This window comes from Pseudomonadota bacterium (assembly GCA_011049115.1).
In the GTDB taxonomy this organism is placed as follows: domain Bacteria; phylum Desulfobacterota; class Anaeroferrophillalia; order Anaeroferrophillales; family Tharpellaceae; genus DSCM01.
Window position 1 is genome coordinate 1 of record DSCM01000007.1, and the last position, 56,033, is coordinate 56,033.

The 56,033-nt window shown below is 55.8% G+C and carries 53 protein-coding genes and 1 tRNA gene; 26 read left to right on the forward strand and 28 right to left on the reverse strand.

Annotation, left to right across the window (positions count from 1 at the left end):
- Positions 1-119: 119 nt before the first annotated feature.
- From ENN66_00630 to ENN66_00655, 6 genes are all read right to left on the reverse strand, one after another.
- Entirely contained in the window at positions 120-317 is a 198-nt protein-coding gene (locus ENN66_00630; GenBank protein HDS15139.1) for a MarR family transcriptional regulator, read from the reverse strand.
- 227 nt (positions 318-544) lie between these two features.
- The gene (locus ENN66_00635; GenBank protein HDS15140.1) at positions 545-967 is read right to left on the reverse strand and encodes a hypothetical protein; all 423 of its coding nucleotides are present in this window, start codon (positions 965-967) and stop codon (positions 545-547) included.
- Entirely contained in the window at positions 964-2,583 is a 1,620-nt protein-coding gene (locus ENN66_00640) for a recombinase family protein (GenBank protein HDS15141.1), read from the reverse strand. The genes ENN66_00635 and ENN66_00640 overlap by 4 nt, the downstream gene beginning before the upstream one ends.
- Complete coding sequence (locus ENN66_00645) at positions 2,580-3,119, reverse strand: DUF2924 domain-containing protein (GenBank protein HDS15142.1); 540 nt, start codon at positions 3,117-3,119, stop codon at positions 2,580-2,582. The genes ENN66_00640 and ENN66_00645 overlap by 4 nt, the downstream gene beginning before the upstream one ends.
- Before the next feature lie 351 nt (positions 3,120-3,470).
- Positions 3,471-3,546 (reverse strand) — tRNA-Asn (locus ENN66_00650).
- 70 nt (positions 3,547-3,616) lie between these two features.
- Entirely contained in the window at positions 3,617-4,363 is a 747-nt protein-coding gene (locus tag ENN66_00655; GenBank protein HDS15143.1) for an ABC transporter, read from the reverse strand.
- Between the two features lie 390 nt (positions 4,364-4,753).
- On the opposite strand from ENN66_00655, the gene ENN66_00660 reads away from it, so the two are divergent.
- From ENN66_00660 to rfbB, 3 genes are read left to right on the forward strand one after another with little or no spacing between them, the layout of a single operon-like run.
- Positions 4,754-5,545, forward strand: a complete 792-nt coding sequence (locus ENN66_00660) for an enoyl-CoA hydratase/isomerase family protein (protein ID HDS15144.1) — start codon at positions 4,754-4,756, stop codon at positions 5,543-5,545.
- Between the two features lie 28 nt (positions 5,546-5,573).
- A complete protein-coding gene (rfbA, locus tag ENN66_00665; GenBank protein HDS15145.1) occupies positions 5,574-6,455 on the forward strand; it encodes a glucose-1-phosphate thymidylyltransferase in 882 nt (293 codons plus the stop codon).
- Positions 6,456-6,493: 38 nt separating this feature from the next.
- Positions 6,494-7,549, forward strand: a complete 1,056-nt coding sequence (gene rfbB, locus ENN66_00670) for a dTDP-glucose 4,6-dehydratase (protein ID HDS15146.1) — start codon at positions 6,494-6,496, stop codon at positions 7,547-7,549.
- Between the two features lie 62 nt (positions 7,550-7,611).
- On the opposite strand, the gene ENN66_00675 is transcribed toward rfbB, so the two are convergent.
- From ENN66_00675 to ENN66_00685, 3 genes are all read right to left on the reverse strand, one after another.
- Positions 7,612-7,950 (reverse strand): hypothetical protein, encoded by a 339-nt coding sequence (locus ENN66_00675; GenBank protein ID HDS15147.1) that lies wholly within the window; start codon positions 7,948-7,950, stop codon positions 7,612-7,614.
- A 734-nt stretch (positions 7,951-8,684) separates the two neighbouring features.
- Positions 8,685-10,421 (reverse strand): hypothetical protein, encoded by a 1,737-nt coding sequence (locus ENN66_00680; GenBank protein ID HDS15148.1) that lies wholly within the window; start codon positions 10,419-10,421, stop codon positions 8,685-8,687.
- 321 nt (positions 10,422-10,742) lie between these two features.
- On the reverse strand, positions 10,743-10,928 hold the full coding sequence (locus ENN66_00685; protein ID HDS15149.1) for a 4-oxalocrotonate tautomerase family protein: 186 nt from the start codon (positions 10,926-10,928) through the stop codon (positions 10,743-10,745).
- 221 nt (positions 10,929-11,149) lie between these two features.
- On the opposite strand from ENN66_00685, the gene ENN66_00690 reads away from it, so the two are divergent.
- The gene (locus tag ENN66_00690; protein ID HDS15150.1) at positions 11,150-11,668 is read left to right on the forward strand and encodes a hypothetical protein; all 519 of its coding nucleotides are present in this window, start codon (positions 11,150-11,152) and stop codon (positions 11,666-11,668) included.
- A gap of 197 nt (positions 11,669-11,865) precedes the next feature.
- Here the strand turns inward: ENN66_00690 and ENN66_00695 are convergent, their stop codons facing one another.
- Entirely contained in the window at positions 11,866-13,158 is a 1,293-nt protein-coding gene (locus ENN66_00695; GenBank protein ID HDS15151.1) for a phenylacetate--CoA ligase family protein, read from the reverse strand.
- 388 nt (positions 13,159-13,546) lie between these two features.
- On the opposite strand from ENN66_00695, the gene ENN66_00700 reads away from it, so the two are divergent.
- The 16 genes from ENN66_00700 to ENN66_00775 all read left to right on the forward strand — a co-directional run bounded on the left by ENN66_00700 (position 13,547) and on the right by ENN66_00775 (position 30,029).
- Positions 13,547-14,545, forward strand: coding sequence for a TRAP transporter substrate-binding protein (locus tag ENN66_00700; protein ID HDS15152.1), 999 nt, complete (start codon positions 13,547-13,549; stop codon positions 14,543-14,545).
- Positions 14,493-15,041 carry a TRAP transporter small permease gene (locus tag ENN66_00705; protein ID HDS15153.1) on the forward strand — a complete coding sequence of 183 codons (549 nt, stop codon included), beginning with the start codon at positions 14,493-14,495 and terminating at the stop codon, positions 15,039-15,041. Before ENN66_00700 ends, ENN66_00705 begins: the two co-directional genes overlap by 53 nt.
- Positions 15,038-16,342, forward strand: coding sequence for a TRAP transporter large permease (locus ENN66_00710; protein HDS15154.1), 1,305 nt, complete (start codon positions 15,038-15,040; stop codon positions 16,340-16,342). Before ENN66_00705 ends, ENN66_00710 begins: the two co-directional genes overlap by 4 nt.
- A 231-nt stretch (positions 16,343-16,573) precedes the next feature.
- Positions 16,574-17,545, forward strand: coding sequence for a hypothetical protein (locus tag ENN66_00715; protein HDS15155.1), 972 nt, complete (start codon positions 16,574-16,576; stop codon positions 17,543-17,545).
- Positions 17,481-18,584 carry a hypothetical protein gene (locus tag ENN66_00720; protein HDS15156.1) on the forward strand — a complete coding sequence of 368 codons (1,104 nt, stop codon included), beginning with the start codon at positions 17,481-17,483 and terminating at the stop codon, positions 18,582-18,584. Before ENN66_00715 ends, ENN66_00720 begins: the two co-directional genes overlap by 65 nt.
- Positions 18,585-18,609: 25 nt before the next feature.
- Positions 18,610-20,127 (forward strand): hypothetical protein, encoded by a 1,518-nt coding sequence (locus ENN66_00725; GenBank protein HDS15157.1) that lies wholly within the window; start codon positions 18,610-18,612, stop codon positions 20,125-20,127.
- A 17-nt stretch (positions 20,128-20,144) separates the two neighbouring features.
- Entirely contained in the window at positions 20,145-20,336 is a 192-nt protein-coding gene (locus ENN66_00730; GenBank protein HDS15158.1) for a hypothetical protein, read from the forward strand.
- Positions 20,337-20,369: 33 nt separating this feature from the next.
- Entirely contained in the window at positions 20,370-21,860 is a 1,491-nt protein-coding gene (locus tag ENN66_00735; protein HDS15159.1) for an AAA family ATPase, read from the forward strand.
- A gap of 20 nt (positions 21,861-21,880) precedes the next feature.
- Entirely contained in the window at positions 21,881-22,258 is a 378-nt protein-coding gene (locus tag ENN66_00740) for a DUF1257 domain-containing protein (protein HDS15160.1), read from the forward strand.
- 4 nt (positions 22,259-22,262) lie between these two features.
- Complete coding sequence (locus ENN66_00745) at positions 22,263-22,460, forward strand: DUF2997 domain-containing protein (protein ID HDS15161.1); 198 nt, start codon at positions 22,263-22,265, stop codon at positions 22,458-22,460.
- A 356-nt stretch (positions 22,461-22,816) separates the two neighbouring features.
- Positions 22,817-23,233 carry a hypothetical protein gene (locus tag ENN66_00750; protein ID HDS15162.1) on the forward strand — a complete coding sequence of 139 codons (417 nt, stop codon included), beginning with the start codon at positions 22,817-22,819 and terminating at the stop codon, positions 23,231-23,233.
- A 370-nt stretch (positions 23,234-23,603) separates the two neighbouring features.
- Positions 23,604-23,813 (forward strand): hypothetical protein, encoded by a 210-nt coding sequence (locus ENN66_00755; protein HDS15163.1) that lies wholly within the window; start codon positions 23,604-23,606, stop codon positions 23,811-23,813.
- Between the two features lie 44 nt (positions 23,814-23,857).
- Positions 23,858-25,000, forward strand: coding sequence for a hypothetical protein (locus ENN66_00760; protein ID HDS15164.1), 1,143 nt, complete (start codon positions 23,858-23,860; stop codon positions 24,998-25,000).
- A gap of 63 nt (positions 25,001-25,063) precedes the next feature.
- A complete protein-coding gene (locus ENN66_00765; GenBank protein HDS15165.1) occupies positions 25,064-25,966 on the forward strand; it encodes a hypothetical protein in 903 nt (300 codons plus the stop codon).
- Between the two features lie 34 nt (positions 25,967-26,000).
- Complete coding sequence (locus tag ENN66_00770; GenBank protein ID HDS15166.1) at positions 26,001-26,378, forward strand: hypothetical protein; 378 nt, start codon at positions 26,001-26,003, stop codon at positions 26,376-26,378.
- 33 nt (positions 26,379-26,411) lie between these two features.
- Positions 26,412-30,029 carry a hypothetical protein gene (locus ENN66_00775; protein ID HDS15167.1) on the forward strand — a complete coding sequence of 1,206 codons (3,618 nt, stop codon included), beginning with the start codon at positions 26,412-26,414 and terminating at the stop codon, positions 30,027-30,029.
- 121 nt (positions 30,030-30,150) lie between these two features.
- Here ENN66_00775 and ENN66_00780 read toward each other — a convergent pair whose 3' ends face one another.
- The 6 genes from ENN66_00780 to ENN66_00805 form a co-directional block, all read right to left on the reverse strand.
- Positions 30,151-30,777, reverse strand: a complete 627-nt coding sequence (locus ENN66_00780) for an arginine N-succinyltransferase (protein HDS15168.1) — start codon at positions 30,775-30,777, stop codon at positions 30,151-30,153.
- Positions 30,778-31,207: 430 nt separating this feature from the next.
- Entirely contained in the window at positions 31,208-32,509 is a 1,302-nt protein-coding gene (locus ENN66_00785; protein HDS15169.1) for a hypothetical protein, read from the reverse strand.
- 168 nt (positions 32,510-32,677) lie between these two features.
- Positions 32,678-32,869, reverse strand: coding sequence for a hypothetical protein (locus tag ENN66_00790; GenBank protein HDS15170.1), 192 nt, complete (start codon positions 32,867-32,869; stop codon positions 32,678-32,680).
- Between the two features lie 57 nt (positions 32,870-32,926).
- Positions 32,927-33,520, reverse strand: coding sequence for a hypothetical protein (locus ENN66_00795; protein ID HDS15171.1), 594 nt, complete (start codon positions 33,518-33,520; stop codon positions 32,927-32,929).
- 12 nt (positions 33,521-33,532) lie between these two features.
- Entirely contained in the window at positions 33,533-35,221 is a 1,689-nt protein-coding gene (locus ENN66_00800; protein ID HDS15172.1) for a hypothetical protein, read from the reverse strand.
- Between the two features lie 58 nt (positions 35,222-35,279).
- Positions 35,280-36,107 carry a hypothetical protein gene (locus tag ENN66_00805; protein HDS15173.1) on the reverse strand — a complete coding sequence of 276 codons (828 nt, stop codon included), beginning with the start codon at positions 36,105-36,107 and terminating at the stop codon, positions 35,280-35,282.
- Between the two features lie 371 nt (positions 36,108-36,478).
- Here ENN66_00805 and ENN66_00810 point away from each other — a divergent pair, with 371 nt between their 5' ends.
- The 6 genes from ENN66_00810 (at position 36,479) to ENN66_00835 (ending at position 42,843) form a co-directional block, all read left to right on the forward strand.
- Positions 36,479-37,579 (forward strand): tRNA guanosine(34) transglycosylase Tgt, encoded by a 1,101-nt coding sequence (locus tag ENN66_00810; GenBank protein ID HDS15174.1) that lies wholly within the window; start codon positions 36,479-36,481, stop codon positions 37,577-37,579.
- A 14-nt stretch (positions 37,580-37,593) separates the two neighbouring features.
- Positions 37,594-38,295, forward strand: a complete 702-nt coding sequence (locus ENN66_00815; protein ID HDS15175.1) for a glycosyltransferase family 2 protein — start codon at positions 37,594-37,596, stop codon at positions 38,293-38,295.
- Positions 38,296-38,539: 244 nt separating this feature from the next.
- Positions 38,540-40,015, forward strand: coding sequence for a glycosyltransferase (locus ENN66_00820; protein HDS15176.1), 1,476 nt, complete (start codon positions 38,540-38,542; stop codon positions 40,013-40,015).
- Positions 40,012-41,082, forward strand: coding sequence for a (Fe-S)-binding protein (locus ENN66_00825; protein HDS15177.1), 1,071 nt, complete (start codon positions 40,012-40,014; stop codon positions 41,080-41,082). The genes ENN66_00820 and ENN66_00825 overlap by 4 nt, the downstream gene beginning before the upstream one ends.
- A gap of 46 nt (positions 41,083-41,128) precedes the next feature.
- Complete coding sequence (locus ENN66_00830) at positions 41,129-41,806, forward strand: TVP38/TMEM64 family protein (GenBank protein ID HDS15178.1); 678 nt, start codon at positions 41,129-41,131, stop codon at positions 41,804-41,806.
- Positions 41,803-42,843, forward strand: coding sequence for a sulfurtransferase (locus ENN66_00835; GenBank protein HDS15179.1), 1,041 nt, complete (start codon positions 41,803-41,805; stop codon positions 42,841-42,843). Before ENN66_00830 ends, ENN66_00835 begins: the two co-directional genes overlap by 4 nt.
- Positions 42,844-42,930: 87 nt before the next feature.
- Here ENN66_00835 and ENN66_00840 read toward each other — a convergent pair whose 3' ends face one another.
- From ENN66_00840 to murD, 12 genes are all read right to left on the reverse strand, one after another.
- Complete coding sequence (locus ENN66_00840) at positions 42,931-43,482, reverse strand: NADPH-dependent oxidoreductase (GenBank protein HDS15180.1); 552 nt, start codon at positions 43,480-43,482, stop codon at positions 42,931-42,933.
- Positions 43,483-43,580: 98 nt separating this feature from the next.
- Positions 43,581-45,380: a methyl-accepting chemotaxis protein gene (locus ENN66_00845; GenBank protein HDS15181.1), complete on the reverse strand. Its 1,800-nt coding sequence runs from the start codon at positions 45,378-45,380 to the stop codon at positions 43,581-43,583.
- Between the two features lie 104 nt (positions 45,381-45,484).
- Positions 45,485-46,759 carry a cell division protein FtsZ gene (ftsZ, locus tag ENN66_00850; protein ID HDS15182.1) on the reverse strand — a complete coding sequence of 425 codons (1,275 nt, stop codon included), beginning with the start codon at positions 46,757-46,759 and terminating at the stop codon, positions 45,485-45,487.
- Between the two features lie 207 nt (positions 46,760-46,966).
- Positions 46,967-48,199, reverse strand: coding sequence for a cell division protein FtsA (gene ftsA, locus ENN66_00855; GenBank protein HDS15183.1), 1,233 nt, complete (start codon positions 48,197-48,199; stop codon positions 46,967-46,969).
- Complete coding sequence (locus ENN66_00860) at positions 48,186-49,025, reverse strand: FtsQ-type POTRA domain-containing protein (protein HDS15184.1); 840 nt, start codon at positions 49,023-49,025, stop codon at positions 48,186-48,188. Before ENN66_00860 ends, ftsA begins: the two co-directional genes overlap by 14 nt.
- A 43-nt stretch (positions 49,026-49,068) precedes the next feature.
- Positions 49,069-49,998: a D-alanine--D-alanine ligase gene (locus ENN66_00865; GenBank protein ID HDS15185.1), complete on the reverse strand. Its 930-nt coding sequence runs from the start codon at positions 49,996-49,998 to the stop codon at positions 49,069-49,071.
- Between the two features lie 26 nt (positions 49,999-50,024).
- Entirely contained in the window at positions 50,025-50,945 is a 921-nt protein-coding gene (gene murB, locus ENN66_00870) for a UDP-N-acetylmuramate dehydrogenase (protein HDS15186.1), read from the reverse strand.
- 13 nt (positions 50,946-50,958) lie between these two features.
- Entirely contained in the window at positions 50,959-51,264 is a 306-nt protein-coding gene (locus ENN66_00875) for a BON domain-containing protein (protein HDS15187.1), read from the reverse strand.
- Between the two features lie 21 nt (positions 51,265-51,285).
- Positions 51,286-52,662 (reverse strand): UDP-N-acetylmuramate--L-alanine ligase, encoded by a 1,377-nt coding sequence (locus tag ENN66_00880; protein HDS15188.1) that lies wholly within the window; start codon positions 52,660-52,662, stop codon positions 51,286-51,288.
- Positions 52,663-52,722: 60 nt separating this feature from the next.
- Positions 52,723-53,844 carry an undecaprenyldiphospho-muramoylpentapeptide beta-N-acetylglucosaminyltransferase gene (murG, locus tag ENN66_00885; GenBank protein HDS15189.1) on the reverse strand — a complete coding sequence of 374 codons (1,122 nt, stop codon included), beginning with the start codon at positions 53,842-53,844 and terminating at the stop codon, positions 52,723-52,725.
- Positions 53,822-54,901, reverse strand: coding sequence for a putative lipid II flippase FtsW (gene ftsW, locus ENN66_00890; GenBank protein ID HDS15190.1), 1,080 nt, complete (start codon positions 54,899-54,901; stop codon positions 53,822-53,824). The genes murG and ftsW overlap by 23 nt, the downstream gene beginning before the upstream one ends.
- The coding region (gene murD / locus ENN66_00895) for a UDP-N-acetylmuramoyl-L-alanine--D-glutamate ligase (GenBank protein HDS15191.1) at positions 54,898-56,033 on the reverse strand (1,136 nt) is incomplete at its 5' end. The genes ftsW and murD, both read right to left, overlap by 4 nt.

A 56,033-nucleotide genomic window follows, 5' to 3' on the forward strand; every position in this document is an offset into this window, starting at 1 on the left:
AAGACATTACCAATAAGCAAACTTAAAATTTAACCATGAACATCAGTGCTTAACTTTATCTTGCAATCAGGGTGATCAATTTTCGATAATCACAACTGGTCAAATTTCGGTTGTCATAACTACAAGTACCCTTTTCTCACGAGTTGGTTCACCTGCCCGTGTGCGCTGGCATGTGAAATGCCAAGAATATCGGCAAGCTCCTTCATCGTCGGAGGGAATCCCCGCTGATTCGCAAATCGCCGAATCGCCTTTAACGTGTTAAGCTGGCTATCAGTTATCTCTTTAACAGGGGGTCGGCCCCTGCTTTTATGTTTCATTTCTCTGCCTCAATGCTCTTGGGGCTTTAAAATTTCTTGAAACCACTTCGGCCATAGCGCCGGATGAGGACACGCTAAGGCCACGTTATAGGTAACTATTATATAACCCTGATATGCATCAGGTCAATTAAAAAAAAATGATGGTTAGATTCAACTCACCGAAAGCAGAGGGATTATTGGTGACAAAGGCCAGAATGGCCGAGGAGGTAAGTGGTTGCATGAAAGAGCTATCCAAGGCGGTCTTTGCGCATTTGGGCCCACATCTTCCGCTGCCGGTTCCAGTGGGGAACGGCGGCGACCGGCCGTAGGTCTTTTTCCAGGATCGGGTCTCGGCCCTTCATTGTATTCGGAAGGAAAAGGATGTCCTCCTGAATGTTCGGAGCGAGATTGAGCAAGTTCATGATCTGGGTGATGCGCGCCCGGGTCACGTAGCCCAGGCGGGCGAGGTCCGCATAGTCCTGTATATCGCCTCGCTTGACCAGTTTCTCAAAGCGGATCGCCAAAGCCAGGAGCTTGGCAACCCGCGGGATGTTCCCTTTGCCGGTTGATCCACGTCGGCTGTCGGACTGTCCCCGTTTGTTTCTCGGCTGGAATGTGAAGCTCACCTCCAGACGCCCTTCGCTTCCAAAGTTATACATGGTCGGTTTCATATACGGTTTTCCTTTCCAAGGTCTGCTTGTCCCAGGCAAACCGCCTTGATACCGGGGGAGCGGAACGTCACGGTCACTTTACCGTCCCGCCCATTGTAAGCGACGCGCTCAACAAGGGCTTTGATAACCCGCGCCTGTTCGCGTGGGGCAAGCGATTGCCAAATGGGGTCGAATGCCGCGAGAGCTTTTTCCAAATCTCCGTCTTCGAGCGTTTCTCTTTGGACGGCGATGGTTTCCTCGCGGATGACGGTAATCCTTTGTTCGAGAGAGTGAATTTGGTCTTGGAGGTCGGCCATCTGATCCGTCGCCGGCCCCCGGTCCGTTCCCGATGTCGGCAAGTCTCCCACGAGAGCGCGGAGCCTGGCATCCAACCGTTTGAGTTCCCGCTCGTGAGCGCGTCGCTCGGCTTCGATCTCCGCCAGACGCTTTTCGCTTTGAACCCGAACCTGGGAAGCCGTTTCCGAAAAGACCTCCGGGTTTGCGCCCAAGCCTTGGATATAGTCCACCACCGCGGCCTCAATCTCATAGGCATTGAGGGATTTGGTCGGGCAGGATGCCCATCCCCGTTGCTGGGCGGTTAGGCAGACATAGTAACGGTAATGCTTGCCCTTCCTGGCGGTGTAGGTGTGCACCATGGCTGTTCCACAAGGCGCGCAGTAGAGCAGACCCCTCAGCAGTGCACCGTATTTGTTGCGGATTTCCTTGCCGCCGGAACGCCCGTTGTGCCGAAGGGTATCCTGGACTTGTTGCCAGAGGTCCGGGTCCACGATCCCCTCATGCTCTCCGGGGTAGACGGTCCCTTTATAAATGATGTTGCCCGTGTATATGATGTTGGTGAGCAACCGAAAAAGGCTGCTCTTGTTAAACAGATTTCCTCCGCGTTCATCCCCTCGTTGAGTGGTCCACTTTTTCACTCCCCATTTGCGGCGTTCGAGTTCCTGAACAACAGGGATCAGGGCCTTGTGCTCCAGGTAAAGACTGTGGATGGCCCGCACCCGCTGCGCCTCATCATCATTGACGAGCAGCCGCCCTCCCTTGCGATCCACATCGTATCCGAGGACCGGCATGCCTCCGACCCACTTACCCTTCTTGCGGGCAGCAGACATCTTGTCCCTGGTCCGCTCCGAGATGATTTCCCGCTCAAACTGGGCGAAGGAAAGCAGGATGTTCAAGGTAAGCCGTCCCATGGAACTGGTCGTGTTGAACTGCTGGGTAACCGATACGACGAAGCTCACGGCGTGCTTGTCGAAAATCTCCATGATGCGGGCGAAGTCGAGAAGGGAGCGGCTCAGCCGGTCAACTTTGTAGACCACCACGCAATCGATGTCGCCAGCCTCGATGTCGGCGAAGAGTCTCTTGATGGCGGGCCGCTCCATGTTGCCGCCGGTGAATCCGCCGTCGTCGTCATAGCGCTCGGCAATGCACAGCCACCCTTCGTGCCGCTGGTTCGCGATATATGCCTCCGCGGATTCCCGCTGGGCGTCGAGGCTGTTGAAGTCCTGGTCGAGACCCTCGTCGGTGGATTTCCGGGTATAGATGGCGCAGCGCACGGTCGCTCGCCGGTTATCCATAGATTGCTGCGGGAGAGTACTGTTTCTTTCGTATTGTCTGCTCATCCGTTTCTCCCGTCCGACTCATCGTCTTGACCTTGCGGTCCCTTTGGTTCCGCAAGCCCGAAAAAAAGGAAACCGTTCCACTTGTTCCCGGTTGCCTCATGGGCAACGGCGGAGAGGGATTTGAACCATCGGCCATCATACTCGAAGCCCTTGTCCAGCACCTTGGCCACGATGTCCCGGCTTCGGAACTCCCTTACGAGCAGTGTTCCTGGAAGCGGCAGTCTGGGATCACGTTGCGGTTGCAGCCTGCCGCTCACCGACCGTTCCCTGACATCCATCAATCCCGGCTTAATAGGGCCCCGCAACATGCGGATTCTAAGGTCCGCGTCATTGGCGATTTCCTCCGCCCTCCGTCTGGCCCGATCCGACAGGCTGCCTTCAGCCAAGGCCTGCAAACGCCAAGCAATCCGTTTGCGAAGAAAATCCTTGTGGTAGAACCTCGTCTCCTCTCCGAAGACATCGATATACCTTTCCCGGAGTTCCCCGACGGTCATCCGGGAAAGGGCCTGCACTTGCTGATACGTCGTTTCATTCATGGCAACCTCCAAATAGCTTATGAAAAGTATCCGAAAAGCCTCGCCGCTCCAGCCCTCTCGCGGCTTTAACCGCTGCATGAATGAAGGCTTCTATTAGCGGAACAATCAAGTCGGTTCTCTGTAAACGCCTCGGATTCTTTGGTTTACACCACATTGCCGCAGAGCGTGGCGGGCGCGAACGTCAACGTTCTTGGTTGAAACTCGAAAGCTATAAGGGAAATGGAGAATCGGAGAAAATGTGCAGAAGGGCGTAAGTCGGCGTGGACACGACAGAAACGACAAAACCCCGAGGGGATGATCCCACGGGGTTTTGTGCTAACAAGTGACCGTCGAAATCGACGGATTGAATTTTGGCTCCTCGGGACGGGCTCGAACCGCCGACCTAGTGGTTAACAGCCACCCGCTCTACCGACTGAGCTACCGAGGAACAAAGTGGGAGGCCTTATAGCCTACAGCGTCACGAACTGTCAAGTTTTTTTTACGGAACCGAACGGCTCTCAATCGCGGGCCCGACTCACGAGATAAACCGCCAGCCGGAAAAAAACAAGCCCGACCGCCAACAGGAGCAGATAAGGGAACCAACCCGGAGCCTCGCCGAAAAGCGCGGCCCGAATCGCCGAGGAAGCGTGGGTCAGGGGCAGAAGCGTCAGGGGTTTCTGCAACCAGAGCGGCAGTCTTTCGAGAGGGAAAAAGGTGCCGCCCAGAAAGGCCATCGGCGTGATCAGAAAATTGGAAAGCATGGCCTGGTCGGCATGCGACTTGACCACCATCGCCAAACCCACCGCCAGGGAAGAAAAAACGAAACTGTTGAGCAGCGTGGCGCTCCAGAACAGCGGATTGCCGTAGGCCAGCACCACCCCAAAGGGAAAACCGATACCGATAATCAGAAGCAGGGCCAGGTGCGCCCGGGTCATTCCGGCCAGGACCTCCCCCAGGACATAAGCCGAACTACTGATCGGAGCGGCCTGAAACTCTTCGAAAGTATACCAGTAAAAACGGGCGACATTGATTTCACCGGCAATCGCGAAAGCCTGAATCATGGAACTCATGGCCAGTAAGCCGGGAAGCAGAAACTCAATATAGCTGCGCCCGCCGACCAGCTGATCGCCGCCCATGGCATAGCCGAAAGCCAGCAGATAGAGCAAAGGGGCAACCGCCATGGATGACAGCATCCGCGGCAGCCGATGACGGACAATCAGCATTTCCCGGTAAAAAACCGCGAACCAACCTTTAAAGATCTTCATTCCGGCTGACTTACCACAACCTATTGAAATCGTTAAAATTGATCGTCATTGTCAAATTCTGAAAATCGCCTGAGGGGCGTGGGTCGCCTCTAAAGATCTTCCTGCGCGCCGACATTCGCTCAGGCCGGGCCGGACTTAAGGCAAACAGAAAATCCGCCGAGGCGGAAGTAATAAGATTTGCAACCGGCTATTTTATACCGCCGGAGCATTGTACCTGACAATTTTATTTTTGACAATACGGCAAGCCGGGCCCGCCAAAACAGCAAGCCCGTTCGTCCTTAAAGATTGACAAGAACTCCGGTAATTGAGTATGTAGACGCGCTTGCCGAAACACGCCGCCCGAGCGCGGCACCGGGGAAAAGAAAACGGCACAAGGAGTAAAATAAAAACATGCAAAAATCAGTCACGATTGAAAAAAACGAGGGTTACGCCATTCTGCGTCTCAGCCGGCCGGAAAAGGCCAATTCTTACGGCGGCGAAATGGCCCAGGATCTGTGGGACGCGGTCCGCGGTCTGCGCTGGGACAATGACGTCAAGGCCGTTCTACTGGAAGCCGAAGGTAAAATATTCTCCGGCGGCGGTGATCTTCCGAGCTTTCAACAGGGGTTGAACGAAGGCGGCATGAGCAACATCATGGAGGAGCTTTCCGTAATCCTTAACGCCACGGTGCTGGCCATTCGCCGCATGGAAAAGATCTTTGTCTCGCTGATCGACGGCGTCTGCGCCGGCGCCGGACTGGGTCTGGCCCTGGCCGCCGACATCAGCCTGGCCACTGAAAACGCCCTCTTTGTCGCCGGTTATATCGGCATCGGCGCCGTCCCGGACGGGGGCAGCAGTTTTGCCGTGATTGAAGCCCTGGGACGGCCGCGAGCAGCCGACTTTTTTTTGAATAACGGCCGCATCGACGGAGTCGAAGCCGCCAGGATCGGGCTTGTCAGCCGTTTTGTCAACAGCGATCAGGCTCGAAGCGAGGCGCTGGCAATGGTCCAGGCGTTAAGCCGCGGACCCCGCCTGGCCCAGGCCGCGACCAAGGATTTACTGGCCACCCTGCCCGGGCTCTCACTGGCTGAATACCTGGAAAAAGAAAGACAGGGCATCATCGGCGTATCCGGCACCCAGGATTTCAAAATCGGAGTCGACGCCTTTCTCGCCAAGAAAAAACCTGAATTCAGCGGCATGTGAAGAAAGCAGCCGCGGGGAGAACCTGACCATGACCGTTAGCAAGGGAATTATTCTCGCCGGAGGAGCCGGTAGCCGTCTCTACCCGCTGACCCGGGTCGCCAGTAAACAGCTGATGCCGGTTTACGACAAACCGATGATCTACTATCCGCTGTCAACCATGATGATGGCCGGGATTCGCGAGATTCTGATCATCTCCACCCCTTTTGACCTGCCGCGTTTCGCCGACCTGCTCGGCGACGGCGCCGAACTCGGCATCAATCTCTCCTACACCGTCCAGGAACGCCCGGAAGGCATCGCTCAGGCCTTTATCCTGGGACGCGACTTTATCGACCGAAAATCCGTCTGCCTGATTCTGGGCGATAATATTTTCTACGGCAAATACGACTTTCTCGACGCCGTTCGGGACTTTCGCGAGGGAGCGCTGATTTACGGCTATTATGTCAAGGATCCGGAACGCTACGGGGTCGTCGAGTTCGACAAAAGCGGGCGCGCCATTTCCCTGGAAGAAAAACCCAAACTTCCGAAATCTCATTTCGCCATTCCCGGTCTCTATATCTACGACCATCAGGTTTCCGACCTGGCCGCCGGCATGCGGCCTTCGGCCCGGGGCGAACTTGAGATCACCGACTTAAATCGCATTTATCTTGAACGCGAACAACTTCAGGTCAGAAAAATCGGCCGGGGTGTCGCCTGGCTTGACACCGGCACCCACCAGAGTTTACTAGAAGCCAGCCATTTTATCGGCACCCTGGAACAGCGTCAGGGACTTAAATTTGGATGTCTTGAAGAGGTCGCCCTGCGCATGGGCTTTATCAGGCCTACGAAACTTGCCGAGCTTCTGCGCCACATTCCGGAATCACCCTACCGCCAGTACCTGGAGGTAGTTCTCAAGGAAGAAGAAAGCATATAAAAAACCTTCACCCTGAAAATAAAGAAGGATAAGACTTCATGCAAAACGTTCTGGTTACCGGCGGCCTGGGCTTTATCGGCAGCAATTTCATCCGCCTGCTCCTGACCAAGAAAAGCGGCTACCGGGTCATCAACCTTGACGCCGTCACCTACGCCGGCAACCCGGCCAACCTGCGCGACCTGGAAAGTAATCCGGCCTACCACTTGGTTCGCGGCGAAATCGGCAACCGGGCTTTGGTCGATGCCTTGCTGGCGGCCGAACAGCCCGATTTCATCGTCAACTTTGCCGCCGAATCGCACGTCGACCGCAGCATTACCGGCCCCGCCGCTTTCATCGAAACCAACATCGTCGGCGCCTTTACCCTGCTTGAAGCCTTTCGCCGCCATAACGAGGCCGGAAACCGCGGACGTTTTCTCCAGGTTTCGACCGACGAGGTTTACGGCTCGCTGGGAACCGAGGGCTACTTTACTGAAACCACCCCCTACAGCCCCAACAGCCCCTACGCCGCGAGCAAAGCGGCCGCCGACCACCTGGTCCGGGCCTACCACCATACTTACGGACTGGACACCCTGATCACCAATTGCTCGAACAACTACGGTCCCTATCAGTTTCCCGAAAAACTGATTCCTCTGATGATCGGTAACGCACTTGAGGGCCGAGCCCTGCCGGTTTACGGCGACGGGAAAAACGTCCGCGACTGGCTTTATGTCGAAGATCACTGCCGCGCTCTGGAACTGGTGATGCGCGCCGCCCGAAGCGGCGAAACCTATAACATCGGCGGCCATAATGAAATGGCCAACCTCGACCTGGTCAGGCTTTTATGCAGTTCCCTGGATCGGCGTCTCGGCTTGCTGGCCGGCAAACGCTCCCGGCTGGATTTGATCACCTTCGTCGGCGACCGCAAAGGCCACGACCGCCGCTATGCCATCGACGCCGAAAAGATCAAGCGAGAACTGGGCTGGGAACCGGAAACCGGATTGGCCGAAGGCATGGAAAAAACCATCGACTGGTATCTGGAAAATCCGGACTGGCTCAATCAGGTCCGCGATGGCAGCTATCGCAAATATTATGATGAAATGTATCAACAACGCTGACTAAGACCCCAGCAACCACTACCGAACGCCCAACAACCGCCACGGATTTCCGTAAAATCAGTTCAGTCTCCGGCCGCAGCCGCATTTTCAGACGCAGTTTTTTTAACCTTGGGGGCCTTGCGCCCTGAGGCCGAAGCCGGCTTAGCGGCTCCGGCCGGCAGTTCGGTTTTCAGACTCCCGCCCCGCAACAAAGTCATCGCCGCCTCACGATTCTCCGCCAGATAGAAAGCCAGCTCCTCAAGCCGTCCGACTTCAACCTCCAGACCGGCCGTCTGCAGAAAACCAAGCAACCGCTCCGCGATATCAAGAATTTTATCATAGGCATCGGCCTCTTTCTTGGAGGTAAAAGTCATCTTCTGCTCTCCATTTCTGACCACGATGTATTGAACGACAACCGCCATCTCATTTCTCCCCCAGAATTTATAAGTTTCGCCATCAGCCCTGCCTGCAAGCCGGACGCACAAACCTTTCAAAACAGATCTACACGGAAAACCACTCAACCAGGCTCCCATCCTAACATTAAAAAAAAATCATGTACACACCTAAGCCTTCGCCTTCAGGCTCCCCGGTGAACGACTTGGCCCGACTGTAACCCCGTTCCCGCCGAAAATTGCCTTCCAGCGCTCGCGGCTGCCGGGAGAATGCAAAAGAAACCTGAGGGCAACCTGATTTCACCGCAACCAACAACCGGACTGAAAGATTTGGGATTGAAACAGAAAGGGGGGGGGAAGAGGAAAAAAGCTTCGGCGAAACGGGCCCGTAAGCCCATTTCGCCATACTCATGGTCACTTACGGTTGACGGGGTTGATGGTCCCGGCGCAATGAGCCCCCTTGTTGAGCTCATCATCATAAACCTAGATATTACCTTTACCGCATCTGGGACAGATTTTCAGGTTTTTTCCTCAGGGGTCAATACCTTTTCGTAATCACAGTCCATGCATAACAATCTTAGCGCCATAAGTTCACCTCCTGATGTCATTCTGAACGATGCTTGACCTGCTGCCTTGAAAGAAAAACGACCCAAGACAATTCGCCCCGGACAATCCGGAAACAACGATTTTCATGCAGAGTCACTCGGATTCCTTCAGCCTCCGGCGCGGCCGATCATTCGACGGGTGGAGAGAGTTCCGACCCGTCATCGCGCCTTAATTTTTTTTGAAAACTTTTCTTTCAGGGTATCGACAAGTTGCTTCTCCAGCTTTCGGCGCAGCTGTTTCTGGGCCGCCTTTTCATCCAGGCTCAAACGGGGGTGGGAAAGTTCTCCCCCCAGCCGCAGGCTAACTACAGCCTCCCCGCGCTCATTGAAGGTCTGCCGGACCCAGGGATAACGCTGAGTCATGCGTTCACTCAGAACCGGATTCACCACCAGGCTCAGGGGCAAATCAAGACTTCCGTCAAGGCCGACCCGCCCTTCGAGACGCCCCCCAAGCTGCTCTCCCCGCCAGGAACCGTTGATTTCCAAGCGGCCATCCCTGAGCCGAAGATTGCCATCGAGATCGTCTATTTTCAGGCTTTCAAACTCCGGCGCTCCGAGCAGCTGCGCCAAGCTCGCGGTCAGCGGCAAATCCCGCAGATATCCATCCTGCAAACCATAATTGCCTTCCAGCGACAGATGCCGTTTCAGCGCAGTTGCATCGAACCCGCGGCCGCTGAAACTGAAACGACCAAAAGCGGCGCCGCCGACCTTTTCAGCCAAGGCCGGCGCCATCATGGTACTCAAAGACTTTATTTGCAACTCGGAAAAGGAAAGATTGCCGTCAAATTCCGGTTCGAGCTGAAACGGGCGGACGACGAGGTCGGCCGAGAACAATCCTTCCGCCGGTTTACCCTTGAAATCGGCCAGTTCGAACACCCCGTTTGCCAACTGATAGCGACCGGATAATTCCCGCATTCGATAGTTTTCATAGACCAACTCAGCCACGGCCAAACGGCCCCGGACCGTCAGCGGGGGTTCGGCAAGCGGCTCCGCCTTTTCCTCGTCAACCGCGCGAGGCTCGGGTTTTGGTAATCCTCCAGCCTCCGCCGGCGGCTGAACCAGGCCGAAAAGGTAAGCCAGATCGAGACGACCGGCCGCCAGATCAAGCACGAGCTCCGGCCTGCTCCCGAGATAATTACTAAGCCGACCGCTGACCGCGAACGCCTGTTCATTCAGACGATTATCCAGATGATAATCGATCCGCTGCCGGTCGAATTCAAGCTGACCCTGAACCCCGGCCTGCAAGGAACCCTGTTCGGCGGTCAGGTTGAAATCCATCTTTCCCGAAAAATCGAGCGCTTCCGGCCGCAGATCTCTCAACTTCAGATCGGCGCCGAGAGCGGCGACCAGTTCCGCTGCCGGCAGCTCACCCTTTTCATCGAAAAAGAAAGCCCGCAAATTCTCAATCTCGACTCGCTGAACCACCAAGGCCAGCGGCAGAGCCTTTCCTTGGGAAGACGAAGTCGAAACCGGAAAACCTTGCTCCGGCCCTGAGGTTGGACTCTGCAAAAATTTAAGCTCGGAATAATTATAACTGCCGTCAAGCCGGCGGCGAACCTTCAGCGCCAGGCCTGCAACCCGAACCCGGCTGATCTCAAGACGCCTTTGCAAAAGAGGACGCCAGTTGTAACCCAAGCTGAACTCCCGAACCGTGACAAAATCACTGCGCCCGTCACCTTCCTTAACCGCGAGACCGCCGATCCTGACCCCTTTAAAAAGATCGATCTGCAAAGAGGCGACCTCGACCTTGCGGCCCAAACCGTCCTCTATGGGAGGCAACAGCAAACTGCGAAGGCGTTCTTCCGTGAAATATAATTTCAACCCCGCCGCCACCGCGAGCAGCAAAAGAACCAGAACCAATCCACAGTAAAACAACAGGCGCAGCCAGGTTTTCACATTTTTATCCTTTCCGTAAAAGTCAAGCCGTTCGTCCCGCGAACAAGACCCTCACTGAAATGATTGTCATGTTCTATAACCGCAAGTCATCGATAAACTACTACTTCAAGATAGCATATGTTGTCCGGATTGCAAGCCCCGAAAAGCCTCCCGCCGACCACGGCAGGAAAGCAAAAACTCCGGCAAACTCCCATTCCTCCGCATTCTCGTACATTTGCGAGTGCGGAGGGGAAATTCACTCTTCCACGCGAACAAAACGGCCCGCTCTTCCGGCAAGCAACCCCGGTCCGGACTGGAAACTTGAAAGGGGGCGCTCCATCCTTACAGGTCTGAAAGGAGAACCCCGCCTTTACTGATGTTGTCCCGACTCTCCTCGTCAATAAAAACAATGACCGCTTCCGGCGGGCGATTGGCGACCCGGGCGATCACTTCGGTCACCCCTTTACAGATTTCGGCTTTTTGTTCGCGTTCAAGTTTACCGGCGACCCTAATACTGACATACGGCATAAAGCACCTCTTTGATCCTGCTTTATTATAAGATATTTGCAAACTATGCCGCCGGATGATTATCCGCCCGAATGAAAACCGTTGCAATCAGGATCTTTCGGGTTGACAGCATAGTTACCGATTTTTTTACGACAAAAAAGTTGCAATTAACCTTGGATATGGTACATTAATTTTATCGTCAAGATCAACATTTTTCTAACGAAGGAAAAGGAGGCACGCACATGGGAAAAACAATGAGAAGGGCTTTTCTGTTTACGATGATGATGGTGGTTGTGCTGTTATGGACAAGCCCCCTGCTGGCTCTCAGCGGCGGGCAGCAGGTCAAGATCCCCTATGTGGTTTCCATGCCCGACGCGGGCTGGTGGACCGGCATCGCCATCACCAACGACAGCGACGAGATCATCACCAATATGGAGCTTGCCTTCACCACCGCCGGCGGTGACTCCGGGTTGATTTTCAAAACCAGGGCGGTTACGGAGCCGATTGTCGGCCCCATTGGTCCTATAGTCCCCATTTCATACACCACCACGCTCGAGGATATTGCGGCCCACGCCATTCTCGTCAACACCCTGGACGCCCTTTACACCGGCAGCGGCAGTAAAACTTTACCCTCTGAAATCGGCTCAATAGTCTTATCCCATACCGGTTCCGCTCCTTTTTACGTAACCCTCTACATCGGCAACCCTGAGGGCTTCTCCTTTCAGGTTTTCAAATCCGAATCCGTGTCAATGCCCCTTTAAACTCAAGTCCCGGAAACAAACCGCGATCCCTGGCAAAAGAAAAAGCTCGGGCGCACCCAAAAACAAACCCCGGAAACTTGGAATTCCTTAAACAAACCAAGTTTCCGGGGCAAGAAGCAATCAAAACCGGGCTGACTCCAGACCAAAACGAGCTCACCCTTCCGAGCACCAGCGCAACTCTCAACGAAGACCAACCCTCAATCATAGCGACGATCAAAAACCCTCTGCGTCTTGCGCTCGCTGCGCGGCAGCGAGCCATAGGCAAGCAGCTCGACCCGAGGAGTGACCATGAGGCGGTGCTTGAGCCGACTGATCAATTCTCCCCGCAGAAATTCATCGCGCTCAGGCCCGGTCTGAACCGACCGCTCAACTTTCAGGGTCAGATAATCGCGCCCATCCTCCAGATGGTCCAGGTGTATCTGATACTCGCTGCCGACCCCCTCGATCCCGGAAAGCACCGCATCGACTTCACCTGGATAAACGTTAACTCCGCGAATAATAAAAACATCGTCACTGCGGCCCAGAATGGCGCTGTGTCGCGGCAGGATCGACCCGCAGGGACAAGGCTCACTCACGACCCGGGCCAGATCCCTTGAACGATAGCGAACCAGGGGGGCCGCCTCCTTCCAGAGGGTGGTGTAAACCATCTCTCCGACCTCGCCATCAGGCACCGGTTCAAGGGTTTCGGGATCGAGAAACTCGAGATAGTAATAGTCGGCCCAATAATGAATTTTACTGCTGCAGTGACAGTTAAGCCCGGTTCCCGGACCATAAACCTCCGTCAACCCGGGAATATCATAAAACTCTTTCAGCCCCAGGAGCTCGACGATGCGCCGCCTCATCGCGGCGCTGGTCCGCTCCGAGCCGCAGATTACTTTTTTAAGATTGATCCTGTCACGCAAGCCCCGGCGCTGCACCTCTTCCGCCAGCAACAAGGCCATGGAAGCCGTGCAACACAGCACCGTGGTCGCGAAATCAACCAGAAAGGTACATTGCAGATCGAGATTCCCCGGTCCGGTCGGCAAGGCCATCGCCCCGTAGCGCTCGCAGGCCAGCTGAAAGCCGGCGCCCGCGGTCCAGACACCGTAGCCGACACAGATCTGAACCCGGTCTTCACAGCTTAACCCCGCCATCTCGTAACAGCGACAGAACATGTTGAGCCAGTCGTCAATATCCTTCTGCGTATACGCCGCGACCTTGCGTTTACCGGTAGTGCCCGATGAGGCGTGAATTCGAACGATATCTCTTTCCGGGACCGATTTAAACGGCAGCGGATAACCGGCGCGAAAATCTTCCGCCGTGGTCAGAGGAAAACAACGCAGATCCTTTAGTTTATTAAAGTCTTCGGGAGAAACTCCGGCCTCAGTAAAATGCCGGCGATAGAAATCACAATTCTCATAGGCATGGCGAAGGGTCCAGGCCAGGCGGCGACGCTGGAGTTCCTCCAGTTCGCCCCGGGTCTTCACCCGAGGCGCAAATCTTTTTAACATTACAGATCTCCGTCCTCTAAATAATAGCCGCATGCGGCGGGGCTGAAAAAAGGGGATTGCTCTAGAACATCTTTTCACTTTTGTCAACCCGGCGAGACCGTCAAAATCGTCAGCAGCGACTCCAAGTCAATGCCTTTGACAGAAAAAAAGTTGCATCCCCGGGCAAAAGCAAGTATTCTGGTTGTCGCTGGGGCCGTTTTTGCAAAAAAACAGCCACCGACATCCGGTCATGGAATGACCGATCGCAAGGCCAAACGAGCTGAACGCAGCTCGTTTAAAATTCCCCAAAAAACAACAACCAAAACTCCGTTCATCGGAAAACCGTTCGGGAAAGGTATAAATCATGTTCAAAACATTGCTCGGATTAAGAAAAAAACTTACTATCCTGATGGTCTTGACCACGATTATGGCACTTGGTTATCCGGCCGGTCAGGCCGACTGCCAGACTCTCAACTACGCCAATTTTCCTCCGGCCCCGACCTTTCCCTGCGTCCAGATGGAGCGCTGGGCTCAGGAAATCGAAGCCCGCACGCGGGGCGAAGTCAAGATCATGACCTTTCCCGGCGGCACCTTGCTCGGAGCCAAAAATATGTTCGACGGGGTCAAAAACGGTCTCGCCGACATCGGTTGTTTCTGCCCACCTTATCTGCCCGGACGCTTCCCCTTGTTTGAGGCGGTTGACCTGCCGGTCGGTTTCACCAGCGCCAGGGTGGCCAGCGCCGTCCTCTGGGATCTCTATGAAAAATACCAGCCGGAAAGCTTCAAGGACGTCAAGGTCCTGACCATGTTTACATGCGCTCCGGCCAACCTCATGCTGAAGGTTCCGGCCACTACGCTGGAAGAGCTCAGGGGCATGGAAATCCGGGGCACCGGCATCTCAGGCCGCTACCTCGAAGCGATGGGAGCCGTGGCCGTGGCCATGCCGATGTCGGCGGCCCCTGAAGCCCTACAGAAGGGGGTCGTCAAAGGAATCTTCTCCTCCCTGGAAATCATGAAAGATTTCAAATTCGCCGAACTCTGCAAGCATGTCACCATCATTAACGGTCCGACCACTTCCTTCGCGGTGATCATGAACCAAAAAAAATGGGAGGCCCTGACCCCTGAAACCCAAAAAATCTTCTCCGACCTCGGCCGCGAACAGGCTCTGTGGACCGGCGCCTATGAAGACGACCATGTCCGCGAGGCCCTGACCTGGTCGGAAAACGAGCATCGGGTTAAAATAAATACCATCTCGCCGCAGGAAAGCGCGATCATCGCCGAACGGGTTCGCTTCATGACCGAAGCCTACCTCAACCACACCGCCAAGGCCGGCCTGCCGGGCAAGGCCTTTCTTGATGACCTGTACGCACTCAAAGCGGCTTACGAAAAAGAATATGCGGGGAAATGATGCTTTCCGGAATTTCCTGGCCAGGTTTCAGCGAATCAAGCTGAACCTGGCCGGACTTTCCCTGATCCTGATGATGCTGATCGGCTGCGCCAATGTCGTCTGCCGAAACTTCGGCAGACCGCTGAAAGGCTCTTTTGAGATTATCGGCTATCTGGGGGCGATCACCATAGCCCTGGCCTTGGGCAGCGCCCAGATGGAAAAAAAGCATATTATCGTCGATATCATCACCCGCCACTACAACCGTTTCTGGCAGCGCTGGACGGCGATTTTCAGTCATCTGACCGGAGCTCTCTTTTTCAGTCTGGCGGCTTGGCGGACCTGGCTCTGGGGCGACAGTATCCGCCTGTCCGGAGAAACCTCGGAAACCCTGCACATGATTTTCCACCCATTCATCTATTTGACCGCTTTCGGCTTTGCCTTTCTGGCTCTGGTCCTCTTCGCCGATCTGAAGGCCAGTCTGAACTCGAAAGCAACCTCTGACTCGGAACCGACATGAGCCCGGAAATTGTCGGCATCGCCGGCCTCTTTCTGATGTTGGCGGCGATGCTTCTCTTACAGATTCCAGTCGGTTTCGCCATGGCCGTCACCGGCTTTATCGGCGTTGCCCGGCTCACCTCGGCAGATGCCGCCCTGACCCTGATCGGCAACGACCTCTGGATGACGTTTTCCTCGTACGATCTGACAATTATTCCACTGTTCATTTTCATGGGCCATATCTGCTTTCACAGCAATGTCAACCAACGCCTCTACAGTTGCGCCTATACCTGGTTGGGAGCGACCCGCGGCGGCTTGGCCGTAGCCACCATTGCCGCCTGCGCCGGATTTGCCGCCATCAGCGGCTCAAATACGGCGACTGCGGCCACCATGACCTCGGTCGCCTTGCCCTCGATGCGCAGATACGGTTACCATCCTACCCTGATTACCGGCTCGATCGCGGCCGGGTCGACCCTGGGAGTAGTGATTCCGCCCAGTATTGTCTTGGTGGTCTACGGCATCTACACCGGCCAATCGATCGCCAAGCTTTTTTTCGGCAGTATCATCCCCGGGCTGATCATGGGCCTCCTGCTGACCTTCACCGTTATCATCATCTGCCGGCGCCATCCGGCCTGGGGACCACTCGGCGAGAAAACCACGTTCAGGGAAAAACTTATCTCCCTGAAAGGATCGTTCGAAATGCTGCTCCTTTTCTCACTGGTCATGGGCGGCCTTTTTGCCGGTTATTTTACCCCCAGCGAAGCCGGAGCTATCGGCTCCGGCTTCGCCCTGCTCTTAAGCCTGGCCCGTCGCTCCCTGACCTTGACGAAATTTTCAGCCGCGATTAACGAAACCCTGAAAATCTCCAGTTTCATCGTTATCATCATTGCCGGAGCTGTCATTTTCGGCCGTTTTCTGGCTCTGACGCGGTTGCCTTACGCTATTGCCGAATGGGCGGCCGCCCTGCCGATCTCCCCGACTTTGATTCTCTGGCTTGTCCTTCTGGTCTTCATCATCGGCGGAGCCATCATGGATGCTCTGGGCCTGCTGATGATCACGATTCCGATTTTCTACCCACTGGCCCTGAAACTGGGATTTGACCCGATCTGGTTCGGAGTAATTATCACCATCGTCACCACCATGGGAGCCATCACCCCGCCGGTTGGAGTCAGCGCCTACGTGGTCGCAGGCATGGCCGAAGACATAGCCCTGAGCACCATTTTAAAAGGCGTCAGCTATTTCCTTCCCTCCTACATCATCACGATTATTATACTGGAAATTTTTCCGCAACTGGTACTCTGGGCGGCCGCTTCGGTTCACTGACGATTTTCAAGCACACAAATTCGCGGTTGTTCCCGAATTTTGGAATATGATATGAAGAATAAATTAATCTCGACCTTAACCAAGCTCGATTTCCCGGCTGACTTCGCAAGACCAAACCTTTTACCGTACACGCTGCCTGCCCATGACCCGCCCAAAAACGCCAAATAAAAACCGCAGGCCCGGTTCCAATGGACCGTTGCTTTATTCCGGAAGCGGATAAACAACCTGACCATGCGACAACTGCTGCCTTCATCCGCGATCATCAACGATCTCCTCACCGAAAATTGGGAGTTGCGCTGGCGGGTTTTTGAAATCTTCAACCAGATCCAGCTCGACTTGCGTAATTACGCTCGTTCCTCACGGGAATACAAAGAAGCTGTCAGTCTGTGCCTGGAGATGGCCAACCGCCTGAACGGCCCCAGCGATATCAATCTTCACCTGATTCTGATGGCGGCCTGGCTTCTGGGCAACAGTCATTTCCTGCTGCTCGTCCTGGAAAAGATCGGGGTCGATGATCCGGAAATCAACGACCCGGAGACCGTCAGACTCAAAAAACCGCTGCTCAACAATCAACCTCAGGCCTCTCTGTTCGCTTATTTTGCCTCCCTGCTGCAACGCGGTAAAGCGGTCGACGCCACCACGGCCTGCGCGGTCAAAATCTTTCCCGCCGACCTTGCCCTACGTCTGCTCAGCGTTATTACCGACCCGGCGCCGCGGCGCGACGGTTTAAACCAGCTGAAGCATCTGTATCCGCAGCTTTTTTTCAACCAACAACTCCTCGGCGACCCTTCCCGGCTCGTCCGCCAAACCGAGTTTTTCGATTTTATCGGGCCGCCCACGGATAACGCCGAACGCGAGCGACTCTGCGCACTGCTCGAAAAGACATTGTCCTCTCGGGATAAGGACCAGGAGGAAGATATCATCCGGCTTATCGGTCGCCTGCGCCTGGACGAGTTTCAACCCCAGCTGCTGGCCCGCCTCAATGACAATCCCGCCGTCGCAACGGCCCTGGCCGAACTCGGGGTCCGGGGAGGGCTGTCGACAACTTCTGAAAAACGGCAGATCCTGGCGACGGAAAAAAAGAGAGGAAGCACTCTGCCACCTGGCCGGTTGTCAGGATGCAAAAACCGTTGCACTCTTGCGCGATCGCGCTCTGCGCGGCGGCCCCGACGAGCAACAGCTGGCCCTGACCGCCCTGGGTAAAATGCGCAGCTCCGCAGCCCTGAAGGTCTTACTGGAGACTCTTGCCGAAAGCCGCCGCCCTGAAAAGACAAAAGCCGTCCTGCGGGCCCTGTCCGGACCACCCTGGCCCGGAGAAAGCGCCGACGCGGCAAAGCAACTGGCCCGCCGGGCGGAAAACATAGAACTCTATCCCGAGCTGCTCAAGGCCCTGGCCGCCCTTGAATGCAACCAGGACTGGACGGATCTTCTGGCCTCCTGTAAAAGCCCACTGCAGCAACCTCATTACCGGGAAATCGCGCTCTTCATGTGCCGCCAGGCCCAGCGCCCGCAAATCCGTAAGCAACTGCTCAGTCTGCTTGAAGATCCCGACTGGAATTTTTCCTATCGTCTGCTCAACCTGCTCTCCCCCCATTTCAGAAGCGATGATATTCCAACCCTCCTGAACCTGCTTAAAGACCGGGAAGAACGCCGGGCCCTGACCATCCAGGAACGTTTAACCAGAGGACAGGATCTCGAAAAGATAAACTCCGCCCTGACTGAATTTCTCAACCAACATCCGGAAATCGCCCACCTCGTCCTGACCAGGCTGTTGTTCGACATCGCCGCGGGAAACATGCCGACAAACCTGGAGCTGCTGACACAGGTCCACGGCCGGCCGCCGGAGCTTCAGGCCTTGCTGCTGGGCCAGCAACCCGACAGTGAACCCGATTTCCCGTTGCTGTTGGCGGCCGGACAGCTCTCTGAAATCATGGTTGACGGCAGCGATTGTTTTGCGCTAGTAGTACACCGTACCCGGCGCTACAGCGGCTTTTTTCGGGAGGCGGTCAACAGCATACTGCACCAGCTGCTGGAACAGGAAAGGGAACTGGCTGAGTTTCAGAGCCTGCCCATCCTGAATCGCATCATCGATTTCATTCGCGGCCAACCCCATTACCCGGATCTGCGGGAAAAGGTGCTGGCGCGCATTATCCGGATTACCCGTAACTGCAGAGAGCTCAAGGTCTTCAGCGAAGCCTCGCAGACCCGCGATCTCAAGATCATAAAGATTCGCAAACCATAAAAAGAAGCCAAACCCAGCTAAAGTTATGGCCAGGAACATCTCGATATTTTTCAACAACGTCAATCTTCAGGTTTACAGCCAGGACGAGGAAAACGGCCGCGTCGAGTCGGTCCATCTGGGGGAGATTTCAACAACGGTTGAAATCAACACTCAGGCCGGGCCGGAGAAGATCCACCTGATTCCAGCCATGATCTGTTATGGCGAACGCATCTACTGCGGCCAGGAGGTTTTTACCCACAAGAAATTCAACTCGCAGGCGACCTTTCGCTACATGAAGCAGTACATGAGCAAGAAACAGTACCTGCCGCGCATCATCGGCGACCAGGAAATCAGCACCTTTCAGGCCGCCACCGACCTTTTGATCAATATCATCGATCGACTCCACAGCCTGTACGGCAAGGATCAGATCGCAATGATCGTTTTCATCGTCCAACCGCTCAATTTTTCCGTTTTCGCCTCGACCATCGAAGAGTTTTGCCTGCGTATCGGCCTGATCAACTATAAAATCGTGGATGAGGCGGTCTGCGCCCTGCTCGGTTACGACCTCGCCAACCAAACCGATCAACATCTTATTTATCTGCAATCCGGCTACACCACCATAGACCTTTATCTGGTCAAGATCGTGGAAAGCAGCCATGAGCCCCGCCTGCAGAGCGTCATCATCTGCAGCATGCACAAAAACTATGGTGCCGTCGATATCGACAAGGTGATTCAGGACTATTTCGCCGAGCAGACTCCGCTCACCCTGAAAAAAGCCCGGGAAATCCGGGATCGACTCAACATCAAGCCCCTTTTTCAGGAAAACATCGACGGCATCGAGTTACGTCTGACTCGCGACGAACTTCATGCGATGCTCGACTGCAAAGGCTACGGGAAAGAGCTCAAGGTTCTGTTACGCGACCTTTTCGACCTCGCTTCCGGCTTCGGGGTCACCTACGAAAATATCAGGTATGTTCTCGGAGCGGGACTGAGCCTGCCGACCTTTTACTACAACAATATCATGCGTAAATTTTTCGGTCCCAAGTTTCTGAGCGCCAAAGCCCATGAAACCATTCCGATCGGAGCCTTGCGCTATCTCAAAAAAGGCGACCGCCAGGCCACCATCAAAGCCAACTACGCCCTCCGCAGCCGCACAACCAAGGGGGACGGCTACCGTTTCGACATCATTATACCCAAGGGCACTCCTTACCCGACCCAGAACGGAGTAACCAGCGTTATCGCCAATGGTTTTTTCGCCGGCCAACTTGAAGTCGAACTCGACATCTTTCGCATGGATCGCCCCGAAAGCAGCAGTGATCGCGAGATCGTCATTGATGGCGCGGGACGCATGCATCTTGAAGAAAATCTGGGCGAAGAACAGCAGTCTTTCATCAACGAAGCCCGGCCCGAGATTATTCCACTTGATCCGCCGGCAATGGACAACGAGCAGCGCCTGGAGATCACCTTCGACATCAGTCTCAATTGTGACCTGCTGATCACGGTCAAGGACCTGCGTCGCAATCAGACGATCTGGAAAAGAAAGAAATCCGTTCGCCTGGACTAAAGTTTGAGGAGTGTAACGTGGATAAAAAGTCCCTTCCACCGACCAGCGGCATGTGCGAAAACAATAATATCCATATCCGCATCACGGAAACCGGAGAAATATGTGCCTGGGGACTGAACGCCGAAGGCGAGAAATTGCTTTTCCGACTGACCGGAAATTTCGCCTTGGTTAATAAATTCGAACATATGTCTTTCAACCTCTGCGGTTGATTTGACCTTTTGCCCATGGCCGGGAGATGACCAATGACCTTTCTTGAACGCTTCAACACCACGATTCGCAGCAATCATTCCCTGATCAACGTCATCACCTATGAAGAGGCCCGTTTTCTCTCCATGGTCGCTGAATCGCCGTTTTTCAAGGACAAGAATATCATTACCTGGGATTTGGCCGACGGTTTCAACCCGATCAAGGGGGACATGCCCGGCATCAAGAATAAGGAACGCCCCGACCCCATCAACTGCCTGCTGGAAATCAAGAAATTCAGCGGCAGCGCCATCTTTATTCTGCGGGATTTCCACCTGCACTTTCGCGAAAGCATTATTTTACGCTCCCTGCGCAACCTCAACCATGATCTTCAGTTCACCAGAAAAACCATCGTCCTGACCACTCCCAGCCCGTCTCTGCCCCTGGAACTGCGGGAGGATATCTGCCAGATCGAACTGGAGCTGCCCGGCTACCTCGAAATCGAGAAGGAACTTGACAGCGTCGTCCTCAGCACCTCCCAAAGAAAACCGCCGACGCCGCAATTGAAAGAAAAAATCATTGAATCCACACTGGGCCTGTCGATGGTCAATATCAAGAATCTTTTCTCAAGAATCATCATTATCCACGGGGCCATCGATGAACGAGCCATTGAAATCATTCTGCAGGAAAAACGCGGGATCATTAAAAAGGGAGAAATTCTTGAATTTTTTCCGGTCCAGGAAAGCCTTAACGATATCGGCGGCCTCGAAAATCTCAAGGCCTGGCTGCGCAAACGCAGCCAGGTTTTCACTCACAAAGCCAAGGATTACGGCCTGCCCGCTCCCAAGGGCATCCTGATCATCGGTATTCAGGGAACCGGTAAAAGCCTGACCGCCAAAGCCACCGCCGGTCTCTGGAAGCTGCCGCTGTTACGCATGGACCTGGGCAAGGTTTTCGGCAGCCTCCTCGGCGAATCGGAACAGAACCTGCGCCAGGCGATTCAGCTGGCGGAAACCATCTCACCCTGCATTCTCTGGGTCGACGAGCTGGAAAAAGCCTTCTCCGGATCCTCCGGCGCGGCCGGCGACAGCGGGACATCGGCTCGAATTTTAGGAACCTTTCTCACCTGGATGCAGGAAAAAACCAAACCCGTCTTTATCATCGCCACCGGCAACGACGTCGCGCAACTCCCCCCCGAACTCATGCGCAAGGGCCGTTTCGATGAAATCTTTTTCGTGGATCTGCCCTCAACCACGGAGCGCCAGGCCATCTTCAAGGTCCTGCTCGAAAAAGTCCGTCCCGTCATTCGCCAGTTCAATCTTGAAAAACTGGCTCAGGCCACCACCGACTACAGCGGCGCCGAGATCGAACAGATCATCTATGACGCGATGTTCAACGCCTTTGACGAAAACCAGCGCGAGTTCACGGAAACCGACATCCTCGCCAGTGTCAGCGAAATCATTCCCATTTCCCGACTGATGAGTGAAAAAATCAATGCCCTGAAAGCCTGGGCGGCGCAACGCACCCGCAAAGCCAACAGCGAGAACTAACTATCTGCCAGGAGGCCGTTATGTCCCATTTCACCAAGATCAAAAGCAAAATCGCGGACAAGATTTTTCTGAAAAAAGCGATCAGCGACATGGAGCTGGAATACCAGGAAGGCAAACTCAAGGCCAAGGGCTGGCTCTGGAAAAAAGAAAAGGCCGATCTTATCATTCCCACCAAGAGCGGTTATGATATCGGTTTTCGCTTTAACGGCGAAACCTTTGATGTGGTGGCCGACTGGGATTCGATCAAGGATGTCGACCAAACCACCTTCATGAATACCCTGAATCAGCGCTACGCCTACAACGTGGTCAGGGATACCCTGGCCCAGCAGGGCTTTCTGCTGACCAACGAGGAAAATGAGGCCGGAACCATCAATATGACCCTGAGCCGGGAGGTCTAGGACCATGGAAAAAATCAAGATTAAAATCGGCGTCGACGGCGCTGTCGACCTGCAACTGGCGGGTTTTGAAGGCGGTAAATGCCTTGAGGTCACCAAACTGCTCGAAAACCTGCTCGGCAACGAGATCGTTGAACGCAAAATGACTAGCGAATTCTACCTGACTGAAACGATTGAACAGGAAAGCAAAATTTCCAGTTCATGAAACTATCAGAAAAAAACCGGGGAGAGCAGCCTTTTTAATAACACAGTTCCGCCGCGGACTCAGGAAAACTGATACCAATGAATAGCCGACTACGGGTAGCGAGACCCTCAACCTGAAATCGGCATTTCAACCTGTACCCGAAGGCGTATGGTCGCAAACAGGCACTCTTCTCAGATCATTTTCTTGTTTTTTTTCAAACCGAAGCTGATCTGCGGCACCCAAAAGCTTGACAATTCAGCTTGACAATTTGGACCGATGCGCTATATATTATGGTGTAAACTTGAGATTTTTTTCATAAACCAAGCGGCGCCCTTCAGTTTAAGCCGCCTTTAAGCACATCCTTTGCGGAGATAGAAATGACGGCCGCCCGCCACAGAAATTACCGCCGCGATTACGCTTTCAGCCAGACGCAGGAAGCCGCCGGTTTTATTGAGATCATACAGAAAATTCCGACTTTAACCAAGATCGGAGCCATTTTCCTGGTCATGGGTAAATTCATCGGCGTTCTTGCCATTCCGGCCGCTTTTATCCCCTCGCTCAACGTTCTGGTCATTCCCTTGATCGTGACCTGGGGTTCTTTTGTTTTTCTTTCCATCGCGCTCTGCTCGGTTGATCATTTCCGCAGAAAGAAACTCCAGAGCAATGCGGACAAAATGGAACTCATTTCCGCCATGATCGACGAAACCCCAGAGCTGAGGGAGCGTCTGCAGGCGGAGCTGGAGCACAACCAAGACGGTTCCGCCGTCATTATCCCGTTGGCAGTCGGCCACTAACAGCACCGCGGCGTGACCATGCCGGGTAAAAAAAACGCCTCCGAAACACGGAGGCGTTTTTTTTTACCGTTCGTACGCCCGCCAAAGATCGGTCCGGACCTTGCGACCGCCATCGAGCTCACAGACCATATCCCCCCAAAAAAACAACCCCCACTTTCATCCCTCGGGGAAACCACAGCTTCAATGAAAAAGCATTTGTATAAAAAAACCAAATAAACCGGTAGATTTTTTCACGATTTCTTAAGGTTTTTACTTAACCAACAAGATCGATTAATATAATCTAATCCCCCGGAAATAAAGATAAGATAAAACCAGATAAATTCGATACCCCGAACGCCACTCCGAAACATTTTAGCAGAGGATTCATTAGATGGCTGGATTACCAAGGCACTACCTAACCCTGGTCGCGGGACTGTTTCTGGGCGGGCTGCTGCTGGCCGCGCCCGGCTGGGCCCTGGAATTGGGCCAGGCCGATATCTCCCTGAAAAACACGAGCAAATACCGAATTCAGTGGTCGGACGCTCCGACTGTAGCGCTAACCGTGGATGAAGACCGGGATCAGGATTTTTTACAACCCTGACCGCCGACGTCAAATGGCGAGAAAGCGGTTTAAGCTTTGCGGGTATGGCCACTTACGCCAAGGATCTGGACGGCACCCGGCAGGGTTCGGTCTTCCAGGATTACACCGACAGCCGCGGCAGCCACCGCCAGGATTTTGAATGTTACTATGCTTACCTTGAGAAAAGCTCCATATTCACAAAAGGTCTGACCCTGCGCGCCGGGCGCCAATATGCTTACGGCGCCGAAACCATCCATTTCGACGGCCTTTCGGCCCGCTACGAGAAACCCGCCTGGCTCGGACTGGAAATCGAATCCTTCGGCGGCCGGGCGGTGCAGCACTACAGCCGGCCGAGTCCCGACGGCATCGGCGGCGCCAACCTGCGCCTTCGGCCCTTGCCCGGCCTGGTGATTGACTTGAACGCGGTAATTTTCGAGGAGACCTCCTGGGAAACCGCCATCTTCTGGCAGCCTTCCGATCTGTGGAAATTCCGCAGTCGGATTGCCTTTATCAATGACCATACCCGTTTTTTCGACTGCGGCCTGGAAACCACCCTGGCCGCGACCGGCACGGTGCTCGATTTTTCCCTGTATCGTCGCTATGCCATCGCTTCCCAAGCTGATTTTCTCTTTGATTTCAGCTACACCGTTGATGAAGCCTTAAGTTCGGAATTCAATCGTCTTTATCTGATGCAGGAAGAGGGCTACCTTGAATTTGATTTTCGCCTCAGTCAGCCCCTGCCGATTTTACCGGGCTGCACAATTTATACCCGCTATACCAATCGCAGTCTGGCGCACGGCGAAAACGAGAATCTCTATAATACCGATTTCCAACGCCTTACCGCCGGTTTTGACCTACTTGACAGTTTGGGTTGGCATGGTTTTCACGCCGGCGCCGGCGTCAGCTACTGGTGGGAAGACCGCGATCTTTTCTACGAAGGCGAATCGACCTCCTGGTTTGCCGATATCAGCCAAACCCTGTTCCAGCGCCTGGAGCTGGCCGCCGGCTTCTATCACAAAAGAGAAGACGTCAACAGTCTCCTCGAGGACCAGGCTTCGACCAGCTGGCGCCTGGCCCTCGGCTGGCAAACCTGCGCCCATTCCAGGGTTGAAATCGCCTATGAATACGCCCAGGATGATTATTATGAAGATGAGCTCGGGGTTGATCATTTCAACCAGGTTACGGTCAGACTTGATTTTAACTATTAATTGAAGATCATTTTCAGATCCGGACCATCAACCTCTTCTTTTAAGGACGGAACAGGCAACTCCATGAACAAACAAAAGAGAAAGATTTTCCGACTGGGACTTTTCGCAGTTATCTTCGGGGCCTTGATTTTCGGAGCCTGCAAAACCTCGGTCGGACTTAAATTCAGTCACCGCTTTCACATTCTCGAGCAGGAAACCGGCTGCGAGCAGTGCCACAAAAAAAATGCCGCCGGCGACTTCGCCGCGGCCACCATGGCTAATTGCCGGGAATGCCATGAATTCAACCCCGAAGAGCCTTCCCCTGAATGCCTCCTCTGCCATACAACGGAAAGCGCGAAAAATGGGTATGCAATCACCCCGGCCGGCAAACCTGGAGGTATGGCCGATCTGATTTTCAGCCACGAGACCCACGCCGATCTGAGCTGCGACAACTGTCACAACGAGATCACCAAAGAGCGAGGGCTGAACTTCGGGCCGAACATGGCGAGCTGCCTTGACTGCCACCGGAAACAGGAAGGGCCACAGGACTGTGAAGCCTGCCACGAACAGATCAGAGCTGAAAACGCTCCGCCCGATCATGCCGGAGACTGGGAGAAAAAACACGGCTTTGCTTCCCGGCTGTCAACCGCCTGCGCCTACTGCCACTCCGATCGCCAGGCCTTCTGCGAGAACTGTCACCGCACGGAAAAACCCACTGATCACAATTTCGGTTGGAAAACCACCGGGCATGGCGTTGAAGCCGGACACGACCGGCGCGGTTGCGCGGTCTGTCATGACGCCGGTTACTGCATTGACTGCCACAAACACCAGAAGCCGGTTTCGCACTTTCGGGGAGACTGGATGAGCTATCAGCGCGAAAACGGCCACAGCGAAGCCGCCCGGCGTAATTTTCGCAGCTGTAATGTCTGCCACGAAACCGGCGACTGCATGGACTGTCACAAGGGCATAATTTTACGCAAAAAATGATCTTTTCAGATATTTCAATTTCAGGAGGGTTTTAATGAAAAAAACAGCATTATTTGTGGTCGCGCTCTGCCTGCTGCTGCCGACCGTTATCTGGGCCGCTCATCCCCCGGTAGTTCTCTATGACCGTCAGGGCAATCGCATCGTCGATCAACTGGACGAAAGCGACACCGTCACCGCCGCCTCAGGCAGCGTTTACCAGCGCGGTCCGGCCTACAGTCCGAAACAGAGCTGCGGCAAATGCCATGATTACCAGTCGGTGACCAAGGCTTACCATTTCCGCGAAGGGGCCGGCCCCAATGGTGAAAACCTCAGCGATACTTGGGTTTCCGAGAATAAAGACAGCCGCCTTAACAAATACCTCGCCCATGCCTACGGCCATCTGTTAAGTCCAGGCCAATTTGGAGCCTGGTGACCTCCGTCCTACCGCCAGTTGGCGGCCAAAGGCGTGCGCGGCAGTAAGAACAACCCTTTTTCCAGTGAAGGTAAGCCTTATTTCTTCGACCAGGGTACGGCCGACCAGATGGCCACCTGTTATTCCTGTCATCCTGGCGGCGGACCGGCCGAAGGCATTGTCAATAGTGACGGCTCGGTGACCCCCTACGACGATCCCAGCCTGACCCCGTTGCATACCTATGACCGCGATTTCTACGGCTACACCGCCGACGACGTCACCATGGCAATCTACGGCGGTGAAACGATTGCCGAAAGCGTCGCCAATATCGGTGAACCCAAAGCCCACGACTGGGGTCATTCCGGGGTTATGGAAGCCGACTGTCTGCTCTGTCATATCGATCCCGAAAGCAGCTATACCTACCGGGCCGCCGACGGTCTCAAGGTCCAGCCCTTCCGTCCGAGAATGATGATTTTCGCCGAACGCAACCAGGATAATACCGTCAGCCGGATTTCTCTGGGCATGCCCAGCCTGACCGGTCTGCGGAACAGTTCGGCTCTTTATTATTCCAACGATCCTCAGCGCATGGGCCGCCCGACGCCGATGCTGGCCCTGGCCGGCCTGCCCAAGGAAATGGTCGGCGAAATGATGCAGATGTGGGTGGACGGCCTCGCCAACATGGAAGCCCACGGCCTTTCTCTGCCTTTTGCCCTCTACGGCCAGAACGTCCCCAAAATCTGGGATCAGTCCACCGGCATGCTCAAAGCCGAATACTGCGCCAATCCCAACGGCGTCGCCGATGAAATGGGCCGGCTCCAGGGCGCTCAGGCCGGGATCATGGAACTTTTCGGCGGTTTTCTCCAGTATCTGATCGGCAAGAACATTCTCCCGCCCGATGCCGACATGAACATGATGATGGGTGTTTTCTTCAACGATTTCGTCTATGCCTATCAGATCAAATATCCGATGCCGGGCATGGATCAGCTCTTGCCCGTGCCCTACGGCCTGCGCGCTTATGAACCCGGCAAATTCTACACCGACTGGGATAACCCGCATGCCTCGGTCCGCGACTATGTCCGTTCGGGGCTGATCGAAGGCGAGGGCATTCCCTATGCCGGCCGGGTCGGCGAGGAATGGAGCGCCGCCATGTTCGCCATGGGCATGATCATGCAGGGCGACTATACTTATTTTGACCCGACTACCGGTCAACCCGACATGGCCCGGGTCATCGACGATCTGCAGCAGGGCAAACTGCCGGAAAACTACGTCGCTCCGGTCATGCATAAATATCTGCCGTCCTTTTTCGACTTCATCCCGGTCACCGGCCTGATGGGGCTCGATTTCAACGGTGACGGCGCTCCGGTTACCTACGTCCGCATCGATCGTAACGGCGAGGAGTGGCAGCCCAAAGCTTATTACAATATTGCCGACCTCAATGCCGACGGAGCCCTGCCCATGAGTGAGATGTTCGGTGGCGTTGAAGAGCGGAACAGCTGGAAGTGGGTCAAGGTCTGCGGCCAGTGCCATGTCATGACCAAGGACCACGGCAACAGCGAATGGACCTATGGACGCCACTACAATCTCGGCATGCCCTCCGACTGGGTCAAAAACGGCCAATATGTCAACCTGACCGACGATCCCGAGGCCAAGGGCTACGACGTCCATATGTCGAGTCGCAAAATGGGTTGCGGCACCTGTCACTTGCGTGAAGGCGGCAGCCTTGAAAATGTCCATAACTTCAAAAAAGGGGTCGATACAGCCCACATGGTCCGCAACGACCTTGATGCCAACCCCAGACCCAAAAGCTGCGAAGGCTGTCATCTGGCCGGCGAGGACATGCAAGCCGTCAACCCCTCGGCCAGCCACGAAAAGGTATTCGGCGAAAGCACGGGCCGCCACCTGGCCGTCGTCGCCTGTCAGACCTGTCATGTCCCTTATAAAAAATCCTGGCGCTTCCGGGCTTTTGACGATACTTTAGGCTGCTACACCAACTTCGATAATTTGCTGGGTTATAATATTCTGCCCGGAGGCGATGCCAAGGTCATGGCCTTTCCTCTGCCCGCCTACGCCATCGCCCCGGTTTATTCAACCTCCCCGGGTTACGGCATTCCCCATTTTCACATGGTCGCCAACCATCTCGAGGCCGACGGCAAGGGCATCCAGCCCAGTGATTTTCTCTCGCAGATGGCCGATTATTTCTACCAAGACGGCGAGAGTGACCCAGGCCGGCTGGTCAACGGCATGCCGACCAACTTCAAGTTCGATTTCTGGAAATACTTTCTCCAGGCCAATTACGAAGCCTACAAAGCGATGGGTGTGCCCCTGACCTACGATCCGGTCCACGACAATGAGGTTTTCCCGCCGCTCTACTACGCCAACGGCATCAACGGCTATCCCCAGGTGGTCATCGGCAACCCGATCACGGTGATGACCTGGGTTGACACCAATCCCCAACCCGACACCGACATGTCGGATCTACCCTACGGCGGAGCCAAGGTGCTTTATCTTAAGGAAATCAACGCCGCGATCAAAGCCTACCACCGACCGGTGCAGCTCGGCATGGTCGATCCCATGCAGCAGTTCATGATTCCGGCCAACGACCCGACCTGGGCCGCCAACCCCAACGTCGGCAAGATCATTCTCAAAGAAAGCGGCTATGTCATCTTCGATCATAACGGCGACATGTTCCCCGATATCTGGTGGGACGAGGACGTCAAGGCCATGCGGGAAGCCCTGGTCAAGGTGCTCAAAGCCGAAGGCGCGGCCGATCCCAAGCCGGCAATTTTTATGGCGGCCCATTATTTCTCCGACAGTCACGCGGTGCTGCCGGCAGGAAAAGCCCTGGGCGCGCAATCCTGTAACGACTGTCACGGCGATGCCGGCAAGGATGCCGGAGCACACCGGGTTACCGACCGCCTAATCCAGTTTCTGCCCTGGGCGCCGCCCTGGTTCCGGGATGAAAACCGGCTGATGACCTACGATCCGGAGCATGGCATGGTAGCGGCCAACCCCAACGGCCTCTTTCTGGTTAACGGCGAGGTCGCCTACATTCAGCCGCAGATGGCCAACAATATGAGTTTTCTGGGGGCCCGGGCGGATGAGATTCTAAAACTCAGCCATCACCATGCCGAAGAACTTTTCACCCTGACGGCGGAAGGCAGCGTCACCGGAGACCAGATCACCGAGATCGATCCGCAGCTTCTGACCACCCTGGAGCGGTCAACCAGTTATCACCGCCAGGTCGTCAACGGCCCCTGGATGGACAAAACCTACTTCTACATTCCCGAAGAATTAGAGCCCTCTCTGACGGCCTGCGGTTTCACGGTCGGAGGCGAGGAAGAGGTCTACCTCAGCGGTCGTGGTTTTGCCAGGGCCTATGTGCTGCGCTACGAATTGGCTTCACCGCATGAAGCCGAGACCGGTGCGGGGCATGAACATGCACTTCCGGCGACAATTATTCGTCTGCCCTTTACCGGCAGCGAACCCGAAATCTGGACCCTGGGCGAGCATGATACCTTTTTCAGACCGACGACTGCAGCCGAGATTGTCGGTCATCAAGGCGCCTACGTACTGGTCAAGGTTTCGGAGCCGGGCGAATATGTCGCGGTCGAACCGGGCGCCGGCAGCGGCAACCAGTTGCTCTATGACCTGTGGGGAGCCTTTTTCAATTAAATATCACCCTCAATCCCGGCGGCGCGGTTTCTAGTCAAGCCGCCGGGCATAAGAAAAAGCGGGCGATTTCCTTCTTCGGAGACCGCCCGTTTTTTTTTCGCTCGCCAAGATAAAGCGCCGGCTATTCCTTCAGACGCAGGCGCAGCTTTCCGTCACTGACCTTGATTTCCTCCACCCCGGCGGCAAAACTTTTCCAGAAGCCTTCACCGGCGCCGAATGTTTCAACCAGGTCAACATTTTTGAGATTGCCGAGCCAGGCAGCGGGCAGCGGCACCCCCCACAAACTGACGCCGCGCAAGGCGACTAGCGGGCGACCATGCTCAAATCTCAGTTCAAGTCCGGCGCGGGCCCTGATCGTCCGACCACCCAGGAGCGGCAAATCAGACGCCAACGGCAGTATCAGGTCGGCGCTGGCAAGATCGTCGGAAAAATCCAGCACCAGTTTTCGCGCCAGCTCCGGACTGCGCGCCAAAAGAGCGTTAACCTCGCGTTCGCTCAGAACAATCTCGCGGCGTGAACCGGCCTCACTGTGGGGCTGGGGCCTGGGTGTCTCCGCCACCGGGGAAGAAAGAGCCTCCCCCCCACCACTGATGCCTGGCCCCCGTTTTTCCAGATTTTCCATTTTGCCCTGCAACGTCTTCTCTTCCTGAGTGCTGAGATGGACCGGCCTGAACTCGCGCGGAAAGAAAAGCCATCTGGCCGCTCCCAAAAGCAGCGCGCCGCTGAGCAGCACTGCGCAGAAAACAATAAAAAAAAGTCTGAACCAACCGAAGAAAGCTTTTCCTGGCTTCTCAGCCGGCGCCGTCAAATCATCCGGTTCCATTTTCCCTTTACCTCCTTCAGAAATTATCCCGCGGGAAACCACGCCTCGATCACCACCCGGCGCATTTCCGGCAACCGCCGTCAGTCATCACCGATAAAGATCAGACAGGAGGGTATTATCAGAGGAGCTGATCTTTTGCCATAAATTTCCGGCATGAACAGCAGGAATGAGATCGAATCAATAAAATGTAACGCTTCGGCCTGGAGCCTGGCGGTCTGAATAGCCGTAAAAATCCGGTTATTCTGGAGACGTGACCAGATTTCTGCAAGGAATCGGGATCGCGCGGATTGGCTGGATAGTTAGAATAAAATCAAGAGAGCGAACCGTCACAATACTAGACATTCTTTTTGCCGGGCTAACCCCCTGTCCCAGCCAACTGACGCAACCGGCAAGCGAGACTATTGCCGAGAACGGCGAGCAGGGGCAGATAGATGATGAAAGTTACCAGGTAGTTCTCCTGCCAGACGCCGCTCCGCTGATAGTTTTCCAGGACGATATAGGAAAGCGGCAACAGGGAAACAAAACCAAGCAGGGCCGGACTCGGGGCAAAGACCAACAGGGGCAGAAGCCAGAGACCATACCAGGGATGCACCGTGGGGGAAACCAGCAGGAGCCCGGCCAGCAGAGACAGCGCACGCCGGTCGCGGTCGGCAAGGCTTAAGGGTCTGCTATTGATGTAAAGCCAGAAGACCAGGTACGCCCCGGCCAGCACCAGGCGCAAATGGAAATGGTTGGTAAAAAGATAAGTCCCGAGACGATAAAGACCGGCGTTGAAATCCCAGTGTTCCAGATAAGCGCATAAAGAAAAGAATAAGCCGCGCCCGTTGGCATAAAAAGGCAGAAAAAGCAGGAATCCGCCCAGCACTAGCGCCGGCAGCAGGCGCCGCCCGGAAAACTCACGCAGCAGAACCAGAAAAAAATATTTACTGAACACCGCCGCGACCAAACCGCTGACGGCAAGCCACGGCTGGCACCGCTCCTGGGCATGCAGGGCAATGAGCGCCGCCAACATGACCAGAGCCTCATGATGGCCGCTGCCCCAGATTTCGATAATTGCCAGAGGATGCAGAAAATACAGCAACAGATAACGTCGAGATCGGGCGCGCGCTTTGAGACGCAGGCCGATAACCAGGGTCAGAAGCAGGTCACAGAACCCAAGGCAGCTTTTATAAAAAAAAGGGGTGGGCCTGATGGCTGCCACCAGGGCATTGAACAGGGTGGTCAGGGGAGGATAAATTGCCGGATAGTCGGGATGGTTGATCAGGTGGTGCCAGGCCGGCCGCAAGTCGACCAGGGCAGGGTGCGCCGGCGGCAAAAGATAGGGATTTTTTCCCCCGACGGTAACCAGACCTTCCCAGATACAACGGTAGAGGTCGGCTGACAGCAGGGGGTCCTGAAAAAGAAAAAGCAACCTGAGTCCCAACCCGGTGCCGAGCAACCCGAGCAACTCCCCGCGCGTCATTGCCGGCAAGCACCGCAACCAGTAGACATAACTCCCGAGAGCGCCGAGATAGCATACCCAAAAAGCCGGCCAGGAAAATTCAGTCTGACGGCTGAACGCCGCCAGACTAAACCCATACAGCAGCAGAAAAATTAATACGAAAGCCCGTTCCGTAAGCCGAAACAGCCTTCGCGGAATGCCGATAAGTGACCTCATCGGATAATTTCCTGTTTTGCAAAACGAAAATGGTCCGATGAGGCGCTAACCTTCCCGCCGGCAAGCCCAGCCTCCCTCAAGACCGGGTTAACGTCAGTATACCGGCAGAGTGGGGCAGTCATCGATAATCGGATTATCGGCCGACCCCTCGGCCATACTCCAGACATATCAGCCGCCGTCATATAGGTTGTTCTCGGGCCAGCCCATCATGTAACCGTACAGAAAGGTCAAAGCCGCGCGCCAGCCGGTACCGCAATAATGACTGACGGCGCGATCACCGCTGATGCCCTCGGCGGCCCACATCAATTCGACTTCAGTGTAGCTGCGCAGGGTAGCGTCGGCATCGACAAAATCCTCCATCGTCCAGGGCCCGTCCCCGGAATGGCCCCAGAGGGCGCCGGCGATCCGACCGTCGGTCTAAATATAGTCGTAAGGCGCCGTGCAGCCAAGATACTCGTCCCGGGTGCGGATGTCGGCAATGACCGCGTTCGGATGCAGCCCGGCAACGACTTCACGAATGTAATCACTACCGACCAGATACTCAGGATGCAGGGGTTCATCCCGCCCGAACCAGGAAGCCGGAGTCCGCATCACAGCTCCGGCCTGGCCGGCGTAATCGGCCTCCTGCCAGGCCTTGAAGCCGCCGTTCAGAAGCCGGACATCTTCAACTCCGGCATACATCAGCACCCAGGCCAGCCGAGCCGCGGCGGTAACATCGGCACCATAGACAACAACCGTGGTATCAGTGGTGACGCCCATATAGGCGATACCCGGCAACAGATACTGATCCGGACAGATATTCCAGTAATTTTTCGGCAAGGTATCGTCGCTGCGACAGTCGACCAAGGTAAGCTCGGTTCCGGCCAGCCCGGCGCTCACGGTCTCGGCATCGACCACGAGCCGGGCTTCAGGCGCGGCCTCGAAAGCCCCCCCTGCAACCGAAAATCCGGGCGGCAGAATCTCACTCGACAACCCCTTTTCCAGCCAGGCCGGCCAACCACCGTCAAGCAGATGAACATCCCGTCAACCCAGATATTCAAGCATCCAGAAAATCCGCGCCGCCGCACCTAAAGCGGCCCGACCGTCGTCATAAACCACAATCTTCTGCGTTCTTTGCAAACCTTTTTCACTAAGCAGCGCTTCAAGTTCAGCAACGGGTTTCAGATTCATGTTGGCATCAGCGATTTCACCGTGCGGCAGAGAAAGCGCGCCGGGAATATGCCCGGCCTCATAACCGCTGCCGCGGGCATCAATAACCTTCAGCCCAGCATTGCCCAGAGCGGCGGCCAGGTTTTGCGGGCTCAGCAATAGTTCCTCGGCCGCCGGAAACAGAGCCCGGATAATGACCCCGACCAATGCCTCGCGGCTGCGTTCGGCCATCATCATTTTACCGTGCGCCGGCCAGTCGGTTTTGTTGCTGGCATCAGCATCCCAGGCAACCTTGAAGGACGCCAACAAAGCATCGCTGACATCATCATAATAGCGGGCGATCCGGGCCACCGGATCATGAATCAGAACCTTGATCAGACCGGGGCTGACTTCGTGAAAAAGAATGACGGTGGGCAAACTCTGAAAATGCCAGATTCCGGCATGCAACAGCAAAGGATCGGTATAACCATCAAAAACCTGCAGACAGTAAATCGGACCCGCCGCCGTGGAAAAGCAAAGTCGCTGCTGCGGATCGGCCGCGCTTGAACCGTACACATGAATGAAACTGTTTTGAATCAGGGCCTCAATCTCTTCTGAATGATTGACCAGAGCCCAGTCCGGGAAAAAGGTCTTAACCCCGTCGATCTTTTTCCAGCCGTCCTTGATCATGGAAAACTGCGGAAAAGAAAACGTACCCTTGAATACGGTTTTCTCGTCACTCAGATACTGATAATCCAAAATCGCGCCATTGACGGTATAGGGGTGTTCATCCTGGGTCGCAGAGAAAATCTTCACCCCCCCATTCTGCACCGCGCCGACGACATCCGTAATCGAGCTGAAATTATTGCCCACGCCCAATTCGACCTGCGCCACCTCGCGCAAAGCCGGCAACCCGGTGGCCGGCGGCGGGACCAACGGCAATTGCGGATCGTAATAGGCTTCGGGGAAAGCTCCTCGGACGACAGCACAAAGATACTGCCGAGCCGCCAGCAAAAGGCTTTGCATCTCGGCGTCGCAGCCGACAAACTGCCCGGCGTGCAGCAGCGGATCGACGGCGCAGACATGGATAAAGGTCTGTCCGAAATAAGCGTCGGCCATAATGATAAACCGAAACGGCAGGGCCGCGGCGGCCAGCGGGGCCATCCTCAGAAGAGGCTCTTCAAACTCACTGAGCCTGACCTCCAGCAGCCGGGTGCCGGTCGATTCAGCAGTTTTCACGAGCCAGTTGCCGTAGGCATACATCACCGAACCATCCTTGGCCAAGGGCTTGGCCGTGACCCCGGCTGTGGCCAGAACCTCATGACCGGCGCCCTGGAGATAATCACCCAGACGCTGCACCAGGTTATTGATCTGGGCGCTCTGGCTGCCACCGGCGGCCGCCAGAGGCAGGCGGGCGATATCAAGCAGATCCGGCGCCTGATGGCTGAGATGAAGCGGCGGAGGATTTTTGATTCTGACTTTGGAAGAACTCAGGCTCAAAGCCCGGCTCTCCCGGACCCCGGCCGACAGGAAAAGGGAAACAACCGCTAGCATAAAAATCTGTCGCCAAACCTTGCTGTTCATGTGCAATCCTCCCTAAGATTGATAATCATTTACGGGTGAAAATTCCTTGATCTACTCTTCAATACGAATAAATCAGCGCCGAACTGAGCGTGTAACCCGCCGCCGTGTTCTGCCCGGAGAGGGTCGGCTTGTAGGAAAGCTCCAGGCTTAAATGCTGATTGAAGTTGACCCCGAGCGTGGTGTCAAGCGTGATCAGGTCATATTCCGGAGTCAGGGTGATATTGGAATAGGAGGCCCCCTTCTCGGCGTTGTTGGCGCTGAAAATGCAGTCCAGTTTGACGCGGCCATAAAAATATTTGCCGGCGTTACCACCGATTTCGGCCAGCAGACGCCACTCGTCGGCAGGGGCTTTGGTGCGCCAGCGATATGCGGCCTCCAGCCCCAGGTAGAGAGGCAAGGGATAGAGTGATTTACCCAATAAAAGGCGCAGTTCGAAATCGGTCTGGTCGCTGCCCAGACCCGGAACTTCGTCATCGTAAGGCCCGGCGATTTTGGCCAGCCCCTGCAGCGCCAGCACCAGCGGCTCATCGATCAGCTTCCACTTCAGACCGACCTCCAGATCGCCCACCCCGTTGCTCTCGGCCCGAAAATAGTCGTTCTCCTCTTCCAGCCATTTGTAATAGAGGGAACAGATCAGGGTAAGGTCGTCGGTAAGGCCGTATTCCAGGTACCAGTTAAGATTGAGGTCGGTGAATTTCCCATCATAGGCCAGACCGTGACGGTCGGAATCGTCGTCGTAGTAATCCTGACTGACAAAATAGTTCAGAGCCAGCTTGTTATACATACCTTTCTGCCGGTTGGTCCAGGCGCCGGCCCAGGCCAGGCCGTGCAATCCACACAAGAAAATCAGGACCGCCAGGCCGGCGCATAAAAACGATTTTTTCATAACCCCCTCTTCTTCTCAATAAAGTTGCAAGGTCCGGCCGGCGACAGTCGCAGCGCACAAATTCCGGAATTTTCACTCGAATGAGAGCTATCTAATATTTTTTTCCTTCCCCGTCCAATCGATATAACTGATTTTCTCAGGCGTTTCCATCGGTGTCACGGATAGAGGATGCGCCGCCAAGCCCAAACCTGAGCCCAAAAGATCGCCCCGCACCGGATTTTTTTTCAGAGCCGAGTCCCGGACAACAAGATCTCTATTGACAGAAGTGACGGAAAGCAATAGCCTGCGTTTTTCAGCCGCAATGATAAAATGACCGCGCTATGGTCGCCGGCAAGTTTCAACCTCATTATCGATTATCCGAGCTCTCATTCATGTTTAAATTCACGCTGCTCAATGAAGACCCGCATTGCCGCGCCCGCCGCGGCCGACTGCAGACCCCGCATGGCCGACTCGAAACTCCGGTGTTCATGCCGGTCGGCACCCACGCCGCCCTCAAAGCCCTGACCCCGGCCCAAGCCGAGGCCGACGGCGTCGAAATTCTTCTGGCCAACACCTATCACCTGCACCTCAAACCGGGTGCGGGCCTGGTCAAGAAAGCCGGCGGATTGCACCGGTTCATGAACTGGCAACGGCCGATTCTGACCGACAGCGGCGGCTTCCAGGTTTTTTCCCTGCCTAAAAAAAAGATCGGCGAAGACGGGGTTGCTTTCGGTCATGAATTGACCGGCGAGGAAATTTTTCTCGGCCCCAAAGAAGCGGTTCGCATTCAAAACGATCTCGGCGCGGATATCATCATGGCCTTCGATGAATGTATTCCCTATCCCTCCAGCCACGATTATACCGCCCGTTCCATCAAAAAAACCCTCCGTTGGGCGGAAAACTGCCTGCGTGAACACAAGCGCTCCGACCAGGTCCTGTTCGGTATCGTCCAAGGCAGTATTTACGAGGACTTGCGTCGTTCCTGCGCCGCCTCGTTAACCGCGATGGATTTTTTCGGCTATGCCATCGGCGGAGTCAGTGTCGGCGAGGGTCTCGAGCTCCTGACCAGGGTGGTCGATTACACCGAACCGATGTTGCCGAAAAACAAACCCCGCTATCTAATGGGTGTCGGACTGCCGGAAGACATTCTGGAGTCGGTCGAGCGCGGCATGGACATGTTCGACTGCATTATTCCGACCCGCTACGCCCGCAGCGCCACCCTCTTCACCAGTCGCGGTAAAATCCGCCTGACCCACCGTTCCTATCGCCGTGATTTTTTCCCCGTTGATCCGTCCTGTGACTGCTACTGCTGCCGCAACTTCACCCGTGCCTATCTGCACCACCTCTTCAACGCCAACGAGATTCTTTCCGCCACCCTGGCTTCCATCCACAACGTTCGCTTTTACCTGAACATGATGGCCCAGGCCCGGACAGCAATTGAAAACGGCGACTACCCGGCCTTTAAGGCTGAATTTTTGGGAGCCATGCGTTGATAAAGGGGGTTGAGATGTCCGCAACCGAGGTTACGGTCGCGATTATCATTCCGGTGTTGAACGAAGAACAAGCCATCGGCCGCGTGCTCGGTGATCTACCGGCCCATCGGCGAGAACTGGTGATCGTCGTCGATAACGGCAGTTCCGACCGCAGCGCGGCGGTGGCCCGGGCCGCCGGGGCCACCGTGCTCTTTGCTCCGGAACGAGGTTACGGACGCGCCTGCCTGAAAGGCCTGCGCTGGCTTGATGAGCAAAAAATCCACCCTCGGGCGGTAGTGTTTCTGGACGGCGACTACAGCGACTATCCGATCGAAATCGAGCTGTTGCTGCGCCCCCTGCTGGCCGGAGACTTTGATTTCGTCTTAGGTTCGCGCACCCTCAAAAAAACCTCCCGCCGGGCCCTGACCCCGCAGGCCCGTTTCGGCAACCTGCTGGCCACCCGGCTGATCGATCTCTTCTGGGGTTTTTCATACAGCGATCTGGGACCCTTTCGCGCCCTGGATTACGCGCTCCTCAAAAAACTGAAAATGGATGAGCTGACCTACGGCTGGACCGTGCAGATGCAGATTCGCGCCCTCAAAGCCCAAGCCCGGATTCTGGAAATCCCGGTTTCCTACCGCTACCGCATGGGCCGGTCCAAGATCAGCGGCACCGTCAAAGGCACCATCCTGGCCGGTTCCAAGATTCTGGCGACAATCTGGGAGGAACGGCGTTAAAACACAAGCTTACAGCCATCCGCACCTCAATTTTCCGCCCCGACAAAACATCTCCGCTCCGCCTTTCAAAAAAATCTCCAAAAAAGATATCGGCATTTTCTTTCCGTTGCGGCTTTTTCATTGAAAAATCATATTGGCCTAATAATCTTCTTTTTGCTAGGGTTGCAGCTCCTTTTCAGGCAACCCTTAAAAAAAACCGGCATTTTCTCAAAAATTTGACCGGTGACATTAAAAACGAGAAGCGATGCAAGATAATTTTTTTTTCGTCACGGTCGTGATCTACTACGGGCTGCTGATCCTGCTCGCGATTTTCTGCCTGCACCGTTTTTATCTGGTTTTTCTGTACTGGCGGCGGCGACGACCGGACCCGCCATTGCCGGTTATGGCGCCGGATGATTGGCCGACGGTCACCGTGCAATTGCCGCTCTACAATGAAAAATATGTCGCCCGGCGCCTGCTGGAGCATGCCGCCGCCCTGGATTACCCCGCGGACCGCCTGCAGATTCAGGTGCTGGACGACTCAAGCGACGAGACCGCCGACCTGGTTGCCGACATCGTCGCCGAGCTTAGTGCCCAAGGCTGCAACATCGTACATCTGCACCGGCGCGAGCGACAGGGCTTCAAGGCCGGGGCCCTGGCCGCCGGCCTGGCCGACGCCGGCGAGCTGGTCGCCGTTTTCGACGCCGATTTCCTCCCCGCCCCGGATTTTCTCAAACGCAGCGTGCCTTATTTTCAGGATGCGAAACTGGGCATGGTCCAGGCGCGCTGGGAATTCATCAACCGCGACTATTCCTGGCTGACCCGGGTTCAGGCGATGCTGCTCGACGGTCATTTTGTCATCGAACACACGGCCCGCAACCGTTCGGGTCGTTTTTTCAACTTCAACGGCACGGCCGGCATCTGGCGCAGCCGGACGATCACCGAGGCCGGGGGCTGGCGAGCCGATACCCTGACCGAGGATCTGGATCTAAGTTATCGCGCCCAGCTGCGCGGCTGGCGTTTTCTCTACCTCAAGGATCTGACCGTCGGCAGCGAGCTGCCGGAAGATATCAACGCCTTTAAAACCCAGCAACACCGCTGGGCCAAGGGCTCCGCCGAAACCCTGCTCAAACTGGCCCGGCCGCTGCTGAGCAGTCGGCTGCCGCCCGTCGTCAAAGGCGAGGCTTTTTTCCACCTGGCCGGAAATTTCGCCTATCTGCTGCTGCTCGCCCTGTCCCTGGTTATGTACCCTTCCCTGATCGGCCGTTTCCAGCTCCCCTGGCAGCGGCTGCTGCTGATTGACGCGCCTCTGTTCCTGGCCACCAGTTGTTCAATTTCACTCTTTTTTCTGGTCGCCCAGCGCGAGATTCGGCACTTTAATCGCCGCACCCTGATTACCCTGCCGCTCTGCCTGGCTATCGGCGTCGGGCTGGCCATCAACAACGGCAAGGCGGTCCTTGAAGCCCTGCTGCATCAGCGCAGTCCCTTTGTCAGAACCCCGAAATTCAACCTCGCCGAAAGCGGCGGACGAAGACCGAGTTACCGCAGCCACCTGCTCCTGGTGCCGCTGCTGGAAATACTGGTCGGGCTTTACTTCGTCTTGATCATGACCATTTCGGTCCACCTCGGCAAATTCGCTTTGCTGCCCTTTCTGGGACTGTTCGCCTGCGGCTTTGCCGGCAACGGCATATCAAGTCTGATCCATAACCGACGACGATTCTGGGCTTGGAGGACCACATGACCACTACTACTCCCGGAAAACTGCTGACCGACTGTCTCGAATGCAACCGCTGTCTGAAGGTCTGTGATTTTCTTCAACAACACGGCAATCCCGTGCAAATCGAACTGCGTCTGAGCGCCCGGCTGGAAACCAATCTGCCCTACAGCTGCTCCTTGTGTGGGGCCTGCGAAAGCGTCTGTCCGGCCAACATTCCCCTCAAACAATATTTCCTGGCCTGGCGGCAAATCGCCGTCGCGCGGGGGCTGGCCCCCCTACCGGCGCATCGCGGTCTGCTAAATTATGAAAAAATGGTGGCGAGTAAGCTGCTGACCGCGGTCTTTCTTCCGCCCGGAACCGCTCGCGTCCTCTTTCCCGGTTGCGCGGCCATCGGCAAGGCTCCGGCCACCGTCAAAACCTTGTACCGGCAACTGGCCGCCATCCGGCCGGAGGAAAATCTCGGCCTGGTTCTTGACTGTTGTCATAAGATTTCCCATGATCTCGGCCGCCAAAGTTTTTTTCAGGAAAAATTTTTTCGCCTGCGGCAACAGTTGCAGGCGGCCGGAGTTCGGGAAATCATCACCCTCTGCCCGAGCTGTACCGAGATTTTTCGCTCCCAGACGGATTTCACCGTGACTCCGGTCTATCACTACCTGCGCCGACTGCCGCCTGCGGCCGGGGACACTCAGCGATTAGTCCGGGCGGCAGTCCACGATGCCTGTGTGCTGCGCCATGACCGGGAAACCCAGGACGCCGTGCGCGGGCTGTTAAGCGACCGGAAGATTACGCCGGTGCCGCTGGCCCAAGAAAGAAAGCACACTCTCTGCTGCGGCGAAGGCGGTGCCGCCTGGTGCCTCGACCGGAATCTTCCGGAGCGCTTCCGGCAACGCCGTCTTGCCGGACTTACCGACCCGCTGGTGGTTTATTGCTATGCCTGTCGGGATTTTCTTGATCCCGACCACCAGCTCGGCATACGCCACATTCTTGAGATTGTCTGCGGTCCCGAAAAACGCTATGCCGGCTGGCGCAGCTGGCTTAACCGCTTTTTTTTGAAAAGATGGCTGCGGCGGAAACTGGCCCACCGCATTTAACCACCACGTTCGCCGCCAACCCACAAAAACTATTCGGAGGCAAAACATGCATAAATACTTAAAACCTTTACTTTTCCTTTCCCTGATCGGATGTATTTTCATACTCACCCGTTTTTTCAGCCCGGCGGAGTTTTTCAACGAGGCCAACCTCCGCTCGCTGCTGGCGCGAGCCGGCATTTGGGCCCCCTTGCTCTTTATCCTGTTTTACAGCCTGGCCCCGGTCTTTTTTCTTCCCGGGCTGCCCATCACCCTGGCCGCCGGGCTGTTGTTCGGACCTTTCTGGGGCGTAGTCTACGCCATCAGCGGCGCCACCCTCGGCGCCACCCTGTCCTTTCTCCTGGCCCGATATTTTTTAAGCGACTGGGTCAAGGGCAAGATCGCTTCCAGCCGCTTTGCCGCCCTCTATGAAAAATCGGCCCGCCAGGGCTGGAAGCTGGTGGCTTTCACCAGACTGGTGCCGCTGTTTCCCTTCAACCTGCTCAACTACGCCTTCGGCGTCACCAATATTTCTCTGCCGGTTTACATGCTCGTCTCTTTTATCTGCATGCTGCCCGCCTGCATCGCTTACGTGGTTTTCGGCAGTTCGCTCTTCAGCCTGGTTCAGGGCCGGATTTCGCCGACCTTTTTACTGGGTATTATGTTGATTCTAGCTCTCAATCTCGGCATTATCTTGTACAAAAAAAGGAAAGCCGGACTTGACGCCGGCCGGGAAAATCTATTATGAAAAAGCTTACGGAGCTTACGATGGTCGCAAACCAGCACCCTAACCGATCATTTTCCGTTTTTTTCAAACCGGAAACGAGCGGTGATGGACAAAAAAAATCCGTTCCGTTCGGCGGAATTTTGAAAATTTTCTACATGGCCAACTTTCTGTTCTGTTTGAATCTGCTGAGCGCAAACCCCAGCCCGGCAGAGGTGAAACTTTTATCGGTGACCGAGCTCAGCAACCGACTTAACGAGCCCAGGTGCGCCATTGTCGACACGCGCAGTTTCATCGCCTACCGCTGCGGCCACATCAAAGGCGCGGTTTCTCTTGACGCCGGCTGCGGCGGTCCCCTGGTCGACAAAAACGGCGCTTTTCCCTGCCGCCTGCGCCCCGGCAAGGAAATCCTGGGCGAACTCGCCGACCGCGGCATCAGTTCCGACCGGCAAATCATCCTCTACGGCGATCAACATTCCTGGGGAGCGGAAGGCCGTCTTTACTGGCTGCTCGACAAACTTGGATTTGACAATCTGGCCCTGCTGGACGGCGGTTATGACGCCTGGCAACGGGCCGCGGGACCGACCGCCGCGCTTTTCGCCGACCGGCTCCCGGCCTGTTCAAAGCTTAAAGACGATGGCTGGCAAGCCCTGGATTCGGCCTTGACCGCACTCAGCGCCACGGCGCTGTGGCGGGGTTTTGCGCGAGGTGAGGTGATTTTTCTCGATGTCCGCAGCCGACAGGAATATGAAGGCGCGATTCTGTATCGGGAAAAGCGCGGCGGCCATCTCCCCGCGGCTCTGCATTTTAATTGGGAGGATTTCCGGCAGGAGGATTGCCGGCTGAAAAAACCGGAAGCGGTTTTGGCCGAACTTAAGCAACAGGGCTTGCCCGACCCGGCGGCGATCGGGAATAAAACGATCATTCCCTATTGCACCGGCGGTATTCGTTCCGGTTATGCCTGGTTTGTACTCAAATGGCTGGGCTACGCCAAGGTCGAAAATTACGACCCCGGTTTCTGGGAATGGGCCGCGGACTCCGCCCTGCCTGTGGAAAAATAAAAAAGCCCCGAATCATAACCATGACTCAGGGCTTTTGTCGACGAATATTTTCCGCCTGCGTTTCCGCCACAAAAATCTCCCCGCCCATCATTGCGCCTGTTTTTTTATCCAGGCCTGAAATTTGTCCATCCATTTCTGCAGAAAGACCCGGCTCCCGGCCTCGATATTACCACCTGCATCGAAAAAATTTTCTCCGACATGGATAAAGGCTTCCGGCTGATTCAGGGTAGGCACGTCCAGACAGGCCAGAATATTGCGTAAATGCTGCTGGGCCAGGGCGCTGCCCAAAGCCCCGATCGAGGCCCCGATAATCCCCGCCGGCTTCCCCGCCCACACATTTTGACCGTAGGGACGGGAACCATGATCAATTGCATTTTTAAGCACGCCGGGAATGGAACGATTATATTCCGGCGTGACAAACAGCAGACCGTGGCTGGCTTTAATTTCGCTCTGCAACCGTTTGACCGAAACGGCCTGATGGTCGTCGTCGTCCTGATTGTAAAGCGGCAGATCCCAAATGGCGATCTCTTTAAAGAAAAAATCGGCCGCAGCCAGGTTTACCAGCACCCGGGCCAGCCTGCGATTGATTGAATTCTTGCGTAAACTGCCGACAATCACGGCAATTTCGTACTTCCGCATAGCCCCGCCTCCCTGATCAATTAAGCACCTTTGGTTGTGGTGAACAAGCCCGCAAGCACCGCTTTGGGCTTACAAAGCTCGCTCTTGCTTGAAAAGGTTCAGACCTTGAAGCGACTGACCAGCTGGTTGATGACCGCCGCCAGTTCGGAAAGTTGTTCGGCATTCATATTGACCTGGCGACTGCTGTCTGAAATCTCGCCGGAGGAACTATTGACCCGGGCGATATCACGCGCGATCTCACCGGCGGCCTGACTGCTCTGGGCCACATTTTCATTAACCTCGTCAATCTTGTGCGAGGCGCTTTCCAGGTTGCCGGAAATTTCCCGGACATTGGCTGACTGTTCTTCAATGGCGGCGGCGATTCCGGTGACGATGAAGCTGACATCCTCGACCACCTTTTCAATGTTCCGCATGTCACTGACGGTTGCCCGCGACGAAGACTGAATACCATCGATACGGGTCTGAATCTCCAGGGTCGCATCGGCGGTCTGCCGGGAAAGCGCCTTGATTTCATTGGCGACCACGGCAAAACCCTTACCGGCGTCACCGGCCCGGGCCGCTTCAATGGTGGCATTGAGCGCCAGCAGATTGGTTTGTTCCGAAATCAGGTTGATGGTCTCCGTTACCTTGCCGATTTCTTCGGCCGAGTTGCCCAGCAGACCGACGCTGTTCGCCGCCTGCTGCACCTTGCTCACCGCGTCTTCAACAACAGCGCGGGCCCGCGAAGTATTGCGGGCAATTTCGTTGATCGTCTCGGTCATCTCCTCGGTCGCCGTCACATTGATCGTAATATTTTCCGCGGAAGAACTCATCGCCTGGGAAATCGAGGCCATATTGCTGCTCATTTCCTCCGCCGCACTGGCCACGCTGCCGGACCATTCCGAGGTCTCCGTCGCGGCTCCCGACAACTGTCTCGAAACGGCATTGAGTTTGCCGGCGGCGCTATACAGTCGAGCCATGCCGTTTTTGACTTCCTTGAAAACCGCCGCCAGATCCAGATTCATTTGATTGAGGGCGCCGGCCAGTTTGCCGACTTCATCCTGCTGGGTAACGACCAACCTTTGCGAGAAATCTCCGGTCGCCATTTCCCGGGCGAATCCGACCCCTTTTTGCAGCGGCAAGACAATCGCGCGTGCAGTGAAAACATAGAGGAATATTGCACCCAAGATCCCCAGCAGGGAGATCAATCCGCCCCGCAGAAGACTGCCCCGCAGGGCCCGGTCGGCCTCGTCCAGAGACTGAATCACTTCAAAGGCCCCATGCATTTCTCCGGCCTGCCAGTTCTCCATTCTGCGCCCCGTCGGGTCAGTGCCGTCGGCCCGCCCCCAAAAATCCGACGCATGAGCCGGGTCACCGTGACAGAAAAGACAGTTTTCGGAAAGAATAACCGGCAGAAAATAGCGCACCGCGTTGGCCTGTTTATCAATCACGTAATATTCGGAAAGCTTCTCGGCCTTGATCTTTTTCAGAGCCGGGCCTTCTATTTCATAATCCAGGCCATAATCCGGCTGATTTTCGGCTCGACGAGGGCTATTTTTCGGCACGCGAAAAACATAACCGCCCTGATCGGCTTTACGCATCGCCGCCCGCCAGGCGGAAACCACCGGAACGCTGCCCAGGACCTTGTCCAGCTCCCCCGCCCGGGCGTAAGTGTTTATCTGGTCGAGTGAGAATAAGCCCTGGCCCCATTTTTCTTCCATTTCCAGACGGGTCGACTCGGCGGTCAGGCAAATGGCCCGAGCCTTCTGCACAAAAGCCGTGATACTTTTCTGCCGGTCGGCCAGCGCGTAAAGAACAAACAGAACCAGAATCAGAAACACCATCGTCAGGGTTCCGGCCAGAGAGATTTTATATTTAAGCGACAAATCCTTGAACACAGTCATCGGCGGAGCCCTCATTTTCCTGCAAAGGTTAAAGCGCGGGGCCAACCTCACGATCGGTAACGCCCTTCAGCCCGCTCCAAGCTTCCGAACCGCCGGTCATCCCGGCAATAAGTCAACCCCTAATCCAGCTGACGACGAATGAAGGCCGGAATATCATAATCATCCACCCCTCCCTCCGCGAAATCGCCTTCCGATGAACCAACCACCTTTTTCATCATCTGCGGCAAATCACGGATATCATCAAGACGCCCCTTGATATGCATGGTCCGATCACGGTCAAAAACTTCATATTTCGGTTCAGATCCGAAGCCCTCTTCCCGACGAGTCCGAAAAGCCGGACGGTCAAAATTTTCACGCCGGCCCGTGGCCGTCCCGATCGGATATTTGCCGTTGAGCCCCAGCCCCGGGCCCCGTACGCTGCTGACCGTTTTCTGGACCGGCTCAAAACCGGTGGCAATTACCGTCACCCTGAGATTCTCGCCCAGCGCATCATCGATCACCACTCCGAAAATAACCTCCGCATCCTCATGAACTTCTTCCTGAATCAGGTTGGCGGCCTCGCTGATTTCATGCAGGGTGACTTCGGTGCCGGCCGAAAAGTTGATAATCACTCCGCGGGCCCCCTGAATACTGAGATCTTCCAGCAACGGCGAGGCAATCGCGCGCTGCGCGGCTTCCATCGCCCGATTCTCGCCGCTGGCCATGCCGGTTCCCATCAGCGCCATGCCGGTATTGCCCATAATGGTTTTAACATCATGAAAATCGAGATTGATTTGGCCATGGACATTAATCAGATCGGAGATACTGCGCACCGCCTGCAGCAAAACATCGTCGGCTTTCCTGAAAGCTTCGAGAACGGTCGTCTCCCGACAGACGGTATTGAGCAGGCGCTGATTCGGTATGGTGATCAGGGCATCGACATTTTCCCGCAGTTTTTCAAGACCGGCATCGGCCACACGCATCTTTTTACGCCCCTCGAAACTGAACGGCTTGGTCACCACCCCGACCACCAGGGCACCGGCCTCACGGGCCAGCTGGGCCACTATCGGAGCCCCGCCGGTGCCGGTGCCGCCCCCCATTCCGGCCGTGATAAAAACCATATCGGCCCCGGCCAGCAGTCCGGAAATAAGTTCGGCGTCCTCCAGAGCGGCGCTGCGCCCGATATCGGGATTGGCGCCGGCCCCCAACCCCTTGGTCATGCGTTCCCCCAGCTGAATCCGGTTCGAAGCTTGAGAGGCATTGAGAGCCTGGGCGTCGGTGTTGGCGACGATAAAATCAACCCCCTCCAGACCCGAGGCAATCATATTATCAACCGCGTTACCGCCGCCGCCGCCAACGCCGACCACCTTAATTTTTGCCGCCAGACCACCATTCTCCGCAAATTCAAATGTCATAGCTCAACCCCCCTGTTTATCTCGTGGAAAATGACCACAATCTGCCTATCTATGTTGATAAAGTATAAATTCATGTAACTATTTAGCCGGGTGATTATCGCCTCGGATTAAACTGGTGCAATCAGGAGACGCTGGGGACAGGACCTGATTGCGGCTGTAAAATCGGATCGTGTTCAGAAAATCCGGGCTGGCTGAATAATTTTTGTATTAAAAAAAATCTTTCAGCCAGGCCAGCGTTCTCTTACAGAAACCACCCATTTCATAACGGCCGATACCAGGTTCTCGCCGAGTCGCCGCCGAATTTTCAGCGGCATACAACAGCAGACCGATGGCCGTCGCATACATCGGGTTGTTGACCGCTTCAAAACCTCGTCCCTGATGCAGAACGGGAAAACCGACCCTCGCCTGCAGGGCGAAAACCTTTTCCGCGAGCTCGGCGGTTCCCGCGAGCAGAGCCGTGCCACCGGTAACCACAATCCCCGAAACAATCTGATCATAGACCCCGGACTTGTGCAGTTCGCGATTGGCGAGCTCAAAAATCTCTTCCAGTCGTGGTTCGATGATTTCCCCCAGAATGTGCCGCGAGAGACGGCGGGGCGGACGGCCGCCGACACTGGGAACCTCAATCGACTCCTCCTGATCAACCATCCGCGAGGCCGTACAGCCGTAATGACGCTTGATTTTCTCCGCTGCTTCGAGCGGCGTCCGCAAACCGATGGCGATATCATTGGTTACATGATTGCCGCCCAGAGGCAGGGAAGCGGTGTAGCAAATCACGCCATTGATAAAAACCGCGATATCGGTGGTTCCGCCGCCGATATCGACCAGCATCACCCCCAATTCACGCTCCTCGGCCGTCAGTACGGCGCGACTGGAGGCCAACTGTTGCAACAGAACGCCGCGGACTTCGAGCCCGGCCCGATTACAACAGCGATAAATATTTGACAACGAGGCGGCAGCGGCGGTAACGATATGGACATCGACCTCCAGCCGCACCCCGGACATACCAATCGGATCAACCACGCCTTCCTGGTCATCAAGAAAAAACTGCTGCGGAATCGTATCGATCACCTCCCGGTCAAGAGGAATCGCCACGGCCCTGGCCGCATCAAGAACCTGGGCCACATCCCGGGCACTGACTTCACGATCCTTGACCCCGATGATGCCATGACTATTGATACCCTGAAGATGGTTGCCGGCAATTCCAGTCTGCACCACCCGAATCTTCTGACCGCACATCTTTTCAGCCTCGGCCACAGCTTGACGGATCGAATCAACCGTACTGTCCAGGTTGACAACCACGCCTTTTCGCAACCCGCTTGAGGGGGCGGTGCCGACCCCGGCAATCTCAAGACCACTCTCTCCGCGCTCCCCGACCAGAACACAGGTCTTTGTCGTTCCCAAATCAAGTCCGACCACCACTCCCTCATTTCTGGCCATCTCTCTCCGCCTTTTTCCCACCGTTATCCAACGATATCCTGAGACCGGCGACCACCGAATCGTAACCGGCGCAATCAAAATACTTGACGGCCGCCGCCTGGTCTCCGAGAACATCGAGCACCTGTCGCCAGCGCCGCAGCCCATGGGTAAAATTTTCCATCCCCAATTGTAACTCCCAGGCCCGTCCGGTGGTGTAAACCGTTAAGCCGCACACTTCATCCACTACGATCTGAGCAATCTGCTCAGGCCAGTCACGGCCTTCATTCTCCCAAGCGCTCTGCAGCTCGGCGCTTTTCTGCAGCAGACGACGCCAGACTTGCGGTCGCTTCCGCCACTCCTGTGGAGAAATACCGCTGATTACCGGGAAATCCAGCACTTCCGCCTGCGGAGCCGGAGCAATCAATGCGCCCTGGTCATCCACCAGATAAAGCTCGTCCAGATAGAGCAGGAGCAGAGGCTGCTTCTCCGTGACCTTGATTTCGAGCCGGTCTGGCCAACGCCTGCGAATCCGGACCGCATCTATAAATGGCAGCGCCTGAACCCGCTCTCGTAACCCCTGCAGACCGAAGGTAAAAATCAACTGCCGGGGCGCCAACGCCAAAGCCTTGACAATCTCCTGACGAGAACTTCGCAGATTACCGCTGACCACAATCTCGCGAACCAGAAAAGCTTCGCGACTTTTACACCAGCTTTCCGCCGCCGTTTTGATGGTCGGCCACCAGAGAAATAACGCGCCGCAGCCGAGGCCGCAGAAACAAAACAGCGCGATCAGCAGCAGCAGCCGTCGTTTATGCCCGGCCGGCAGCGGCGGTCGGGCCAGCCGCATTTCCCGGCGACTATTTGCAATCCGAAGCCTTTTTTTACTTTTTTCAGGCCGGGGCAAGATCAAGACCAGCACCCTTGAGAATGCGATCTATCAGGGTCACGAAATCAATTCCCGCCGCCGCCGCCGCTTTCGGCAAAAGACTGGTTTCGGTCATGCCCGGTACCGTATTAACTTCTATGATAAACGGCCGATTATCCATATCGAGACGAAAATCAACGCGCACCGCCCCCCGATCGCAGGACAGGATACGCGCCGCCGCGCAAGCCAGGCTCTGCACCTCCCGGGTTATCTCGTCCGTCACCGGAGCCGGCACCAGGTATTCGGAATAGCCCTTGGTATATTTAGCGCGATAATCATAGACACCGCCTCGGGCCCGAATTTCGATCAGAGGCAGGGGCTCACCGTTCAGCACCGCCGCAGTCAATTCCAACCCCGGAACATAGCTTTCCAGCAAAACCGGCTGATTGTAGCGATGTGCCTGCGCAAGCGCCTCGGGCAGTTGCTTTTCGTCAGTGACGATGGTCATACCCAGGCTCGAACCTTCAGCCACCGGCTTAACCACCAGAGGATAGCCGCCGGGTGGCAGTTTCACCTCAAGCTCTGCTTCGGTCGAGACGGTATAATCCGGCGTCGGCAGGCCCTGGGCGCGCAGGATTCTTTTGGTCATAACCTTATTCATGGCGATGCTGCTGGCCATAACCCCGGGCCCGGTATATGGAATCTGCAGATATTCGAGAACCCCCTGAATCGTTCCATCCTCTCCGTAAGTCCCATGCAGGGCATTAAAAACCACCGCAACCTGAGACTCCCGCAAACGCTCAACTATCTGCCGGTCGACATCGATCAGGGTGACCAGATAACCAAGCTCCTGCAAAGCCATGGCCACCGCCTTACCGCTTTTCAGCGAAATTTCCCGTTCCGCAGAAAGCCCGCCATACAGCACTCCGATTCGAGTTTCCGCCGCAATTTTCATCCACCCCTCCGCGACCGCCAGATTTTTTATTGGTCCGCAAAAAATTTTATTTCCGCTTCCAGCTCGATACCGCTGTTTTTCCGGACTCGCCGGCGCGCCAGCGCCATAAGGTCGCGCACATCTGCGGCCCGGGCTTCAGGTCCGGCGACAATCACATTGGCGTGTTGCCATGAGATTTGCGCCCCACCGCTAACCAGGCCCCGACAACCGGCCGCATCGAGCAAACGACCGGCGTAGTCTCCAGGAGGATTCTTAAACACCGAACCGGCGTGATTGCCGGCAGGCAGACGCTCCCGGCGACGCCGGCGACATTCGTCAGCTGCGGCGCAAATTTCGGCGGAAATCCCTTTCGGAGCGAGAAAGTAGGCCGCCACGACAATTTCACCCAAGGCCAGGCCGCCATCCCGATACCCCGGCCGCAAAGCCCCGCTCGCACGCCAGACCGGCCCTTCCCGGGTCAACAGTTGCAGCGCCGCAAGGCAGTCGTAAATTGTAGCTCCCCAGGCCCCGGCATTCATGGCCACCGCGCCCCCAACCGTGCCGGGAATTCCAGCCAGTCCGGCAAAGCCGGCCAGACCCTCGCTCTCCGCCAGGGACACCAGCCGAGCAAGCGACACTCCGGCCCCGACCCGCAGAAGCACCGCCGCCGCATCACCGCCAACCATTTCCAGCTCGGCAAAGCCTTCCCCAAGGGAGATCACAACCCGATCACGGATCCCGGCGTCAGCGACCAGCACATTGTAACCGCCGCCAAGCACCAGGTATTCAATCTCAAGCTCGGCCAGCACCCGCAAAGCCAGTTCGAGCTCAACCGGATTCCGGGGATGCAGGAAAAAAGCCGCCGGGCCGCCGATGCGATAGGCGGTTCTCGCAGCCAGCGCTTCATTCTCCGCAAGCAAGCCGCTAAGACTGCAGCGCAGGAGCTTGGCCTTTTCCTCGCCGATCAAACTTTCCTCCGCCTTAAGGTATTATCCGCAGAAGGTTATTAATCTTGACCACCCCCGGAGTCCGAGCCGCCACGGCCAGCACTCGGTTTTCCATATTGGGGCTCTGTACCCGGCCTTGCAGGGTCACTTCGCCCTGATAGACATCCACATCAATTCCGATCACCCCACTGCCAAGCATCTCCGTCAGACGGCCCTTGATCCGGCCGGCGATGACCAAGTCCTGACAAACCGTAGCCGCTTTCCGCCCTCCAGGAGTCGTACAGGCAGAAAAGAACAACAGAACACTCAGTCCGAAAATCACCCAACTTGCTCTAGACATGTTCGCATGCTCTCCGCCCCTTTACAACGGCTGTCCTGCCGCCAGTTCCTGTCCCAGACGAAAAATATCGCCGGCCCCCAGAGTCAGCACCAGATCACCGGGCCCGCTTTCCGCCCGCAGAAAACCCCGTAAGGCGTCGCGCTCGGCGAAATACCTGACCTGCTTATGGCCATGTAAACGAACTGCCGCCGCCAGACTCTCACCGCTGACCCCGGCCAACGGCGTTTCTCCGGCAGCATAGATCGGCGTGACAATCAACATGTCGGCTTCGTTAAAAGCCACGAGAAAATCGTTAAAAAGATGTTCGGTGCGCGAATAGCGGTGCGGCTGAAAAACCGTGACCAGTCTACGTTCCGGCCAGGCCTGACGCAGGGCTTCCAGGGTCGCGATAATCTCGGTCGGATGATGTCCGTAGTCATCCATCAATAAGGCTCCGTTAACTTCGCCCAGAATCTGGAGCCTCCGCTGAACCCCGGCAAAACCAGATAAGTTCCGCCGGATATCGGCAAACTCCAGCCCCAGTTCAAACCCGGTGGCGATAGCCGCCAGGCAATTGAGAACATAATGCCGTCCCGGCATATCAATAACGAACTCTCCTAGTTCACAGCCCCCGGTGAGCACCTTGAAACGGCTCTGCATGCCACAGATTTCAACCTCGACCGCCCGGACATCGGCTTGCGGGTTAAAACCGTAGGTCGTGATTCTCCTCCCGATCCGGGGAATGATTTCCTGCACCCGGGCATCATCCAGACAAAGAACCACCAGACCGTAAAAAGGCACTTTATTCGCAAAGGCGACAAAATGATCCTCGATCTGACTTAAGCCGCCCAGGTAATAATCCAGATGTTCCCGATCGATATTGGTAATGATGGCAATGATCGGCGACAGGGCGAGAAAGGAACCGTCGCTTTCATCGGCTTCAGCCACCAGGATTTCCCCTTGGCCAAGACGGGCATTACTATTGATACTGTTGAGACGACCGCCGATCACCACCGTCGGGTCGAGATCGCTGCCACTGAGCATGGTCGCGATCATCGAGGTGGTCGTAGTCTTGCCATGGGTGCCGCCGACCGCAATGCCGTATTTAAGCCGCATCAGCTCCGCCAGCATCTCCGCGCGGGGAATCACGGGAATAGCCCGGGTCCGAGCCTCAAGCACTTCGGGATTATCGTCCTTAACCGCCGTCGAGCGCACAACGACCTGAACATCGGCGAGGTTTTTACGATCATGACCATAATTTATCCGGGCGCCAAGTTTTTCCAGCCGTTCGGTAACCGGGCTGGTTCTCAGATCGGATCCATGAACCTGATAACCGAGATTAAGCAGGACTTCCGCGATACCGCACATGCCGCTGCCGCCGATGCCGACAAAATGAACCCGCTCAACTTTATGGTGCATACCTTTCAACTAAACCTCCCCTTTGGTGCGCCGAACCGAGACGAGAAAAACATGGTCCCATTACATCAAGTTCCGACAATGATCGACAATTCTTGCCGCGGCCCCGGGTTGTCGCAGTTGCAAGGCGGCCCGGCTCATCGCCATCAGACGCTGCGGCGATTTGATCAGGGATTCAATATCAGCCGCCAGATTTTCTTCATCAAGTTCCACCTCCGGCCGTACCCAGGCCGCCCCGGCCTCGACCAGAACCCCGGCATTAAAGCTCTGGTGATCATGCGCGGCCTGCGGAAAGGGCACCAGCAAGGATGGCTTACCAAGTTCAACCAGTTCCGCCAGGGTCAGGGCTCCAGCCCGACAGATCACCAGATCGGCCGCCGCGTATTGCTTCTCCATGTCTTCGATAAAGGCCACGGCCCGAGCCCGGTCGGGCCAAGCTGCGTAAGCTTGTGCAACTGCGGCAAGTTGCGCCTGACCACTCTGATGAACAATCCATAACCGGGGATAACGCGCCGCCAGCCGAGCAAAAACAGCCGGCAGCAGACGGTTAAAAATCGAAGCCCCCTGACTACCGCCGACCACCAGCAGAGCAAAGGTTTCTTTTTGCTCCTGATTGTCCATCGCCGGCGGTCCGGATTCCGCGCCCCCCCCAGCGCCTCGCAGACCGGAACGCAGGGGATTGCCGTAATTATGGATTCTGCGGCTGCGAAGATGGTCCCGGGCCCGGTCATACGCCGTGAATACCGCCGCGGCAAAAGGCGCCAGGAGACGATTAACCAGGCCGGGGAAAACATTCTGTTCCTGAATAACCCAGGGCAACCCGCCAACCATCGCCGCCAGAAGCACCGGGGCGCTGGCATAGCCCCCTAGACCGACGATCAGGGCGGGCCGGTAGCGAACCAGCAGGATCAAGGCCTGAATCACGGCTTTAGGAAAACTCAACGCCGCCTGCAGGCTGCGCCGCCGTCCGACCCCGACAAAGCCCTGAACATCCAGAAAAACCAGAGGATAACCGAGTTCAGGCAGGATCCTGGCCTCAATCCCGCGCCGGGTTCCGGCAAAAATAATTCTGGTATTCGGCTCCCGAGCAAGAAACTCCTCCGCCAGGGCAATACCCGGAAAAAGATGACCACCGGTGCCGCCACCGGCAAACAGAATGGTTTTAACGGGTCTGGCGACTGACATTAAGCAACACTCCCACGGCGGCCAGGGAAACGCAGAGCGAACTGCCGCCGTAACTTAGAAAGGGAAAAGTCAGGCCCTTGGTCGGCAGCAGCCCGAGCGTCACCCAATAATTAACCGTCATCTGCAAAACCAGAAGCAGCGTCAGGGCGAAAGCCAGTAGTTCACCAAAACGATCCGGCGCCGAACGCGAAATTTTCAGGCCGGTCAGAAAAAACATCAACATCAGAAAAACCAACAGGCTGACTCCGATAAAACCAAATTCTTCGGCCCAAACCGCCACGATAAAGTCGGTGTAAGCTTCCGGCAGATAAAACAGCTTCTGAGAACTGTTACCCGCTCCGACCCCGCTCATCCCGCCGGCTCCGTAAGCAATCAGAGACTGTTTAAGCTGATAGGAGATTCCCTTCCCATCCCAGTTAAGAAAGGAACTCAGACGCTCAAGACGATAACCCCGACCGGCAATGGCGATCACTATACCGATGCTTCCGACTAATCCAAGCAGAACGAGATGTTTGACCCTGGCTCCGCCAATAAAAACCAGAATCACGGTCATCACGCCGATAACCACCGACGAACCAAAATCAGGCTCCTGCATAAGCAGACCCACGAGCACTCCCAAAATCAGCAAGGGTGGCAGCAGACCCCGCTTAAAATCCTGAAGGGCCTCTTCCTTTTTGGCCAGATAGGCGCACAGATAGATGACGAAACTAACCTTGCAGATTTCCGATGCCTGAAGATTGAAAAACGGGGTTTTGATCCAGCGCACCGCGCCTTTGACCTGGTGGCCGACACCCGGAACCAGCACCAAGGCCAACAAAGCCAGGCTGATCAGAACCAGAGGCACGGTCAGCCGACTCCACCAGTGATAATCAAAACGCCAGCAGAGCACCATCAGCAACGAACCAGAAACCGTAAACACTATCTGTCGCCCGAGATAATAACCACTTTGACCATGCAGATGAAAGGCTTTGATGCTGCTCGCATTAAAGACCATCAGCAAGCCCAGACAGAGAAAAGCTCCGACTGCGCCCAAAACAATTATTTCTTCGCGCTTCATCCAGCGTCCTCAAGATTTTGCACGAGACGGCGAAAACAGTCACCTCTTTCCTCGTAATTCTTAAATTCATCAAAACTCGCGCAGCCAGGGGCCAGCAGTACGACATCTCCGGGCCTGGCGTTTTGCCGCGCCAAGTCCAGGGCGGGCGCAAGCTTTTCTGCCCCATCCCCGGCGCAAAGTTCAGGCAGTTGCCGGGCGATAGTGGTGGCGGCCTGGCCAAAAGGGATCAGACACCGCAAATTACCGGAGAGAAAATCCCGCAGCAAGGTAAAATCGGCGCCTTTGTCGTAACCGCCAAGCAACAGAACCAGCGGTTGCGTAAAGCTCGCCAGGGCCTTGAGCACGGCGTCGATATTGGTCGCCTTGGAATCATTGTAATAATTAACCCCACTCCGGCAACCGACATATTCGAGCCGGTGAGCGATGCCGGAAAAACCGGTCAGCACCTGAACGGCAATCGACTCATCAACCCCCCAGACCAGGGCGGCAAGCAGCACCGCCAGGGCATTGGCGCGATTATGGGCTCCGGGCAGACGTAACGAAAAGGCCGGCCGGCGATGACAGACAATCGTTCCGTCCGGGCGAGGTAGTTTGATAACAATTTCATCCCTGAGCCAGGCCGCCCCCAGATCGACTTCATGGCTGAGACTGAAAAAGAGAATGGCGGGCCGCTCCGCCCCGGCCTCGCGTTCACGGACCAGCCGGTGGCCGAAATCCGCGAGCGCCGTATCATCCTGATTGAGAATCAGGTAATCTGAACGCCGCTGCCGGCGACAGATTTCAGTTTTCGCTTCCAGATAGGCGGCCGCAGCGGGATAGCGATCCTGATGGTCTGGGGTCAGATTCAGAATCACCGCCACCTGCGGACGAAAGCTGTCCATACTTTCAAGCTGAAAGCTGCTCAGTTCCAAAACCCCGGCCGCGAAATTTCCCCCTATCATCTCCACCGCCGGACGCCCGATATTACCGCCTACAAAAGCGTTAATTCCGGCCGCCGCAAAAATCTCCCCCAGCATGGTGATACTTGTGGTCTTACCGTTAGTCCCGGTCAGGGCCAGCAGTGGGCAACCGCAGTAACGAGCCGCCAGCTCGACCTCGCCGATAATCTCACCGCCGGCGGCCCGGGCCGCCG

Bases quoted from the DNA above. Each gene is read 5' to 3' on its own strand.
- ENN66_00630 (HDS15139.1), bottom strand. From the start codon at position 317: ATGAAACATAAAAGCAGGGGCCGACCCCCTGTTAAAGAGATAACTGAT.
- ENN66_00635 (HDS15140.1), bottom strand. From the start codon at position 967: ATGAAACCGACCATGTATAACTTTGGAAGCGAAGGGCGTCTGGAGGTG.
- ENN66_00640 (HDS15141.1), bottom strand. From the start codon at position 2,583: ATGAGCAGACAATACGAAAGAAACAGTACTCTCCCGCAGCAATCTATG.
- ENN66_00645 (HDS15142.1), bottom strand. From the start codon at position 3,119: ATGAATGAAACGACGTATCAGCAAGTGCAGGCCCTTTCCCGGATGACC.
- ENN66_00655 (HDS15143.1), bottom strand. From the start codon at position 4,363: ATGAAGATCTTTAAAGGTTGGTTCGCGGTTTTTTACCGGGAAATGCTG.
- ENN66_00660 (HDS15144.1), top strand. From the start codon at position 4,754: ATGCAAAAATCAGTCACGATTGAAAAAAACGAGGGTTACGCCATTCTG.
- rfbA (HDS15145.1), top strand. From the start codon at position 5,574: ATGACCGTTAGCAAGGGAATTATTCTCGCCGGAGGAGCCGGTAGCCGT.
- rfbB (HDS15146.1), top strand. From the start codon at position 6,494: ATGCAAAACGTTCTGGTTACCGGCGGCCTGGGCTTTATCGGCAGCAAT.
- ENN66_00675 (HDS15147.1), bottom strand. From the start codon at position 7,950: ATGGCGGTTGTCGTTCAATACATCGTGGTCAGAAATGGAGAGCAGAAG.
- ENN66_00685 (HDS15149.1), bottom strand. From the start codon at position 10,928: ATGCCGTATGTCAGTATTAGGGTCGCCGGTAAACTTGAACGCGAACAA.
- ENN66_00690 (HDS15150.1), top strand. From the start codon at position 11,150: ATGGGAAAAACAATGAGAAGGGCTTTTCTGTTTACGATGATGATGGTG.
- ENN66_00695 (HDS15151.1), bottom strand. From the start codon at position 13,158: ATGTTAAAAAGATTTGCGCCTCGGGTGAAGACCCGGGGCGAACTGGAG.
- ENN66_00700 (HDS15152.1), top strand. From the start codon at position 13,547: ATGGTCTTGACCACGATTATGGCACTTGGTTATCCGGCCGGTCAGGCC.
- ENN66_00705 (HDS15153.1), top strand. From the start codon at position 14,493: ATGACCTGTACGCACTCAAAGCGGCTTACGAAAAAGAATATGCGGGGA.
- ENN66_00710 (HDS15154.1), top strand. From the start codon at position 15,038: ATGAGCCCGGAAATTGTCGGCATCGCCGGCCTCTTTCTGATGTTGGCG.
- ENN66_00715 (HDS15155.1), top strand. From the start codon at position 16,574: ATGCGACAACTGCTGCCTTCATCCGCGATCATCAACGATCTCCTCACC.
- ENN66_00725 (HDS15157.1), top strand. From the start codon at position 18,610: ATGGCCAGGAACATCTCGATATTTTTCAACAACGTCAATCTTCAGGTT.
- ENN66_00735 (HDS15159.1), top strand. From the start codon at position 20,370: ATGACCTTTCTTGAACGCTTCAACACCACGATTCGCAGCAATCATTCC.
- ENN66_00740 (HDS15160.1), top strand. From the start codon at position 21,881: ATGTCCCATTTCACCAAGATCAAAAGCAAAATCGCGGACAAGATTTTT.
- ENN66_00745 (HDS15161.1), top strand. From the start codon at position 22,263: ATGGAAAAAATCAAGATTAAAATCGGCGTCGACGGCGCTGTCGACCTG.
- ENN66_00750 (HDS15162.1), top strand. From the start codon at position 22,817: ATGACGGCCGCCCGCCACAGAAATTACCGCCGCGATTACGCTTTCAGC.
- ENN66_00755 (HDS15163.1), top strand. From the start codon at position 23,604: ATGGCTGGATTACCAAGGCACTACCTAACCCTGGTCGCGGGACTGTTT.
- ENN66_00760 (HDS15164.1), top strand. From the start codon at position 23,858: ATGGCCACTTACGCCAAGGATCTGGACGGCACCCGGCAGGGTTCGGTC.
- ENN66_00765 (HDS15165.1), top strand. From the start codon at position 25,064: ATGAACAAACAAAAGAGAAAGATTTTCCGACTGGGACTTTTCGCAGTT.
- ENN66_00770 (HDS15166.1), top strand. From the start codon at position 26,001: ATGAAAAAAACAGCATTATTTGTGGTCGCGCTCTGCCTGCTGCTGCCG.
- ENN66_00785 (HDS15169.1), bottom strand. From the start codon at position 32,509: ATGAGGTCACTTATCGGCATTCCGCGAAGGCTGTTTCGGCTTACGGAA.
- ENN66_00790 (HDS15170.1), bottom strand. From the start codon at position 32,869: ATGGAGGATTTTGTCGATGCCGACGCTACCCTGCGCAGCTACACTGAA.
- ENN66_00800 (HDS15172.1), bottom strand. From the start codon at position 35,221: ATGAACAGCAAGGTTTGGCGACAGATTTTTATGCTAGCGGTTGTTTCC.
- ENN66_00805 (HDS15173.1), bottom strand. From the start codon at position 36,107: ATGAAAAAATCGTTTTTATGCGCCGGCCTGGCGGTCCTGATTTTCTTG.
- ENN66_00810 (HDS15174.1), top strand. From the start codon at position 36,479: ATGTTTAAATTCACGCTGCTCAATGAAGACCCGCATTGCCGCGCCCGC.
- ENN66_00815 (HDS15175.1), top strand. From the start codon at position 37,594: ATGTCCGCAACCGAGGTTACGGTCGCGATTATCATTCCGGTGTTGAAC.
- ENN66_00820 (HDS15176.1), top strand. From the start codon at position 38,540: ATGCAAGATAATTTTTTTTTCGTCACGGTCGTGATCTACTACGGGCTG.
- ENN66_00825 (HDS15177.1), top strand. From the start codon at position 40,012: ATGACCACTACTACTCCCGGAAAACTGCTGACCGACTGTCTCGAATGC.
- ENN66_00830 (HDS15178.1), top strand. From the start codon at position 41,129: ATGCATAAATACTTAAAACCTTTACTTTTCCTTTCCCTGATCGGATGT.
- ENN66_00835 (HDS15179.1), top strand. From the start codon at position 41,803: ATGAAAAAGCTTACGGAGCTTACGATGGTCGCAAACCAGCACCCTAAC.
- ENN66_00840 (HDS15180.1), bottom strand. From the start codon at position 43,482: ATGCGGAAGTACGAAATTGCCGTGATTGTCGGCAGTTTACGCAAGAAT.
- ENN66_00845 (HDS15181.1), bottom strand. From the start codon at position 45,380: ATGAGGGCTCCGCCGATGACTGTGTTCAAGGATTTGTCGCTTAAATAT.
- ftsZ (HDS15182.1), bottom strand. From the start codon at position 46,759: ATGACATTTGAATTTGCGGAGAATGGTGGTCTGGCGGCAAAAATTAAG.
- ftsA (HDS15183.1), bottom strand. From the start codon at position 48,199: ATGGCCAGAAATGAGGGAGTGGTGGTCGGACTTGATTTGGGAACGACA.
- ENN66_00860 (HDS15184.1), bottom strand. From the start codon at position 49,025: ATGCGGCTGGCCCGACCGCCGCTGCCGGCCGGGCATAAACGACGGCTG.
- ENN66_00865 (HDS15185.1), bottom strand. From the start codon at position 49,998: ATGAAAATTGCGGCGGAAACTCGAATCGGAGTGCTGTATGGCGGGCTT.
- ENN66_00875 (HDS15187.1), bottom strand. From the start codon at position 51,264: ATGTCTAGAGCAAGTTGGGTGATTTTCGGACTGAGTGTTCTGTTGTTC.
- ENN66_00880 (HDS15188.1), bottom strand. From the start codon at position 52,662: ATGCACCATAAAGTTGAGCGGGTTCATTTTGTCGGCATCGGCGGCAGC.
- murG (HDS15189.1), bottom strand. From the start codon at position 53,844: ATGTCAGTCGCCAGACCCGTTAAAACCATTCTGTTTGCCGGTGGCGGC.
- ftsW (HDS15190.1), bottom strand. From the start codon at position 54,901: ATGAAGCGCGAAGAAATAATTGTTTTGGGCGCAGTCGGAGCTTTTCTC.